The organism is Clostridia bacterium (genome assembly GCA_017394805.1).
Classification (GTDB): Bacteria; Bacillota; Clostridia; order Christensenellales; family CAG-1252; genus RUG14300.
In genome coordinates this window covers 1-49,416 of sequence record JAFPXC010000019.1, presented here as the reverse complement: position 1 = coordinate 49,416, position 49,416 = coordinate 1, and the positions used below count along the sequence as shown (strand labels likewise).

The following is a 49,416-nucleotide window of genomic DNA, read 5'->3' as shown; positions in this document are numbered from 1 at the left end:
GCTGGGGCGCACCCCCCCACGCGACTTTTTATAACCAATACCTTTTCGGAGAACGATTTGCGTCAATCGCAACAACTCTTTTTCTTTTTGGTCTCTTCTTCCGCCTTCTCCTTGGCCTTGGCGCAACTATCCGCCGAGGGACAGCCTACGCAGCCGATAGGCGTGGCGGGTTTGAGGGCTTTCGCTTTGCGCGAGGGCCATTTGATCTTGCCCTTGTTGGTGAGGACGATCAAGGTAATGGCCGCCGCCCACAGCGCCGCGAAGATGAACACCGTCCACCACCACGTACCGATGAGGTAGACCATCGTGCCCACGACGTAGCTGGTGGCCACCCAGAAGAGCAACGTGCCGCGGAAGGACTTTTTGCTGGGCAACTCGGCCTTGGCCGTAGCCACGGCGGCAAAGCACGGAATGGTGAGCATATTGAAGGCGATAAAGGCGATGAGGGCCGCTTGATTGATGCCCGTAGCCTGTATCATGGCCTGCACGGCGGCGATACCGCCGTCCGCCTCCACGTCGATGGCCGCGCCCGCTACGCAGGCCGCCAACGTACCGAAGGTGGCGATGACGTTCTCCTTGGCGATGAGGCCTGTAACGGCGGCTACCACGAACAACCAACCGAACGCGCCCAACTGACTACCGAAGCCCAAGGGCGTAAACAAGGGTTGCACGAATTGGCCGATGCCCGCCAAAATGGACTCGTTGATCTGCTCGTCGGGCAGGAAGTGCCAACTCCAGGAGAAGTGGCTGATGAGCCAAATGGCGATGGTGGACGCCAAGATGATGGTGAACGCCTTTTTGACGAAGTGTTTGGTCTTGTCCCACAAGTGCGCCATCAGGTTCTTGAACCCGGGGACGTGATAGGCGGGCAATTCCATAATGAAGGGCGGTACTTCGCCTTTCATCGTGGTGCCGCGCATCAAAATGACCGTGACGATGGCCGTCACCATGCCCAGGACGTACATACCATAGGTGATGAGATCGGCGCTGCCGATGCCGAAGAAGACGGCCATGGCGCCCGAGACCGCCGTCAAAATGGGCAGTTTGGCCGAGCAGGAGAAGAAGGGTATGACGCGAATGGTGGCGATACGCTCCTTTTCATCCGCCAGCGTGCGGGTGTTGATCATGGCGGGCACCGAACAGCCGAAGCCCATGATCATAGGCATAAAGGCTCTGCCCGACAGACCGAAGCGGCGGAAGATACGATCCAATATGAACGCGACGCGCGCCATATAGCCGCTGTCTTCCAAGAGAGAGAAGAACAAGAACAGCAATAGAATCTGCGGCAGGAAGGACATCACGGAGAACACGCCCGCCAAGATGCCGTCTACCAAGAGGCCTTGCACCCACTCGGGCGCTTCTTTGAGGCCCTCGGACGCACACGCCGACAGGAAACCCGTAAAGGTATCCATCGTGTTGAAGAGAATGACGCCGGGGCTATAGACGCTTTCCTCGTAGCCGAAGAAGGTGTGCGCGTCCACGCCCGCCGAAAACTCGTCGATAGCGGAGGCGTACGCCACGTTTTCAAACTCACCCTCGTCGGACAAGACCAATTCGGCCTTGTAGCCGTCCGAGGTGTAGACTTGCTCTATTTTGACGCCGTTTTGGTCGTACAAGTCGAGGAGATTGCCCTCTTCGTCCGATAGCACGGTCAACTCGGCGCCGTCTTTGTCGTAGAACGACTTGATGGCGTTGCCTTTCTTGTCGTACGCGTAGGGTACGAGTTCCAGCGCGGTCAGTTCGCCGTCCTCGACCACGGCGACCACTTCGTTGCCGTCCGCGTCGAAGTACACCTCGCCGTCAACGGGCGCTTCTACCTCTACGCCCAACTCGTTGTAGGCGACGGGCGCTTCGGGCTCGAACGCCGAAGAGTGGCTGAGGTACAGGAAATCCTCGGAGAACGTGAGGTGGAAAATGAGGAACAAAATGACCAAAAAGATAGGAATACCCCATATACGGTGGGTAAGAACTCGGTCAATCTTGTCCGAACGGGACAAAGCGTCCTTTTGCTTGTTTTTGTTCTTGGTAAGGGCGACGGAATAGTTGTCGGAAATGTATTTGTAGCGGCTGTCCGCGACCAACGCCTCGAAGTCGTCGCCGAACGTGTCGTCCGAAAACGTCTTTTTGAACTCCTCGACCATCGTGGCCGACGTGGGGTGCATACCCACTTCCAATTCGTCCATTTCCACCAGCTTGACGGCGTGGAACAAGGCGTTGTCCACCCCTTGCCCTTCCAACGCGATCTTGCAGTCGCGAATGAGGTGATAGAGTTTGCCGCCCGTCAAAACGGTGGTGCCTTTGCGCTCCTTTTGCGATTCGGCGTACGCCACTTCCATCAATTCGTCGATGCCCGTTTCTTTGAGCGCGGAGATCTCCACGACGGGCAGACCGATATTCTTGGACAATTTGGCGGCGTCGATCTTGTCGCCCGCCTTCTCCACCACGTCTATCATGTTGAGCGCGATGACCACGGGCACGTCTATCTCCATCAGTTGGGTGGTGAGGTAGAGGTTGCGCTCGATGTTGGTGGCGTCCACGATGTTGATGACGCAGTCGGGCTTTTCGTCCAAAATGTAATTACGAGAGATGACCTCTTCGGGCGTATAGGGCGACAGCGAATAGATGCCCGGCAAGTCCACGATGGTGACCGGCTCGGCGCATTTTTTGTAGACGCCCTCGCGCTTGTCCACGGTGACGCCTGGCCAGTTGCCTACGTGGGCGGTCGACCCCGTCAACGCGTTGAACAACGTGGTCTTGCCACAGTTGGGGTTGCCTGCCAATGCAAACGATTTCATTCTTTCACCTCCATCGTCACGTTATCGGCTTCGCTCTTACGCAGGGTAAGGGAATAGCCGCGAATGGTAACCTCGATGGGATCGCCCAACGGGGCGACCTTGACCAAGGTGACGTCGGCACCGGGCGTGACGCCCATGTCGAACAAGCGGCGGCGCACGCGGCCTTCACCCGACACGCGCTTGATCACGCCGCTTTCGCCGATTGCAAACTCATTAAGTTTCTTTTCCATATATACTCCTTTCCCTCACGCGACCAAAATCTTGGTGGACAACGTCCGATCCAGCGCCAAGCGGCCGTCTTTGACCAAGCAAATGACCGTGCCGCCGCTATTGGAGAGCACTTCCACGGTGCTATCCACCGTAAGACCTAAGTTGTTGAGGTGTTTTTTCGTTTTTTCGTCCGTCAATATCTTGACGACGCGCAACGCTTTGCCGATAGGGGCTACGACGATGGGCATTCTATTCTCCTTTGGCCTTTTCGCCACAACTTATGCGAAAAAGCGAAACTTTATTCACATTTTCATTATAATCACGACCTTTTGCCTTGTCAACGGTTTTATGACATTTTATTCAACTTTTTTGCGCGGGCGAAAACGGCGGACAAATCGAACGCGAAAAGAGGGTCTGCGCCCCCCTCGGGCGAGGGGAAAGCGGGCGTTTAGCCAAAACGCGGCTTATGCGAAAGTCGGCGCGGCGTATGCGCCGAAGGATACGCGGCATACTGAGGATAATAGCGCTCAATGCAAAGGTAATACTTGCATTACACGGCATAATGTTGTATAATTCTATCATATCGTGGGGCGAACGCCCAAAGGAGAAATTATGATTCACGTTACCCGTAATAATTGGCAAAGCGAAGTGCTGGACGCAAAGGTCCCCGTCGTGGTGGACTTTTTTGCGACCTGGTGTGGACCGTGCAAAATGCTCACCCCCATTTTGGAGAGTTTGTCGGCGGAGTACGACCGCTTCAAAATCGTCAAATGCGACGTGGACGAGGCGCCCGATTTGGCTGACCTCAACAAAATCCGCGTCGTACCCACCCTCGTCTGCTTCAAAGAGGGCGCGGCCGTCAAAAAGCACGAGGGCTTGCTGTCCAAGGACGCGTTTTTGGCGGAATTCGGGCTGTAGTCGCGCGTGAGCGCGTAAGCGTAACCTATTTGGCGGGCGCGAGGGCGCACGCGCGAGCGATGGACTTTGCCGAAGAGAAAGTGAGCGAATACGGCGTCATCGGCGCCGCGGTGTCGGGCGGCATGGACTCCATGTGTATGCTGCACTACCTGACGCATTTGGGCGCTACGGTCGTGGCGCTCACGGTGGAGCACGGCATTCGCGGCGAAGACTCCCAGGGGGACGTGCGTTTGGTGGAGGACTACTGCCGCACGCTGGGCGTGCGCTGCGTCACGCGCAAGGTGGACGTTCCCGCCTACGCAGCAGAACACCGCATGGGCACGGAAGAAGCGGCCCGCGTGTTGCGGCACGCCTTTTTTGCCGAAATGCGCAGAGAGGGCGTCGTGGACGCCATAGCCACCGCCCATCATATAGACGACCAAGCCGAGAGCACCGTCCTCAACGTTTTGCGCGGCACGGGGCTTCGGGGGCTGGCGGCACAAGGCAATAGGGAAGGCTACCTGCGCCCCTTCGCCGACCGTACGCGGTCACAAATAGCCGCATACGCTACCCGCTTTTCGGTGCCATACCGCGAGGACGCCACCAATCTGGACGCCTCGTACAATCGCAATTTTCTGCGGCTCGAAATCCTGCCGAAGATCGAAACGAGATTTCCCGCCTATCGCAAAAGTTTGCGGCGGCTCAACCAAGTCGCCGAGGAGCAAATCGACCTTTTGAACGCGCTGGCCATTCGGCCCGCCGTAGAGAAAGACGTCGTATATTTGCCCCTGACTGCCCTCGGTCAGCACGTCGCGCTGGCCAAGTGGAGCGTGGCCGAAGCGTTGCGCCGTTTCGACTACGGCATAGATATGGAACAAAAGCATTACGAGGCCGTTTTGGGGCTGTCAACCGCCAAAAACAACGGCTCGGTCGATTTGCCGCACGGGGTAAAAGCGGCCAAAGAGAACGACCGCGTGGCCTTTTGGCGGCAAGAGGCCGCTCCCGACGTGCGCTACCCCTTCGGGGAAGGTCGCTTCGCCTTCGGCGCCAAGACCTACCGCGTGCGCCCCTACCGCGAGGGCGACCGCTTGCGCTTCGACTTGGACAAAATCCCCCAAGGCGCCGAGATTCGCCTGCGGCGAGCGGGCGACGTCATCGACAAGTTCGGTGGCGGCTCGAAGTCCTTGGGCGACTACTATACGGACAAAAAAGTGCCCCTGCGGATTCGGGATTCGCACCCCGTGGTGGCCAAAAACGATACGATATACGTTTGTGCGGCGGATATCGCCCGCACCGTGGCGGTGGACGACGCCACCCAACGCATTTTTACCATAGAGGAGGACTGACTATGAAATTACATCAAGACGTGCGTGAAGTGCTGTACACCGAAGCGCAACTGCAACAGCGCGTGGCCGAATTGGGCGCGGCGATCACCCGCGACTACGAGGGCGAAGAAGTGCTGATGGTATGCACTTTGAGGGGCGCGAGCATTTTCTACTGCGACCTCATTCGCCATATCGACCTCGACATCAAGTTGGACTTCATCGCCACCTCGAGCTACGGCCTCGACACCAAGTCCTCGGGCGAAGTGCGCCTGACCAAAGACCTCTCCACCCCCATCGCGGGCAAGCACGTCATCATCGTGGAAGACATCATCGACTCGGGGCTGACGCTCAAATACCTCAAAAAATTGTTCGAAGCGCGAAACCCCAAGTCCGTGAAGATATGTTCGCTGTTGGATAAGCCCGAAGGCAGACAGACCGAGCTCAAAGGCGATTATATCGGGTTTGAAATTCCCAACGCCTTCGTGGTAGGCTACGGGCTCGACTACGCCGAGCGCTACCGCAACCTGCCCGACGTGTGCGTGCTGGATCCCCGCATCTACGCCAAATAATGATCGTTCCCGTGCCCCCCTACGTCCAAGCGCTGGCGCGACGGTTGCCCGCGCCTTTGTTTTTGGTGGGGGGATACGTGCGCAACGTCCTATTGTGGGGTGCGCCCGTGGGCACGGACGTGGACGTGTGCGGGCCTATGACGGTGGACGAAGTGGCCGCCGCCCTCGACGGGGTGGCCGAGGTGATACCCGTCAACCCGAGGGTGGGCACCGTGCTCGTCCGCTACGAGGGCGCAGACCTCGAATACACCACGTTTCGCCGCGACAGCTACCCCATAGGCGGCGTACATACGCCCGACAAAGTGGTCTTCGTGTCCACCGTGGACGAGGACGCCTTGCGGCGCGACTTCCGCGTGAACGCCTTGTACGCAAACGCCCTCACGGGCGAAGTGATAGACGTTACGGGCGGGCTGACAGACCTCGAAAACCGCGTGATAAACACCACCAGAGAAGCCGCCGAAGTCTTCGCCGAGGACGGATTGCGTATCCTACGTATGGTACGTTTTTGTGCCGAATTGGGTTTTGCGCCCCATCGAGACGCCCTCGCGGTGGCGCGAGCGATGCGCAATCAACTCGACGACATTACGCCCGAACGCAAACGCGAAGAATTGGACAAAATACTGCTCGCCGACGTCAAATACGGCGTGTCGGACGCGCCGCAAAAGGGCGCGGACCTTCTCGGGGCGCTGGGCGTATGGCCTCACCTCTTTGGACAAGACGCCGACAGGATACGCCTCGGGAGCTATCCGCCCGTCCTCGCCGTGCGCTTGGCGGCCCTTTGTCGGCAATTCGGGGGAGAGGACTCCGTCACCTTCGCCCAAACCGCGTTGGGCAAACTGCGCTACCCCAACCGCACGATGGACGAAACGTGCCGCCTTTTGCAAGGGGAAGCGGTGCCGCAAACGGAAAGCGAATGGCGGCTGTGGGCGGCCGAATACGAACGGAATGCGGACGAGATCTGCGCCTTGTGGCAAGACGAAGCACTGCGCGACAAAGCCCTGCGAACGCGTGAGGCCTTGCGCGTAGCGCAAGTACCGCGCACGCACAAGGATCTGCCCCTATCGCCCGCCGAAATAGAAGCGTTGGGCGTGCCCAAACGGGAGTTGGGACGCGTGATGAAACGAACGGTGGACTACTGCGTGGTCAATTTGCTGTGCCCGTCCGCCGAAGAATGTGTGCAAATCGTAAGAAAAATCAAGGGGGAAAACAAATGGAATTAGCCACGTTAATCACGTCCGCTGTGGCCATCGTCCTGTCGATAGCGGTGCTGGCGCTGTGCGCCGCAACGCTGTCACGGCTGAAAAAGACGAGCGCCAAGGACGACCGAACGCAAACGGAAGAGGCGATAAAAGCCGCCGTAAAAGAGCAGACGGACGCCATCAACCAAAACACGGCGCTACTCCTCTCGGGCTATAGCGCCACCGTCAACGGACACATGGAATCCTACGCCGCCCGCCTCAACCAGACGAGCGAGCAAACGCAGAAAGCGCTGGACGACGTTTTGGCCAAGGTGCAGAAGACCTTGCACGAACAGCGCACGGAGATGGACCTCAAATTGGAAAATATCCGCGCCTCTCTCGAAACCTCGCAACGCCAAAGCCTCGAATCCACCCAAAAACGCTTGGGCGAAGTGCGCGAAGAGGTGGCGAAACAACTGACGACATTGCGCGAAGAGAACAATCGGCAACTCGACCGTATGCGCAAAGTGGTGGACGACGAATTGCAGGAGAATCTGCAGACCAAACTGAATCAATCCTTCCAAATCATCAGCGAAAACCTCGCCAAGGTATACAAGAGTATGGGCGAGATGCAGGCGATGACCACGGACATGAACGACTTGAAGCGCGTGCTGTCGGGCGTAAAGACGCGCGGCGTATGGGGCGAAGCGTCGCTATCCAACCTGCTGGCGGATATTCTCGCGCCCGAACAATACACGCAAAACTTCCGCGCCGCCCCGCGTACCGACCGCAGCGTGGTGGAGTTCGCCGTGCGCCTGCCCGGCAAGAACGACGGCGAAAACGTGTACCTGCCCATCGACAGCAAGTTTCCCCGCGAGGACTACGAACGACTGGTCAACTGCGCCGACACGGGGGACAAAGAGGGCGTGGAAGCGGCCGCGAAGGCGCTCGAGATCCGCATTAAAGGCGAGGCGAAAGATATCTGCGACAAGTACATAAAGCCGCCCCGCACGACCGACTTCGCCATACTGTACGTACCAATCGAAGGCTTGTACGCCGAGGTCATTCGCCGCGACGGCCTGACCGAAACCTTGCGCAATCAGTACAAAGTGCTGGTGGCGGGGCCCACCACCTTGGCGGCTCTGCTCAACAGCCTGCAAATGGGCTTCACCACCCTGGCCGTAGAGAAGCGCAGCAAGGAGATATGGAGTCTTTTGGCCGTTGTCAACCAGCAATTCAAGCAATTCGAGAAGAAATTGGACGCGGCCGAGCGGCAGTTGGGCACGGCGGCGAAAACCCTGCACGAAACAGGCGAACGCACGCGCACCATCAGCCAAAAACTGTCCGCCGTGAAACAACTCGACGACTATATGGTCGCGGCAGACCAAACGGACGAGCCACCGCTTCTCGCGGACGACGACGATACGGAGGGAGAATAATGAACGTACCTTGCGATATACATATCCACACCACCTTTTCGGACGGGCACAACACGCCTACCGAGGTGGTGGAAAAGGCCAAAGCGGCGGGCCTCACGGTGATGGCCGTCACCGACCACGACACGGTAGCGGGCGTGGAAGAGGGCGTAAAAAGTGCCCAAAAGGCGGGCATTATCTGCCTCGCCGGCATAGAATTCAGCACCTATCTCAAAGAGGAAGTGCACGTTTTGGGGTATAACGTACCCTACCAAGATATGCAATTTTTGGACGAAGTGGCCAAATTGCAGAACCTAAGGAGAAAGCGCGTTCTGCGCGTGGTGGAGAAACTGCGCCACCACGGCGTGAAGATAGAAGTAGGGGACGAATTGGACAGCCCGTCGGCGGGGCGTTCGCACGTGGCGGAGCTGTTGGTCAAGCAGGGATTCGTGCGGTCCAAGGCCGAGGCCTTCGACAAATATATCGGCAAAGGCGCGCCCTGCTACGTGGACGGTATGCGCGTCAGTCCCGCGGACGCCGTGGCTTTGGTGACCGAAAGCGGGGGCGTGGCCGTGCTGGCGCACCCCTTCCGTATGCTGCAAGCCAAACAACTGCCCGCCATCGTGGAAGACCTCGTCAAAGTGGGACTGAAAGGCGTCGAAGTCTACTACCCCAACTACGGCGCGGAAGTGCGCGGCAACCTCAAAGCCGTCGCCAAACGCTTCGGCCTCGTCTGCACGGGCGGCAGCGACTACCATTGCGCGGAATACAGCACGCCCATCGGCGGCGCGGGCGCCTATCTCGACGACAAAGCCCAAAAACTCCTATTGAAATAAACCGTATCGCTTGCCAAAGGCAAAAAGACCACCCGACCGAATGTATCGCGTTTGCCAAAAGGCAAATATTTTTACTTTTCCCTCTTGAAAAGTACAAATTTGTGGTGTAAAATATATATACTATGCTAAAGCGCAAATTGTTGGTCATCAACTTGGTATTCGTGTTCGTCATGCTGGCGATTGCCTTCGCCGGCGTGTTTCTGCTGATGCGTTCGGTGGATATGACCAACCGTTCCACGGTCAACGCGGCCGACATGCGCACGACCGTGCAAGCGATGGCGGCGACCAGCAAGGAAGAGGTCTTCGAGATAGTGGAGAATCCGTCCGCAAACCCGCAGAACTTCGGCTTTCCCGCAGGGTACGAGTTGTTGCTCGTAGACAAATTCGGCAGGCCCATCGGCAACACGGGGCTAGGCGACGACGTCGTGCACGCGATACGGCGACTGAACCTGAACAACCCCGACGATACCACCTGCACCGTCTACAACGGCGTGGTCATCGTGTCGAGACAACTCAACGATACCACCCTGCACGCCGTCGACGACAGCAAATCCCGCCTGCACGTCCTGCGGCGCAATATCGTCATCTATATGGCGGTGCTGTTGGTGGCGCTGTTGACCATCTTCGTAGGCAGTCTGGTCGTAGAGATACAAGTGATCTTCCCGCGCTTGCGCAAGTTGAAAGAGGCGATGGACCAGGTGTACAACGGCAACTACGAGCAGACCTTGCGCGTGCCGCCCGCCAAACAACGGGACGAAATCACCACCTTGCTGGTGGACTTCGATATGCTGCGGCGCAAGTTGCGCGACGCCACTTTGGCCAAAGAAGCGGCGGACAGGGAGCGCGGCATCGTCGTGTCGGGGATAAGCCACGACCTACGCACCCCGTTGACCGTCATCAAAACGCACGCCAAGGGCCTTTTGGACGGCGTGGCCAAGCGCGTGGGCAAGGAGCAGGATTATATCTCCACCATCTACTCGACGGCGTTGGATATGGAAAATCTCGTCGCCAAATTGGCCGACTTCACCAAAGTGGAGACGCACGAGATCACCTACAGCTTCGTGGTGCGGGATATATGCGAATTGATACAGACCTTCGTCGAAAAGCATTATATCGCGTACTCGGTGCGCGGGCTCAATCTCAAGTGTAAGTTGCCCCGCAACAAAAAACTGTGGGTGAGCATAGACAAAGACCAATTCAACCGCGTGTGGCAGAACCTCTGCGACAACAGTTTGAAATACAAGGAGAAAGAGACGGCCAACGTGTTGATCACGGCCGAACTCGTGGACGACAACGTGGTGGTACGCGTGGCGGACGACGGCCCGGGCATAGCCGAATACGAGGTGGACTATATCTTCGAGAGCTATTACCGCGGCGACGCCAGCCGCACCAACCCCACCGACGGCAGCGGACTTGGGCTGGCCATCGTCAAAAACTGCGTGACCGCACACAACGGGCAAATACAGGCCTACAACGATAACGGCCTGACCATAGAAATCATATTACCTTATAGGAGGAAAAAATGAAACGAATCCTATTGATCGAGGACGAAAAGGGCATAGCCGGCATCGAGCGCGACTATTTGGAGTTGGAAGGCTTCGAGGTGGTCATCGAATACAACGGCAAAAGCGGACTGCAACGCGCGGAGAGCGAAAGCTTCGACCTCATCGTGCTGGACCTGATGCTGCCCGACATAGACGGCTACGAGATCTGCCGCCGTCTGCGCAAGACCAAGGATATCCCCATCCTGATGGTGACGGCGCGTATCGAAAAAATCGACAAACTGCGCGGCCTCGGCCTCGGCGCGGACGACTATATTACCAAGCCGTTCGACCCCGCGGAGTTGGTGGCGCGCATCAAGATGCACTTGTCGCGCTACGAGCGCATCAAAGGCAACAACACCGAAAACGGCGTGGATATCGTCTACCGCGACCTGCGCATTCAGCCGTTGTCGCGCCGCGTGTTCTTCAAGGGAGAAGAGGTCACGCTGACCGCCAAAGAGTTCGACCTTTTGTACTTCTTGGCCTCCAATCCCAACCGCGTGTTCAGCAAGGACAAGATCTTCTCCGAGGTGTGGGGAATGCAACCCTACGGCGATTCGGGCACGGTGGTCGTGCACTTGACACACGTCAGAGAAAAAGTGCCGATGGACTATATTGAGACGGTACGTGGTATAGGTTATCGGTTCACGATGCTCAACGATTAGGGGTAGAGATATGTTGGCAACCATCACTTCCATCGATATATCCGGCTTTTGGGCCGACCATTTGTGGGACTTCATTCTGCGCCTCTTTTGCGCCAGCGTAGCGGGCTTCATCATCGGTTTCGAGCGCAAATCCCGCTCCAAAGAGGCGGGCGTACGCACGCACGCTTTGGTGGCCATCGGCGCGGCGTTGATGATGATTTTGTCCAAATACGCTTTTTCGGATCTGACCGTAGGTGACGCCGGCGCGCGCGGAGCCGACTCGGCGCGCATCGCCGCGCAGGTGGTATCGGGCGTGGGCTTCTTGGGCGCGGGCATCATTATGTACCGCCGCGACAGCCTGCACGGGCTGACTACGGCCGCGGGCATATGGGCGACGGCGGGCCTGGGCATGGCATTCGGCGCGGGAATGTATGTCATCGGCTCGGTGGCTACCGTCCTTCTTTTGGGCATTCAGGTCATTATGCATATGCCCTTCAAGATCTTCCGCACCCGCTTGTTCCTCGTACTGCACGCCACCATACGCTTGGACGACGAGAGCAATATCGCCACCGCGCGCGAGATTTTCCACGTGCAGAAGTTCCTCAAGTTCAAGACCATCAAAAAAGCCGACGCCACCTATGCGGAGCTCGAAATACATACCGAAAAACTGTTTTCGGCCGAGGACTTGTACAAGATAACGCAAGAATACCCATTCATCCTCACCGTAGAGCAAGTCGAAGAGATCTAAACCGCGAGACCATTCGGTCGCCGCAAATCAAACGAAAATCGCCTTTCGCAATCCGCGAAGGCGATTTTTTTGCGCCGTTCTTATGCCGACGAACGCATAGGCCTCTTTCGACCGCTACGGCTTACCGTGCGCCGCAAGTCCATTGCCTTGCCCGCGGGGCAACCTCACAGGTTGACGTACACCAACCAATAGCCCTCGTTGTCGTCCCCCTCGTCGGCGGAGAGCCATTCCGCCTCGGGAGAGAAGGGGCGGTTGCGCTGTCCCTTGACGCCGTAGACGAGATGGGTGGGCAGGGGCGTGCTGTCGTACAACATCCCCAACAGGTAGGCGCTACCGTCCTCGGCGCGCACCTCGACGAAGCGACTGTCCTCGATGCGTGCCACGAGGGGCGCATAGGGCGGGTATTCGTCCATCATCGCCGTCAACCGCTCGACGTCCTCGGCAAATACGGGCAAAGACGGCTCAATAAAGGTCGTATCCTCGGTCGATTGGGCGAGAGCAACGGAAGAGGAAGCGGGCTGGTCGGCAGGTGCGGGCGACTCGGAAGCGGCGGGCGGCTCGACGACGTCTTGCGATTGCGGCTCGTCCGTTGCCAACGCCACCACACCCAAGTCGGTCAGATCGAGCAGCTCGACGGCTTGTTCTTCGGCGACCGCCATGGGGGAGTCCCCCTCGTCTTCGACGGGAGCGGGCGACGCTCCGTAGGCGCAAATCCCCTCGGCCACGTAATCCCGCCATTTGCCGTCCGCCGTGCCCCACGCCAAAGTTCGCCCTTCTGGCGAAAGATAGGCGCACCACAAGGTTTCGGGCGCAAGCGGGGGCAAGAGAAGCGCGCCCCGCGGGGCGGTGACGACCGTGCCGAAACGGTCGTCGCCGTCGCCCAACAACAGGGTGCCGCCCGTGGGCAGGCCGCGCAGGTCGTACGCCGCCTGCACGTCGATATGCGGTTGGATTTTACATTTGAGAAGGGCGTTGCCTTCCCCTTTCATCAACATCAATTTGCAATAGAGCATAGTCACCTCTTTATGGTTTTTTCCACCCCTTGCATATAGGCCATCAACGCCAAATAGGCGTTGACGCGCGGCTTGGGCGGGGTTTTAGGTGGCGTTTGCGCGATTTCGGGCGCGTCTATCCCGCGTCGATAGGGCCCGAACTTGCGGATATCGTACGCCTTGGTCAACTTTTTTGCCTCAAATGATTGCAATATACCATACTTTGTTATATAATTATGCTCTAAGAGTATCTATTATGCGCTACTGCGCTGAGGAGAGAACATGAAAAAGAAAGTTGTTATCATCATTGCCGTTATGCTGGTCGCCATCCTCGCGTTGGCGGGTTGCGAAAGCTACAAGAACGCCACCTTCGATCGCGGCGACACGTCCGCAGTCGTAGAGTCCAACGGCGGCTCGGTCGTCAAACAAGGCGACTACGTCTATTTCATCAACGGTTACGCCGACTACCAATCCAAAGCTCAGGACAACTGGTTCGGCAACGTGGTCAAGGGCGCCATCATGCGCATCAAGATCGCCGATATGGGCGATATGAGCAAGGCCGAGACCATCGTGCCCAAGTCCGTGGTGTCTTCTGCAGCCAACACCGGTTTCAGCATCTACGGCAACTACATCTACTACGTCAGCCCCTCGGTCAAAGAGGACCGCTCGGGCAAGGTGCAAACGGACGATCTGCAATTCCTGCGCACCGACCTCAATGGCCAAAACACCCAAGTGATTTTGGAAATCGAGGGCGGCAAGGCCACCCAATACAAATACACGTCCAAGGGCTTGGTCTACGTCAAGGATAGCAAGTTGTACTTCAAATCCACCGACGCCAAGAGTTTCAAGAAGAACAAGGACGGTCAACAAATCGCCGAAGACGTGACGGTGTTTATGCCCGTGTCCAAGACCTACAAGGGCGAGATCTCCGCGGACGAAGCCGTCTTCTACACCAAGTCGAGCGAGGGCACCTACGATTACACGCAGACCTTGTACGCCTATCTGCCCGGCGGCGAGCCCAAAGAGCTCATCAAGAAGGACACGTTCACCGTAGGCGTGGACGCCGCCTCCGCCTACAAGAAGCAATACAGCTTCGGTATGTTGAGCGCGGTCACCGAGGCGAACGGCGACGTGACCTTGGTCTATACCAAGAGCTACTACGCGGGTACGTCCAGCTCGGGCACCACCGCGGGTACCTTTATGTACCGCTTCGACAAGACCTTTGCGTTCGATCCCGCCAAAGAGTTGCAGATCTCCCAAGACGCGTTGAGCAAGGTGACTGCCATCGGCTTCGAGGAGGGCGTGCTGAGCACCTCTTCCACGATGACGAGATATCGCTACGACGCGGCCGCCGGCAAGGCCGCTTTGCCCGAAGTGTTCGAGGACGACAACGGCTCCATCTCTTCTTCGGCCTCCATCGTGGCCGTGGAAGGCGGTTACGTCTACTACGTGTTGAGCAACCAACTGTACAGCTACAAGCTGGACCAATCCTCGTATATCAACGTTTTGGGTGCTTCGGCGACCATCTCGTCCGACTTCATCGCGCCCGAGATCATCACCATCGACGGCAAGGTCAACGCCTTCTACTTCGACAAGGACAGCAACTATCTCTACCGCTTCGCCTTCGACGGCGCCAAGGATAACGGCGGCGTAGAGGCCACCTTGTTCGGCGTGAAGAAAGCCGCCGACCAAAAGGCCGACGAGAAAGCGGCGTAAGCAAATACGACACGAACGAAAAGGACTGCCTTCGCAGTCCTTTTTTTTGCTTGGATACGCACCGCCGCGCGGCGTTTTGCGCGCTTCTTCTTCCAACGGCGCTATCCGCCCCGCGCGACCTGCCGCGCGATACAAGCAAAAATCGTATTTACACAACATTTGACGCATATCCTACCCCACGTGGCGTGGGTTTTCGATACAAAAAAGGGTTTCCGCCGTATGCGGAAACCCCGTTGTTCCTTGTTTCGATTGAGCGCAAATCGCTCGTCGAACGGTTAGAATTGCTCTTTCTTGTTGACCACGTCGGAGAGCAGCACGACGAACTCGGCAAGGGGCATGGAGCCGTAGTCCTTGCCCGAACGATGGCGAATGGACACGGTCTTGTTTTCCACGTCCTTGTCGCCCAAGATGACCATGAAGGGCACTTTCTCCATCTGCGCGGCGCGGATCTTGTACTTCAGCGTATTGCTGCTGTCGTCCAACTGCACGCGGAAGCCAGCCTCGTCCAACGCCTCGTAAATCTCTTTGCCGTAGGCGGCGGCGCGGTCGGTGATGGTGAGGACGCGCACTTGCTCGGGCGAGAGCCAGGTGGGCAAAGCGCCCGCGTAGCGCTCGATGAGGTAGGCCAAGGTGCGCTCGTAGCAACCCAGGCTGGTGCGGTGAATGATATAGGGCAACTTCTTCTGCCCGTCTTGGTCGGTGTAGTACATACCGAACTTCTCGGCCAACAGCATATCGATCTGGATGGTGACGATGGTGTCCTCTTTGCCGAACACGTTTTTGTATTGCACGTCCAACTTGGGCCCGTAGAAGGCGGCTTCGTCGATGCCGATGGTGTACTCCACGCCGAGGTCGTCCAAAATCTGCGCCATGGTGCGTTGTGCCACGTCCCATTGCTCGGGCGTGCCCTCGTACTTCTTGGTATTGTTGGGATCCCATTGCGAGAAGCGGAAGGTGCAGTTCTCCAAAAGGCCGACCGTGCCCAAGAAATACTTGGACAGGCTCAAACAATCGCGGAACACCTCTTCGAGTTGGTCGGGGCGCAGAACGATATGGCCCTCGGAAATGGTGAATTGGCGCACGCGGATAAGACCGTGCATCTCACCCGAATCCTCGTTGCGGAACAGAGTAGAGGTCTCACCCAACCGCATGGGCAGATCGCGGTAACTGTGCGAATCGGCCAAATAGACCTGGTATTGGAAGGGGCAGGTCATGGGGCGCAACGCCAAGCACTCTTTGGTCTCGTCGTCCGCGTCGCCCAAGATGAACATACCGTCGCGGTAGTGGTCCCAATGGCCCGAAATGCGATAGAGGTCGCGCTTGGCCATAAAGGGCGTCTTGGTGAGGAGATAGCCGTGCTTTTGCTCGACGTCCTCCACCCAGCGCTGCAACAACTGAATGACGCGCGCGCCTTTGGGCATCAAGATAGGCAGGCCCTGACCGATGACGTCCACCGTGGTGAAATACTCCAACTCGCGCCCCAACTTGTTGTGGTCGCGGCGCTCGATCTCCTCTTGCTGTTTGAGGTACTCCGCCAACTCCTCTTGCGAGCGGAACGCCACGCCGTTGATGCGGGTGAGCATCTTGTTGGCCTTGTCGTTCTTCCAATACGCGCCCGATTGTTGGGTGAGTTTGAACGCTTTGAGGGCCTTGGTGTAGGTGAGGTGGGGCCCGGTGCACATATCAATGTATTCGCCTTGCTGATAGAAGCTGATGACCGCGTCTTCGGGCAGATCGCCGATATGTTCCACCTTATACTTCTCCCGGCGCTCTTCCATCAACTTGATGGCTTCGGCGCGGGGCAGGATAAAGGCCTTGATGGGCAGGTTCTCTTTGACGATCTTTTGCATTTCCTTCTCGATAACGGTCAAGTCCTCGTCGGTCAATTTGACGTCGCCCAAGTCCACGTCGTAGAAAAAGCCCTTCTCGGTGGCGGGGCCATAGCCGAAATCGGCCTGGGGATAGAGACGCTTGATGGCTTGCGCCATCACGTGCGCCGCCGTGTGACGAATGACCTGCAACTCTTGCTCTTGGGGACATTCGGCGACCGTACCGTCTTTGTAGATAATCTTCATATACACACCTCTTCGTCTACGCGCGGACACGCCGCGCGAATATTTTGCATAATTACATATATAGTGTAAAACCTATTGCGCCTATTTGTCAACAAAGCAAAGCAAAAAGTATTTATTTGTTGCGTATCGCAAAAGATAGTGATATAATGAGAGCGAACGAAAGCAACATTCGAAGGCATTATTCTCTCCGCGTCGGAGACAAAGGAGCGTCTGGTATGGATTTGATGCAACTGAAAAAAGAAAAAATGCTTGCCATGAAAGACAAGGATAAGAACAAGGTCGCCGCTCTGGAAGCCGTGATCAGCAAGGTGATGCTGGAGACCATCAACCTGCGCGCCAAAGGCAAGGAGCTCGGCGAGGCCGACATCATCGCCGTATGCCAAAAGGTGGACCGCGAGCTCGAAGAGGAAGAGGCCGCCAACCGCGCGGCGGGCAGAACGGAAGCCGCCGAGGATCTCGCCGCACAGCGCAAAGTGGTCGCGGCATATCTCCCCCAAATGATGACGGACGAGGAGATAAAGGCGGTCATTTTGTCTTTGGAAGACCGCTCGGTGCCCAACGTGATGAAGCACTTCAAGGCCGAATACGCGGGACGGGTGGATATGCGCAAGGTGTCGCAAATACTCAAGGAGTTGCAATAGCTGTGCTATTGACATAAAAAAGAAAATATTTTTTGGAGGTTCATTATGCCCTTAGTTACGTCGAAAGAAATGTTTGAAAAGGCCTACAAAGGCGGTTACGCCATCGGCGCGTTCAATGTCAACAACATGGAGATCGTGCAAGGCATCACCGAGGCTTGCAAAGAAGAAAAAGCCCCCGTGATTTTGCAAGTGTCCAAAGGCGCGCGTGCCTACGCCAACCACACCTATTTGGTCAAATTGGTCGAGGCGGCCGTCATCGAGTGCCCCGAGATCCCCATCGTGTTGCACCTTGACCACGGTCCCGACTTCGAGACCTGCAAGTCCTGCATCGACGGCGGCTTTACGTCCGTCATGATCGACGGATCGGCCCTCAGCTTCGAGGAGAACGTCGCCGTTACCCGCAAAGTCGTGCAATACGCGCACGATCACGGCGTGGTGGTCGAGGGCGAATTGGGCACCTTGGCCGGCATCGAGGACGAGGTCAGCCACGCGGTCGGCAGCTACACCCGCCCCGAAGAGGTGGAAGAGTTCGTCTCCCGCACGGGCGTCGATTCGTTGGCCATCGCCATCGGCACTTCGCACGGCGCGTACAAGTTCAAACCCGAGCAATGCACCCTCAACGAGCAGGGCATTCTGGTGCCCCCCGCCTTGCGCTTCGATATCCTCGAAGAGGTCAGCCGCAGATTGCCCGGCTTCCCCATCGTGCTGCACGGCAGTAGCTCCGTACCCCAAGAGTACGTCAAGATGGTCAACGCCCACGGCGGCAAAATGCCCAACGCCATCGGCGTGCCCGAGGATCAACTCCGCCAGGCCAGCCGCTTGTCCGTATGCAAGATCAACATCGACAGCGACCTGCGCCTCGCCATGACCGGAACCATTCGCGCCTTCTTCGACGAGCATCCCGACAAGTTCGACCCCCGCGAGTACCTCAAACCCGCCCGCGCCAACATCAAAGAGTTGGTCCGTCACAAATTGGTCGACGTCCTCGGCTGCGCCGGCAAAGCCTAAACCCAAGCGACAGGGCGCGACGTCCGCCCCCTCGCAACGACAACGACAAAAAAAGCGAACCCCTCTCGGCGTTCGCTTTTTTTGTCGTTGTCTCTGTTCAACCTTGCAATGTAAAATGTTTTCCTCTCTTTTCCCTTCTTTCAAATTGTACTATCATCCATCGCATTGTCATCGAATAACGACATTTGTATGCTCTTATTGTCTTTGATGGAAACAATGATTTTGGCAATGCTTTCATACGCTTTAGCAAAAGAATTCGGGACAAAAATAAGTTTAACACCTTTCTTTTCACATATCTCTTTCTTCTTTCTATCGGATTTCTCTCGTTCGACTATTCCCAAATGCTCTCCGCCGTTTAGTTCAAACGCAATAGCAGGATACTTCTTCGCAAAATCTTGCCTAGCCCAACCATTCGTATAAATCCAGTTGCCGTTCGATTTTATCCGCAACATCTATTTTGCTTTCGTATGTTGCAAAATCAATGACTTTTGCAGATTTAATTCTCTCAAACAGTATCCACGTCTCAAACGTTTTCAACGAATAGTTACTATTGAAAAATGTGACAAATATTTTCTTTTCTTTGCCATTTATATACTTTATGGCAATCCAATATGTCGTATTCCGTTTGATTCAAATACGAGATTTCTATCCACTTGTTCTCTTTTATAGCTTTTGAAAGTGTCTCTCCGATTGTCATAGTCGTCCTTCTTGCTTTATTTATTATAATACCTTTTCTTTCCCTGCCAATTCGACCTCGACTCTTGCGATTTTACATGAACGGTATATAATAGAACTGAGAGGAAAGGACGAATGAAGAAGAAAGGGAAAGTGGCGTGGATCGTGGCGGCGATGGTCGCGGTGATGGCGGGCGTGGGGCTCGGCTGTTATTGCGGCGTGGTGCGCGCGGAAAGCAAGCGGTACAATCTGGTGACGCTGAAGGCAGAGGGACTGCCCGAACGGGTGGCGGCCGCGGAAGAGAGCGACGTGCAGTTGTCCGAGGTGCGTATGCACTACGTGCGCTACGGCGAGGGGACGCAGCCCGTCGTGCTCATTCACGGCAACGCGGGCGACAAGACGGCGCTGGCGGAGTTGGCGGGCTATCTGGCCAACGACTACACGGTGTACTGCATAGAGAGCCGTTGCCACGGGCAGAGCAGCGACCCCGGCGAGATTTCCTACGAATCGATGGCCCGCGACGTAGCCGAATTTATCGACGCGAAGATGCGCGTCAAACCCTTCGTGCTGGGGCACAGCGACGGGGGTATCGTGGCCATCACGCTGGCGGCGAACCACCCCGACAAGGTGGCGGCCATCGTGTCCTGCGGCGCAAACTCGCACCCCAAGCGGTTCAAGTGGTATTTCACATTGGCAATCAAGGTGATGAACCTATTCAAAAAGGACAAGTTGAACGACCTGATGCTCACCTTGCCCGACTTTACGCCCGAGTACCTGGCGCGCATCCATACGCCCGCCTACGTGGTGGCGGGGGAATACGACATCATGCCCCTCGCGGACACCGCGTATATCCACGAGCATATCGCAGAGAGCAAAATAGCCATCGTCAAAGGGGCGAATCACAGCAGTTACGTATCCAAACAAAACGGGGGCAAAATATACCAAATCGCCAAACCGTTCTTCGACGAGCAGGCGCAATGCGTGCCGTTGGGATAAACCGCGGCGCACTCCCGCCGCTTGCCCGAAAAAAGACGGCGTCGCCGAACAAATTGTTATTTCCATAAAAAACTCAAAAAACTGCGAAAAACCGTTGACAAACCGAAAATACTTATGTATACTGTGAGTATAACAGCGAGAAAGGAGTGTTTATTTATGGATTACGACAAAATTATCGTTGAGTTACTTAGCCGCATCGAAGTATTGGAAGAAAAAGTCGCCGACCTGGAAGCGAGCGCCGCACCAAACGCGCCTACGGCAACAACGAAAGAGAAAAAGTCTACAACCGACCGCATCAGATCCTACTTGTCGATGCAATTCGAAATAGCCAAAACCGAGGGGAAGACGTATATCGATATCGTCGCCAACGACGTGCAAAAAGCGTTGCTTTTGCAAAATCGCGCTCGCAGCGTATGCAACGCGATGTATCAAATGATGCGCGAGGGGGACGAGATACTGCGCACTACGCCCAGCGGTTTTTCAACGACGGTTACCGTCAGATACTATTTGGCATAAAGCCTTCCATAGCCCGCATTGGAAAATCGATTATGACGGACGAAGAGCGTAGACGCGTGAAATTCGCGCGAAAAGCGTTTAGGAACAGCAAAAGCAAAGGACGATTACGTCTTTTCGGCGCGGTGGTAGTGCTTTGGTTATTGCTGTCCGACCTGCAGAGAAAAATCAAATAGCGACAAAAAAGGCGGCGCGCGATATACTGCGCGCCGTTTTTGCGTTTTGCAAGCGCATTTTCGCTCGTTAGGACTGCAATTCGTCCAAAGCGGCGGCGAGCGCGGCGAGGTCGTCGTCGGTAGTCGACCAACTCGTGGCGAAGCGCACGACGGTATGCGTCGAATCGTAAGGCTCCCAATAGGAGAAACCCACGCTTCGGCGCAATCGCGCCATTTGGTCGTTCGAGAGAATAACGAATTGCTGATTGGTGGGGGAATCGAGGAAAAACGAGAATCCGCGCGCGGCAAAGATGCCTTTCATCTTCTCCGCGCAGTCGATGGCGTGGCGGCCGATACGGAAGTAGAGGTCGTCCGTGAACAGCGCGTCGAACTGCACGCCCAAGAGGCGACCTTTGGCCAACAGCGCACCTCGACGCTTGACCGAGGTGAGGAAGTGCGCGGGGCGATTCCCTCGCGTGAACACGACGGCTTCGCCGCACAACGCGCCCGCTTTGGTGCCCCCGATATAGAAGACGTCCGCGAGGTCGGCGACGTCCGCCAAGGTGACGTCGGTCGTGCGGCTTTCGAGCGCATAGGCAAGCCGCGCCCCGTCCAAAAAGAGGGGGATATCGTACCTGCGGCATACGGCCGCAATGGCCGCAAGCTCGGCCTTGGTGTACAAAGTGCCATACTCCGTGGGGTGGGAAATATATACCATGCCGGGGAAAACCATGTGTTCGTGGCTTTCGTCCGCATAAAAGGTTTCCATATACCGCACGAGGTCGGCGGCGACGATTTTGCCTTCCTTTTGGGGGAGGGGCAACACCTTGTGCCCCGTGTACTCCACGGCGCCCGCCTCGTGCGCGTTGATATGTCCCGTGGCGGCGGCAACGACGCCCTCGTGATCGCGGAGCATCGTGGCTATCACCACCGCGTTGGTCTGCGTACCGCCCGCCAAAAGTTCCACGTCCACGTCCTCGCGCCCGATGGCGCGGCGTATCTTGGCCTTGGCGCTGTCGCAATACGCGTCCTGCCCATAGCCGACCAACGGCTCGAGGTTGGTCTCCGCCAACCGCTTCAACACTTCGGGATGCGCCCCCGTGGTATAATCGCTTTCAAACGTAATCATATCCTACCTCTTTTTCGTCTTTCGGACGGACTCTATCTCCATTGTACCATACTTTCGCCGCTTGAGGAAACAAAAAAACGCCATCGGGAAATATTCGGCCGCAACGTTTGCCGTGCCGCGCGGGCAGGGCGTGGATTTCTTCATTTTGTATCTTTACAATAATAGAAAAGTATGGTAGAGTAATAATAAGAATTTCATCACAAAAGAAAAGGACGGAACACTATCTATGACCACGCTTCTCAACACCGCGTTTGAACAAGCAGGACAATCCATTCGTGACATATCTACGAACTTAGATTCCACGCCGCACGACTTGCCCGCGGGCATTTCGGGCTGGGGCGTTTTGGGAATGACGATCCTCGCGCTGTTCATCGTTGCCGCGCTTTTCGTGGGCTCAATGGCACTGTATTTCTATTGCCGCAGGCGATTCTCCCACCGCAGATGGCTGATAGAAATCGGGTTTATCGGTTGCGCCATCGCGATTTGCGCCGCACTGAACGTGTTTCTATACTGCTATGCAGGCGCACACGATATTTCATACGCAAAAGCTATTGCCTTTACTTTCCACGGACTGTTCAACGGAATGGGACACCTTACGTTCAACGGTGCGGACGCGACCGCCGAAGGGTTGTCTCACGGCTTTATCTGCGTTTATTATGGCAGCGCCCTCTATGCGGCATTGATGTTCTTCGGCATATTATCGTCTTCGGCCAACTATGAATTTTATTCTTACCTCATGCTTCGCTTCCGCAAAGAAAACGGCAAGAATATCTACGTTTTCACCGCACTGAACAACGAAACGCTGCTATTGGCGAAAGACATCGTCAAGTATAACGGAGGCGAGGACGAGGAAGAGGACGCAAAACAAGACGCGAAAGAGAAGAACGACGAAAAGAAAAAGGAGAAAGCGAACAAGACCAAGTGCGTCGTCGTGTTCGCTATACCCACGCCGAAACCGTTTGACCGCCGCGACGAGCTCTGCCGCGAGGTGATGGCCAACGGCTTCTTGTACGTCTCCTATTCGGCCGAGACCAGCAAACGCCGTCTGTTCATCACGCGCCTTTTCACGAAGCAAAAGAAAAAAACGGTGTCCATTGCGGATATCATGTGCCTTAACAATCATAATTACCTTTCGTGCGACAACGAGTTTTGCGTGTTTGCGTTCGATTCGGACGATTATCTGCCCAACGAGGAGCGGAATATGGCGATGGTCTTCGCGGATATCGACTGCCGCATCCAAGCGGACAAAAACGACGGAATGCGCATTTCCTACTATATCCTCACCAATCGCCAGATCAACTACGCCGCATACGACTACAAACTGCGCGAATTGAGGGTGGACTATTATAAAAAACTGCAAAAATTGCACGCGAACGAGCGTTCGGGCGAAAGTGAAGAAGTGGAATCCTACCTGCTGTCGGTATCGCCGAGCGCCAAAAATTTTCTCAAGAACGCCACCCCCCCGTTCAAGAAAGCGGCCGATTTCTTCTCGGCCGAGGTTGAGGACGTCAAGCGGTTTATGCTGGCGCAAAAAGAAGAACAGGAGCAATTAAAAAACGGCGTGGACAAGGCCAAATGGAAGATGGTCGATAAAGTCGCCAAAGTCGTGACCGAGGCCTTTGCGCGGAGATTCATCGTGTCGGTGTGGAACGAGCCGGACGTCATCGCAAAAGCGATCGTAGAAAAGTCCACGCATTTATTGAAGACCATTTTCGCACGCCCCGACCGCGACGTCACCGTGATGAGCCTGGGCTTCGGCGGCACGGGCCTTGCCGCAACGATGGCTATGTATTCGCACGCGGCCTATGTGGACGAGCGGTTCGAGGCCAATCGCTATACGGCGCATATCTACGATTTGGACGCCGATAGGATCGGCAAATGCGTCGCGAACGAACGCCCCTATTGCCTGGTGTCTTTCGTGGGAGAGAACGGATCGTCTACGCCGTATCGCGGCAGGAAGAACACAAATTTGCACGACCAAATCAGCCAGTTGCAGACGGAATTCGTCAAGGGAGAGAAAGCCAACGGGAAAACGCCCGTCCCGTCCTCGGTGCGTCACGAAGACTTGGCAAAAGAGATGAAATATCCCATATTGAATTTCCACGCCGAAAACTGCCAAGACCTCGACTTCTTGCGCGCTTTTGACGACGAGGGCGGCGCCACGCGTCCCGACTTCGTCTTCGTGGCGACGGGCGACGACTACGCCAACGTGCGTATGGCCAACGCCATTACCCAAAAAATCGTCAACACGTCTCTTCTGCAACCGCAACGCCCCATGGACGTGTTCGTCGTCATTTGGGACAACACCAACAACGACCTTTTGTCTTCGGGCGGCGGGAAATGGATCGACAAATACACCGTGTCTATCGAGGACGCCAAGCGGAACGCGGGCGAGATCTTGCGACTGCATATCATCGGCAACAACGACCGTCTGTATTCCGCCAAAAATACGATCGTCTTCAGCGAGCCCATCGCCTTCCACAACCAATACGAGGAAATAGCCGATTACGACCAAAAGGACGACTTTGCGGATTGGTGCATACGCGCGAACATAGCGGACGCCGACGGCACGGCCGTGCGAACGCAAAAAGATCGAAACGGCCTGCCCAAAACAGAAAAGGATACGGCGCAACGCAAGATCGATTCGTTCAATACGCACTTCTATCACACCATAGCGCGGGCTCGGACGGAAGAAAAGAACGACGCGGGCGTTTATGTGACCGCCATGACGGCGGAGGCCGCGGCTATGGACGACGCAAGCGCCCGTAACGCCACGCTCCGAAAGACGGCGATGCCCGCGGATATCGCCGCCACCACCGAGGAATCGACGGCGAGAATGTTGTTGTGGATATCCAAATACACCGCCCGCGTCAACGCCTTGCCCGGATACGTCGACAATCTGGACCAACGACTCAAGTATCTCGTGCTTGATCTGTGGCGAAAAGAATCCAACGCCATGGTCGCTTTGAATTGCGACTTGTACCACTATCTGCTGGCCGATTGCTTCCGCTTGAACGATGAAGCCTTGCCCGACGGCGAAAAACTCGCGCGATACGCGCAGCTTGCGTCGCTCGAGCATCAACGCTGGACTCGATTCCATATCGCCAACGGGTGGGTATACAGCGGACAAAAAGAGAAGTTCGAATTGGTCTACCAGCACGGCTGCATCCTGCCCTACGCCTACGTAAAGGAAGATACCGTCCTTTACGACCTGTCCAACGTTTTGATGGCGTGGAAATACGGCAAACCGACCGAATAACGGATGACGAAAAAGCGTCGGGAGCGAACGAACTCCCGACGTTTTTTATTATAAATGAGGTCGAACGCCGAAGACTCCGTCGGCGAGCAAACGACGACGAGCGGACGGCCGAACGGCAGACTACAGCCCAAGACGCGCATAAATAGATTGGACTGCTTGGTCGATGCCCTCGTCCGCATTGACGACGAAGTCGCAAAGTTCCATATTGCGAAGTTCGAGGTCAAGACTCATCAAGCGGTTGATCTTCTCCTCGTCCGACGTGGCGCGAGAGAGGACGTTGGCCAGAATATGCCGCTTCTCGGCCGTGGTAAACGCCAAAAGTGTGCGCCCGCGGAAGCGGTTTTTCATCGTGACGGCGCCGCAGATGTCGATGGGCAACACGGCGATACGCCCCTCGTCCACCGCCGCAAATTCGGACGCCGTGGTACCGAAAAAGTGGGTACCGTATACCGTCGTTTCGAGAAAATGCCCCGCCTCGCGCTCGGCAAGAAACACGGCTTCGTCCACAAAACGGTACTGGCCCTCGGCCTCCTTGGGCAAGCGGGGACGGGTGGTAGTCGTGACGGGCTTGTAGAAGCGGGCGTCGCGGGTGAGTGCGGCGGCAAGCGCGGTCTTGCCCGTACCCGTCGGGCCCACCAGGCACAGCACGCCGCCCGTGCGCAAATCGGGCTTTTTCTCGACGAACGAGCCGGCGATCGTCTCGACCAAATGCAAAAAATCGTCGTACCCGTTGACGGACAGCAACCCGGACAGATCCTTGTTCCACGGTCGGCGCAACAGAACGGGATAGGTGGCGCGCGAGGCCGTGACGTTGTGCGCGCCGTCGTCCAGCAACACGTCCAGATTGACGATATCTTTGCGCGTGCCGATCAGGATATTCTCGACGGGCACTTCGGGGAAATCGGCCAAAAGCCGCTCGGCGCGGGCGCTCATGCAAGCGGGCGGCACCGACGTGATGAAAAACACGTCGCAAAACTCCGCCAATGCGGCGACGAACGCTTGCGCGCCTCTATAGAGGGGTTGCGCGCGCACGAAGTCGGGATTGCCGAAATATTTGAGTCGCTCGTCCAACACGCCGCCCGTTTGGCCCCACGCCCCGATTTGGTTGAGGTCAAGGCGGGGATCGTCCCCTTTTTCGCGGCGCAACAATTCCAACGCATAGGCGTTGCATTCGTACAAGGTATCGTCGACGTCCAAGCCGATTTTCAAGCGGTATTTTCTCATAGCTTCCTCTGTTTGAAGTATTCCGTTCCCATTGTATCATTCACAAGTAGGGCGTTTCAATCTATTTTGTCCGAAAAACGGGACAGCACAAGACAAAAATGCCAAAGCGTACCAATGAATGTACAAATCGTATAGTTTTAGGCGAGTAGCGTATATTCTTTGCGAAACTATGCGATGCGTACCGCGTTGAAGCGCGTATGGAACTATACGTTTTGTATTTATTCGCCGCCGAACCGTGTTCCTTCGTTGGCTCGATTTCGCTTCCTATACATTTTGTATAGGCACGGAAAGATAATTATCCATTTGCATTGTATAGGCTCGACGACAAAATACGGCCATTCATTTTATGAACGAACGACACCAAAATACCGCTATACGTTTTGTATATTCCGTCTGCGGAACGTGGCGATCTTTGACTATACGTTTTGTATATATCCAACGGGACAAACGCCCGGTCGAGCTGTGTTTCTATACATTTTGTATATATTTTCGAGCAAAAGTTGCTGTATGTTTTGTATAGTTTTACCTTTGCGGCGCAGTTTTCTATACGTTTTGTATATGCGCGGACGAATGCGATCCGCCTTTTTTGACCGGGTGCTCGTCTTTCTTTACTCTATACGTTTTGTATACTTTTCAGCGCCGCACCGCTGTGCATTTCGTATATACCATTCGACGACAAGCCCGTCACTTTGTCGTTTCTATACGTTTTGTATATGTCTTTGAGGACACATTCTATACGTTTTGTACATTTTCTCTGGGTAAATGGCTATACGTTTTGTATATTTTCTTGCCGTTCGTACCATTCTCGCTTCGCAGTCGAAAAGAAACTATACGTTTTGTATTCTTTTGCGCTTCTTCGCCGCCACGCACCTCGGTCTTTCACTTTTTGGGCGTAAAGAGTTGCCTAAACGTGCGCGGGCGCGATATAATGGGTATGCAAATATAGGTCGACGGCCTTGCCGCGCGACAAAAGAGGTATCATTATGTTAGACATTAATCTCATTCGTACAAATCCCCAAAAGGTAGCGGACGCATTGGCAAAGAAAGGCTGCGTCGTCGATTTCGGCGAACTGCTCGCTTGGGACGCGGAGCGCCGCGCCAAAATGACCGAGGTCGAGCAAAAGAAAGCCCGCCGCAACAGCGTTTCGGCGCAGATCCCGCGCATCAAAAAAGAGGGCGGCGACGTAGCGCCCATCTTTGAAGAAATGCGCGCTTTGGGCGAGCAAATCGCCGCGGACGACAAAGAGATCGGCGAATTGGCCGACAAGATCTTCAATTTCGTCGCGGCCCTGCCCAATATGCCCGACGACGACCTTCTGCCCGGCGAGAAAGAGAATAATGCGGTCGTCAAAGTGTTCGGCGAGAAACCGCAATACGATTTCGAATTCAAAAATCACGTCGACCTCTGCACCAAATTGGGGCTTATCGACTACGAGCGCGGCGTCAAGTTGGCGGGCAACGGCTATTGGCTCTACCGTGGCGTGGGCGCCCAACTCGAATGGGCGTTGCTCAACTTCTTCATCAGCGAACACCTCAAAGACGGGTACGAGATGATCCTGCCCCCGCATATGCTCGGCTACAACTGCGGCTTCGGCGCGGGACAATTCCCCAAATTCGCGGACGAAGTGTATTGGATCAAAGAGCCCGAGGACGACAAGAAGAAGGGTCACTTCATGCTGCCCACCGCCGAAACGGCGTTGGTCAATATGTACGCGGGCGAGATTTTGGACGAAGCGCAACTGCCCCTCAAGTTCTTCGCCTACACACCCTGCTACCGCAAAGAGGCGGGCACCTATCGCGCCGAAGAACGCGGCATGATCCGCGGTCACCAATTCAACAAGGTGGAGATGGTGCAATACGCGCACCCCGACCACAGCGCCGAGGCGTTCGAAGAGTTGGTGGGCAAGGCCTGCCGCCTGATGGAAAAATTGGGCTTGCACTTCCGCCTGAGCAAACTTGCGGCGGGTGATTGCAGCGCCAGCATGGCCCGTACCTACGACATCGAGGTATGGATCCCCTCTATGGGCATCTACAAAGAGGTCAGTTCGGTGTCCAACGCCAACGACTACCAGGCACGCCGCAACAATACCAAGTACCGCGACAGCAAGACGGGCAAACCCGCCTTCGTACACACCCTCAACGGCTCGGGCTTAGCCACCAGCCGCGTACTGCCCGCCATCGTCGAGCAATACCAAAACGCGGACGGCTCCATCACCGTGCCCGAAGTGCTCCGTCCCTTCCTGGGCGGGCTGGAAGTCATCAAATAATCCGCCGAAAGCAAGGCAAACCGCCCCTTTGGGGCGGTTTTTTGTTTCTCGTCGAACACACGCCCAGCGCACGTTCGGCATAGAATGGTATAATGCGGAACGGAAAATCGGTTGAATACGCACGCCGTGCGCTACGCATAGCGGGGTGGCCGACGTTGGCGGCGTTTGCCCTGGCCTGTTCGGCCGCCCTCGGCGCTCGTGCGCCGTTTTCAAGGGGGGCTACGGGCCTTGCGGCGGCGTTCACACCTGCCGCCTATCCCCTGTGGATAACGGGCGGCGCGCTATGTATATACGCGCTTTTGCAACTGCCCCTCTCCCATATACGCCGTCCGAAAGCCCGTGCCGTGGGGCGGACGGCGACGACGGCGGCCCTCGTGCTACTCGTCGTTTTGGCCATCGACGTCGGCTGTGCGGCGTTTCTTGCGACGCAGGCGACAGAACGCGATTTCGTGCCCGAATACGCCTATCTCGCAAGCGAAAGCATGATTTTCGGTCGGCGAAGCACGGTGCGCACGCTCTCGACGGAGATCGAACGCCTTTGCACCGTATATAACCTGCCCTATGCGGGGCGAAAAGCCGTGGGCGATGGATTCGCGCCGACGTTGCAGGGGAGCGACTACGTCGAGGGCGGCTTCTTCGGTCGGGCGCAATACGCCCAAAACGGACTGCTTGCCGAGGGTTACGTCTTTTCGTTGGACGTCGCGCTCGGCATATTGGCGTGCTACTACCGCGCGGAAGAGGAATTGACGGCGTATTTGCCCGCGTTCAACCACGGAATGGGCACGAATTACACCATAGAGGAGGCACTTGCCGCTTTGCGAGCCACCGCCAAAACCATTCGCCTTGGCGGTGCCGCCGAACGGGCGAACGGAACGGAAAACGGGGGTACGTACGGGGGATATTCGTGCCAAACCGATACGTCAGAGGCAATAGAAACCGACGTGCACGCACTGCTCGCGGCCATTGCCGCAGACCTCTTCGACAGTACGCTTTTGCGTGCGCTCGGCGCATTATCGGGCGCGGGCGGCGTGCCGCTCGACGCCCTTTTTCGCGCTCTATTAGGGGAAGAAACAGGCGAAAGCCTGTGCCGCAGTCTGCGTCTTGGGGGCGTTCGGTTGCACGTGGAAGGCGATCTGCGCATACGCCTGTCGGGCGGCGTGCTACGCGAAGACGTCGCGTTCGCCCTCGGGGAAGCGTTCGACGAGGCCGCGACGATAAACGCCTTCGCGCGGGGGTTCGACCTTTCCGCAGACCGAATCTCGGACTTTTTGGCGCACTTGGTGGGCAGTACGCAGGACGCCCTTTCCCTCGTCGCACCCGCATACGCGCCCGACGCGCCCCTCTCGCACCTATTGGCGACCGCTTTGGGCGCATTATTCTGGTACACGCCGCCGACCGAAAAGCCCCTATTCGACTACTATGCCGCAGTTTCGCCCCGTCGTGACCTCACGGAATACGAAGAACGGGCGTTCCGTTCTTTTCTGCAAGCGGCGGCGGCGCACGACCGCGCCCTCTACGAAGGCAACCTGCACGGCGGCGCCATAGGCGCAAGATTGCTCGGCCAAGCCTTGGGAAAAGACGAGTACCCGCCCTCGGTGGGCGTGACGACCGCCGAAGAGGCCGAACGCACGAGATGGGCAAACCGCTACCTCACGCACGTTTTACCTTTGCTTGCCGCGCGCGAACTCTTTTTGCTCTACGGCGGGGTGCTCGCGGCGTGCGTATTTTTGCACGATTATTGGGGCATCGGCACCTATAGGTGCCGCCGAAAAAGGAAAACCCGCATACGGCGGTATTCGCGCCTTTCGCCGCTACGCCCCAAACGAAGGGCCGCCGTCGGCCCGACCGCCAAGGTGATAGCGGTTCTTTCTTTGAGTCTTCTATTTACGACGGCAGGGGGCGCGTGCCTGAAATACGGCGTTGCTCCCGCCGTCACGCAGATTTCGTACGGCATTGTAGACGGTTGGGCGATAGCGGCCGACCCCGCGAAGTGCATACGAACGATACGCGAGGAAGAAGAGCGATACTTGTTGTTCGCGCTGTTGTCGGGCGAGATAAACCCCGATTACGCTTACGAAAATCTGCGCCGAAAAAACGCGGACGGCTACGAAGACGCGCAAATCCAAGCCGCCTACCAAGCGGCGTTGGCGAACGATCGGTCGACAGAAGAAAAGACCGCCGAGCGCAAGCGATTGGACGAATGGCTGTGGCAATATTATATAATCGCGGACGCGGACTACGCTTTGGCGGTGACGCCCGCCGCCGTCGCCCGCCGCCGAGCCTTCACCGAAGCGATAGGGGATCGCCTATACGCACCGTGGCGGGCGCTATGCGCGCAAGGGCTGCGTTTCCTTCGTCCGTCAAGCCCCGCCGATCGCCTGTTCGCCGAGGCGTACCGCACCGTGACGGCGAACGGGTACGCGCCGCTGTCCGCAAACGACGCGTTGTACCTCACGTTGGAAGAGCGCGACACCTATTCGGCCCTGGCGGCACTCGTGCGCGGTCTGCCGCCCCCGACACAAGACGCGGAAGCCGCGCTCGGCATAGCCGACGTTTACGGCACCCCCGTCGAAATAGCGAGTATATCCGTCGAACACGTGGCGAACGCCTTTGCCGACTCGGCCGAACTATTGGACGAATGGAGCCGTTTGGTCGCGGAAGACCTCGCCTTGCCGCATACGAAAACGGCCCTCGCCCGATGGGCGAACGGCCGTTCGTTGACGTTGCTTTTCTATTGCGACGAAGGGTATCTTCACCTCGCCGTCTATCCCTCTTCCTATCGGGAGGGCGGCGTGGGCTACGCCTCCGGCACCCTCATTCGGTATCAAAAAGCCCTATACGTATTGTGTTTTCTCTTACCATTGGGCAATTTGCTTCTCTCTGCGGCGCCCCTGATTGCGTTGTTTGCCGCGACACTTGCCGCCAATCGAAAACGTCACCACCCCAAGCGCAAGATCCGCCCCGTTTCGTCCGACACGGCCGCACGGTAGACGGCCTCGGCGGCTTCGCGCGGCGTCAGACACCGCATCGTGGGATTCTCGGCAAAAAAGGCCGCCTTCTCCTCGGCGGAAAGGTGCGCGTTCATAGGCGTATCCACGTAGCCCAACGCCACCGCGTTGACGCGCACGGTGCCCGCGTATTCTTCCGCGAGCGCCTTGGTGAACCCCTCGAGCCCCGCTTTGGCGGCCGAGTAGGCCACCTCGCACGACGCGCCCAACGCGCCCCACATACTGGACACGTTGACGATACTGCCGCCGCGATGGTACATACCGTCCAGCACGGCGCGGCAGGTATGGAAAAGCGCCGTCAGATCCACGGCGATCACTTCGTCCCATTCGGCTTCGCTCATCATAGACACGGGCTTCACCAGCGACACGGCCGCGTTGTTGACGAGGTAGTCGCAATGCCCGTAGACGGACAAAAAATAGTCGAACGCCGCCCGAATCGACGCGGGATCGGCCAAATCCACCGCCCGCCAAACGGCGCGCACGCCGTACTCATCCGATAGCGCCCGACACAAGGCCGCCGCCTCTTCCTCTCGTTTGTGACAACAAACCGCTATGTTTTCACCCGCCGCGGCGAACAAGCGACAGATCTCCCTGCCGATAGCGCCCGTAGCACCCGTAACGATGACCATACGCCACCTCCCGCTACAGTCTACCACACTCCCGCGAAAAAGGCAAGAGAGAAGGGCGCGCGAACCCGCTTGACCGCGCGAAAATGCGCGGCACTACATATAGGCTTGTCCACCGTCTTATCCACAAAATGTGCCCCGATGTGGATAAAATGTGGATAAAACAGCCCTTTTCGCCCCGTTTTTGTCCGTCTTTCGGCGGATTTTCATGGAAAAATCCTCCAATCGGCGGTTAATTTTGGCGTCGGCACTTGCATTTCGCGCGTGCGCGTGCTATAATCATTAAATAAAGAGCGTGCGCACCGCGTATGCGCATCGCGCATTCATCGCAAAGAAGCGCGCCCCCTCGGGGGCAGAAATAAGAGGAGAATTATGAGCAAAGCAACCAATCCCGTCACCATGGGTAGTTCCGGCGGCGGCAAGAAAAGCCATCGCTGTCTGACCTGCTGCATCATCTGCCTGGTGATAGTAGCCCTTTTCATTGCCGCAATCATCGGCGGCTCGGCCATCGCTTTCAACAAATTCGTTTCGCCTATGATAGGCGGCGTCAAATTCGGCTCGGCCATCAAGTTGATGAGCGGCGTCTATTCGGGCGAACGCAACCGCAAGAAGATTTTGACGGACACCTACACCGAAGAGGATTTGTCCACCTTCTACGACGAACTCAACGCGCACCTTTTCCAAAAAGTGCGCTCTACGACCGAATTGACGGCCGAATACAACGCTTTGTCCGCCGAGGAGAAAGCCGCCGTCTTGACCGAACTCAGCGCCAATAAAAAATGGAAAAACGTGTACGACGGCGCCTCGGACAAGGAAAAAACCGTGTTGGACTACTACGTCAGCGCCAACCGCTATCCTTTGACCATCGCCAAAATTTTGTCCGCCGTGAATATCCAAGGGTTGACCGAACAAAGCGAAAATAGTACCGCCGCCGAGCAAAAAGAGTACGTCGAGGCCTTCCTGAGCACGGAACCCCTCGCAAGACTGGCCGAAGCGGGCGATGGCGAAGAGGGCGCGGGCGAAACGGGCGCGGGCGTTGCCGAACAAAGCGCCGACGCGTTGCAGAGCCTGTTGTCCGAACTGCATTTCGACTTCACCGAAAGCGGTCTTTTGGGGCAATTCGACCACACCAAGGACGAGAACTACGCCGCCAATATCAAGAGCGTTACCTTCGAGATAACGGGCAACCAAATCGCCGCTTTGGTGGGCGAAGTGGTGTCGCAGGTGCTGTCCAACGTGGACCTCAACGAGACGATGGGCACCGCCGAGGCGGGCATCGACCTCAGCACCGTCTATCTGCCCGACTACGTCCTCATTCCGCAGGTGATCATCGAGCACAAAAAGAATCTGCCCGACGATCCCACCCAAGCCGATATCGACGACTACAACAAGAATACCTACGTCGCCGTGACCTTGGAGATGCGCTTCCGCGCGTTGCTCAACAACAAGGATTTGCAAGACGCCGTCAAGAACAAATTGGCGGAGTTGTCGCCCCAGGCCGCCAAGTTTACCAACGTGGGCTTCGGCGTCGTCAAGGGCATTCTGCCCAAGACGCTGTTCGTCACCATGGGCATTTATCCTTTGGATAAAGACCGCGACGCCTATATCAAAATCAACAATTACAGCGAGAAGTTGCAGGGCGAGTTGGCCAAGATCATCAACGCCGCGGTAGGCGATACCAAACTCTTCGGCGACGAAACGACGGGAGAAGAAACCAAAGAAGGGGAAGAAACCCCCGCCGTGATGAACCAACTCAACCAAAAGGTCGTGTCCGTGTTCGCTTCGTTGGACGAGAAGGGCATTCCCCTCTCCTTTGTGGATATCGACCGCGCCGAGAAGCGCAAGACGGTCGGTCTGCGCCTGGCGCACGTGCAGATGCTTCTCTCTATGATGCAAGCCTACGATCCCGAAGGGCAAGAGGGCATTACGCCCTATCTCTTCATGACCGTATTGAAGTGTTTGTTCTCCAATCCCGAAATGACCACGCCCACCGAGGGCGATCTAGACGCACTGTATACCGAAATCCAAGATAAGTACGGCGTGGAAAAGGCGTTTTGGCAAGAGGGCGGCTTGCTCAATATGGATAATATCGCGGGTATCACTTCGGCCATCGACATCAAGGGCATCAATTTGCGGAACAACGACCAAATGAAGGTCAATCTGCAAGACAAGCAGTTACTGTCTCTCTTCATCCGCGCCAAAGAGGACGGCACGTTGGACGGGTTCATCAACGGTGCCGAGGGCAACACCGCCGCGGGCGGCGAAGCCGAAGCCCCCTCCGACAACGTCAACGATCTCATTTCCGGCCTCAATATGAGCAAGATGGAAATCAAACAAAAAGGCGAGACCACCGTGTACACCTTGTCCTTGCGCGCCACGCTGTCCATCTCCAACCTGTTGGGCAAAGCGCTCGAAAGCGAGCAGGCCATACTCCACACGTTTATAGACGCCATTCCGCAAAGTCTCAGCTTCGGCATCACCATCTATATGCACACCGACCAGGCGGGCAATATCACCTACGTCGGCGCGAACGAGGACGGCACGGACGCCACCGGCTTCCTCATCAACGCGTTCGACGAGCAATACTCGCTGAAGGTCATCACTACTTTGTCTACCCTGATGCGCTGTTTGGGCGGCGGCGAGTCTTCCTTCGATTTGGACGGCATCCGCGAGAAAGTGGACTCGGCGTTCCAAACCGTGTTCGACACTCTCAAAGACAAATTGTACTGCACGATAGGCGTCAAAGACGGCACGTTGATACTGCCTTCTCTCTACGAGATCGTGCAGGGCTTCAGCAAGAAGAAGATCGCCGACAGCGAGACCTTGACGGACGCCGACCTTTTGAGCACCGACCAAATAAAGAACGTGCTCGCCACCATGTATCATTCCACCTATGCGCCCGCCCAGTATACGGGCACGCCGGGGCAGGCGATGCTGGACGATCTGCAAAGCAAATACTACCTCGCCGAGGCGTGGCAAGCCGACGACCTCTTCGGCGACAACGTGGATATCAAGTCCAAAATGAACGCGGACAGCATTCTCTTCCGTGACGTCAAGGACGGAGAGGGCCACGTGATCAAGCAAGGTCTGTACCGCGACACGCGCACCCTCGCCCAACTGAAAGTCAACGTGGACGGCGCCGCTTTGGCCGACCTGCTGTCCAAGAGCGGCAAACTGAACAACCTCACCGATGGCAACACCGACACCATCAAGGGGTTGGATATCGTCAACTGCACCTACCGCATCGAGAACGGCACCACCTACGCCGACTTTATCTTCCGCGCCAAATTGATGGAAGAAACGGCGGCGGGCGGCGACGCCGAAGAGCCTGCGGCGGGCTTCAGCATGGATACCTTATTGCCCGACGACGTGTATCTGACCGCGTCTATTTTGATGTACAACGACGCGGGCAATTATACAGCCGAAGCGCGGTTCTCCTCGGACCTCGTCGTCAACGGCAACGCCACAGTGACGGAAGATCTCTTCAAACTCATCAAGATATTCTCGGGCGCCACGTTCGACAGCGCCAAAATCACCGATCAAGTGAGCACTTCCGTTTCGGGCGCGTTCGAGACGATAGAGGAAAACGTCAACTTCGTCTACGGCAACACGCCCGCTACGGCGATGCAGTTGGAAAACGTGTTCAACACCATCAACAAGTTGAGCAACAAACCCACCGCCGAGCAAAAAGCGGATCCCGAGTTTATGGCGACCTATGTACCCTACGCTTCCAACGCCGAGGACGACCAAGACCTCTGCCGCCTGATGCGTGAGTTCGGCCGCGATCCCGCAAGCGAGGACGCAACGGTCACTTTGGCCGACGCCGTTCACACCCAAACGGTGGTGAAATCGGTAGACGTGGCGGCCTACGCCGCCGTGTTCGGCATCGACCAAGCCGCCAAAGCGCCTACCTCGGACGACGAAGCCGCCTTCTACCACGACCTCAACGCCAACTACTATATCGCCGACGGCAAGGAGTTGACGACTGAAAAAGTAAACGCGGGCGATCTGGTGGTAGACGATACCTTCATCAGCATGGCGAAACTGTATCAAGATACACGCGCCTACGCCGAGTTGTCCACCTACGCCACCGACAAACGCCTGGCCGCCATCATCGGCAGTATGTACAAAGAGGGTATAGAGGTGAAAAACGGTACCGAGACGCTGGGCACAGCCAAAATCTTGGCCGTGCATATCTCCCAGCAAACCCTCAAAACCTTTGTGCAGGTGACGATGAATCCCGCCGGCGCCAACGCCAAACTGCTGCCCGAGGTGATCTACCTCACCACGACCACTTGGCTGGTACAGCCCGTGGACGAGCATGACCAACCCCTCTTGGACGAGCACAACGCGCCGCGCGCAAAATATTATACGACCGTGTCTATCAACAACCTCGACCAAGCGGATACCGAGAACCTCTTCGGCCGTCTCAACAAGTTGTCCGCTTCGATGAGTCTCGACTTCTCCCTCAAAATGAGCGATATGGTAGCGCCCGTCGAAGAGAATATCAGCGACGTGTTCGAGACCAAGTTGTCCGCTTTGGGCAATATCAAATACAACGAGGGCAATCTGGAAATACCCACCCTTTTCGCCTATCTGACCGACGGCAAGTTGGAAAAGAACGGCACGGGCGACAGCGTGTACAACACCGCGCACTATATGGTGGAGACGGATATCTCGGGCATCGCCGACTATTACGACACGCACACGGCCGCCACCGATCCCGACAAGACGGATCCCGAGACTTTGATGTATCGTATGCGTGAGTTGGGCAAGGCGCAATACGTCGCCGACTTCGCCGACTCTATGTATATTTGGGTGGACGGTCGCCCCGTGAACGCGGGCGCGAGATACAACGCCAACACCTTTACGGAAGCGGACGAAAAGGACTTCTACGACCAAATGCAGGTCTACTACTTCTTCGCCGCGGACAAACGCCCCGACAAGGATTGGTTCCAGAGCGGCGGCGGCAATATCTTCAACGACCTCAAGAACAATTTTGCCTCTACCTTCAATCTGACGGGTTATACCGACGCCGATATCACCGATAACGGGCTGTCTTTGTCCGCCGACCTCGTGGCCTACGCCAAGAAAGGCTTGTACCGCTACGACGGCGCTCAAATCGGCGCCAAGTTGTCCGACAAAGCGTTGGCGAGCCTTATCAAGAGTCAAAACGCCATCACCATCACGTCCGAGTCCATCGAAAACGTGGACGTCACGTCGGTCGAATTGTCGTACGACCAGGTCGAAGGCGTGTTGACCATCACCATCACGGTCAAAGTGGAAGCCAAAGCGACGTCCAACGCGTTGCCTTCCGTGTTCTATATGACCACGCGTACCACCCGCGACGCTCTCGATAATTACGAGACCAACCTGACCATCAACCGCTTCGCGTTGAGCGATGGCACGACGGACGGCGACTTGGAGAAGTTCCTCAACAACTTGTCCCACGTGGATTCGCTCAATATCAAGAGTCAGTTGGACGTGGACGCCATCTGCGACAGCGTGACCGACGCACTGCGGGATATGCTGGATACCAAATTGTCCGCCTACGTCAAGGCGTACGGCAACTACGCCGCCGACAGCAATTTGGGCAAGGGCTATATCGAGCTCAACAATATCTATCACGAGATAGTCACCAATTTGGGCGTCAATCGTGCGGATTATACCACGGCGGGCGTAGACAAGTCGGACGAGATCATGCAGAGCATCATCTGCAAACTGCACGATACGGACGGCAAGGCCTACACCTCGTACAACGTCAAGAACGGCACCGAAGACGTGACAAACGTCGGATTGACCGTACACGTCACCGACCGTGCGTTCGCCAATAAGTTGGTGACGGGATTGACCTATACGAAGGGCGCTTACGTGCAAGACGTGGACAGCATCTTCTTTGTGGGCGCGAAGGACAACGACCTGTTCGCCTCGTGGGAGACCACGGTGTCCAAAGCGACGGCAACGGACGACTTCGATATTACTTCGGCCGAAGCCTACATTTTGGCTACCGTCGAGGTGGATATGACGCAAGCGGGCGTATCCGCAAACGTGGCGTTGCTGCCCGATACTTTGTACCTTACTTTGATGGTCGAATACGACGACGTGCAACTCAACCGTTCGTTGGTGACCTCGTTCGTCAACGACTTCGACTACGACGAGAACAGAATGGTGATGTCCTTCATCAAAGACGACGCCGACAATCTCGACTTCGAAACCGCGGTGATGAATATCGTCAACACCTATCTGCCCGCCAACTGCGACTTTGCGCGCAACGCGGACGCCGACTTCACCGACTACGTGGGCGAAGCGTCCTACACATACATGCCGTAAACAAAGGAAACGATATGGATATAAAAGAGATTTGGTCCGATATATTGCAAAAAATACTCCCTTCGGTAAGTTCGGTGGCTTATCAACTTTACTTTGAGAAAGCCATACCCTACGACAACGACGGCAAGACTTTGATATTGGCCGTCAATTTGAAGTCTATCCAAGACAAGTTGGATAAGAACTTCCGCCCCAATATATTGGACGCCATGAAAAATTGTAACGCGCCGTTTTCCGATTTCAAAGTCATTTTGGAGTCGGAAACCGACCTTTACAAGAAAGAAAATATCACCTCTCCCGAGAATAAAATCGAGAACGTCGGCTTGCCTTTCATCAAGGAATATACCTTCGACAACTTCATCATAGGCGACAGCAACCGCATAGCCGCCGCGGCCGCTCTTTCGGTGTCCGAAGAGCCGGGGTCCTACTACAACCCCATGTTTATCTACAGCCGCCCCGGTCTCGGCAAAACCCACCTTTTGAACGCCGTAGGCAACTATTTGATGGAGCACAATCCCGAATATAAGGTGCTTTATATCACGGCCGAAAACTTCACCAACGACTACGTTTCGTCCATTCGCAACAACAAGAACGCGGATTCTATGCAAAACTTCAACACAAAGTACCGCACGCAAGACGTATTGATGATAGATGACATACAGTTTTTGGAAAAGGCCGAAAAAACGCAGGAAGCGTTGTTCCATATATTCAACGATCTCTACGGCGCCAATAAGCAAATCATATTGACGTCGGATAGACCTATCAACAACCTTTCGTTCTTCGACGAACGACTTTCTTCCCGCTTTGCGTCGGGTATATTGGTCAAGATAGACTATCCTTCTTTCGAGGAAAGAGTTGCCATTTTGCAAAAGAAGGCCAATAGTATGTTGATGAACGTACCCGTCGAAGTGCTGTATTATCTGGCCGAGACGGAAAAATCCAATATCCGTATTTTGGGCGGTATGCTCAAAACCGTATTGCTGTACGCCAAACTCAACAAGTGCGATTGTATCACGGTGGAATTTGCCAAGGAAGCCTTGCACGACAGCGTGATGACGGCCAAGGAAAATATCACCATGCAAACGGTGGTAACGGTTTGCTCCAATTACTTCAATATCAAAGAAGAAGACCTCTTGGGCAAGCAAAAAAACAAGGAATTCGTCATTCCACGTCAATACGCCATCTACGTCATCACCGTGCTGCTGCCGTCCATTCCCCTCAAGGCAATAGGTGACTTTTTCGGCGGCAAAGATCACTCCACCATCATCTCTTCGCGGGATAAGATAGGACGTATGATCGGCACGGACAAAAACGCGGAACGCATCGTGGAAGACATCAAAAACCTCGTACTCAATAAGTAACCCACCATTCCACAAAGAGGAATGAAATAATCCACAAAGTTGTCCACACGGACAAGCCCATATATAGCGGACAAACTGTCAAAATACCTACAATATCGTGTTGTTTTGCGAGTTTTCAACTTCCAAACACGCGTTATGATGGATAATACGACTAAACAAAAAGAATAAATAGGAAGAAAAGGAGACGAATTATGAAATTATCGTGTGACGGATTGGCATTATCGCAAGCGGTACTCAAAGTGAGCAAAGCTATGCCTATCAAGAAGAATAACAGCATTCTGGAAGGAATCAAAATGGTAGCCAAAGACGGATTCCTTACGTTGACCGCGACGGACTTGGAATTGTCCATCATCACCCGTTTGGCGGCGAACGTGCAGATAGAGGGTGAAGTATTGGTGATGGGCAAATTATTTGCCGATTTTGTCAAGACCATCAACGACGAAGTGATATCGCTCGAATGCGTGGGAGGCAAGAATCTCACCATCAAATACGGCGACAACGAGAGCATCATCAAGTGCATGGAATATGACGAGTATCCCGCGGTGAATCGCATAGAAGAGAAGAGCAGTTTTGCTATCGACAAAGCCGACCTCAAAGATCTCATCAACAAGGTCAGTTTCGCCGCCAGTCAAGAGGATACCAGACCTATCTTCAAGGGTTGTTTGTTCGAAATATGCGACGACGTGGTGACTGCGGTGGCTTTGGACGGGTATAGGCTTTCATTGTGCAAAAAGCCTTGCGAGGCGCAAAAAGACGGCAAATATATCATTCCCGCGCGCGCCCTCAACGAAATCGTGCGCATCATCGACGAAGCCGAGGATAAAGTGAAGTTGATTTTTGCCGAAGAGAAGTTGATGGTGGAGATAGGTTCTACCCAATTCATCAGCCGTTTGATCATCGGCGACTATATCAATTATCGCAATATCATCGCCTGTGATTTCAATTCTTACGGCGTGTTCAGCCGCGACAAATTCGCCGAGAGCATCAACCGCGTGAGCATTATTTCGCGCTCGGACAAGAATAATACCGTCAAGTTGGAACTCAACGAGAATATGATTTGGATAGACAGCCGTTCGGAAGTGAGTAATATTCACGAGACCATTCCCGCCGAAATTACGGGTACCGACTGCGTCATCAGTTTCAACTGCCGCTATTTGCAGGATATTCTCAATTCCATCGAAGACGAGTATATCAAAATCAACGTCAAGACCAGCAATTCGCCCTGCATCTTCACGCCCGTGGATAAGGACGACTACCTCTTCTTGGTGTTGCCCATGCGTGCAAGAGCATAAAGAAAAAAAAACTGAATAGAGAGAATAAAATATTATAAAATAAGGCTTAGATATATTCGTTTTATCAAGTCAAAAGATAAAGAAAAAACAGTATGATCCTTGTGAAAATACTGTTTTTTTGTTCAAACGGTTAATGCCGCTTTTGTTTCAGTATATAAACCGTGCTTTGGACGGCTTTTGGTAGCCATTCGGCCGAGGCGTAGTCAAAGGGAATGACGAGTTCTTTTATTTTATCGTCTTTCGTAGGGAGTTTGACGTCTTGGGGTAAAAAAGAAAGACCTACTTCGCGTAGACTGAGAACGCCGTCGTGCAGCCAACCGACCGCCACGTCGTCGCAATACAAACAATAACAGCAGAACATTTTTTTGACTTTTACTTTTAATTCATTGATTTTCTACCCAAGTTTGTATAATGGAATCTTCTTCGTAAGACATATTATTATTGTTTCATATAAAACATAGTTTTATATCGTGCCGTTGACGACTTGAATGAGTTTGCCGATATAGGCGTCGTCTTCGGTAAATTCGGTGCAAGTGAGAAGGGTTTGTATGCCTTCGGTCGCTTGTATCAAAGACTGCCTTCTGTTAGCGTCCAATTCGCTCAATACGTCGTCCAATAGAAGGACGGGTTTTTCACCCGTTTTCTTTTCAAAATAGGAAATTTCGGCGAGTTTCAACGTAAGAGCGGCGGTACGCTGTTGACCCTGCGAACCGTAGGTTTTGAGGTCTATTTTGCGGCTTATGAGGCTGAAATCGTCGCGGTGCGGCCCGCAAATAGTGTAACCCAAGCGAAATTCTTTGTCGTAGTTGGACGAAAGGTGCTCGATGAGGTATTGATAGACGGCGTCGTAGGTGGTGACGTCCTTGCGGTTGTAGGTAAGACAGAGATTGTTTTCTTCGCCCGCGATAGAGCGATGAATGGGATCGGCTATGGTTTGCAGCGTGGCCAAAAACTCCTGCCGCGCCAAGATGATTTTGGCGCCTTCCTCGGCCAACTGAACGTCCCAATCGGGCAGGGTATAGAATAATTCTTCGGGTGAAGAGGCCGCTTTGATGAGTTTGTTGCGGTTTTCCAACACGCGATTGTAGCGCGACAATGCCGCATAGTAGGGCTTGCTCTGCTGACAAAGGCTGATATTCATAAAGCGGCGGCGTTCGGCGGGATCGGCCTTGACGATTTTGAGTTCGTCGGGTGCGAAAAACACCACGTTCAATACGCCCATCAAATCGCTCATTTTGGAGATGGAAACGCCGTCTACGGATATTTTTTTGCCCGCGGGCAATAAATGCACGTCGATGCGGTGCGAACGGAATTTTTTATCCAAAAAGAGGGTGACGTGTGCCTCTTTTTGCCCCATTTTGATCATTTCGGCGTCCTTGGAAGCCCTGGGACTTTTGCCCACGCCGCACAAATAGACAGACTCGACCAAGTTGGTTTTGCCGGCGGTATTCTGACCGACTATCACGTTGAGAGCGGGACAAAAATCCACTTCCTGACGTGTATAATTGCGGTAAGACGTGAGAATGACTTTGGTAACGTTCATATCGATATTGTAACTTTTCGCGCAAGAAAAATCAACATTTTTTCAAAAAATACTTTACTAATTGCCTTTTAATAATATATAATATATTATATATTACTATAATCGCGCGTATACGCGCGTGCACGAGAATATCAACGGAGGAAATATGAGCAACAAAGTGGAAAATACCTACAATCAGGACCAGATACAGGTATTGGAAGGATTGGAACCCGTCCGTGTGCGTCCCGGTATGTATATCGGCAGTACGGACGAGCGCGGTCTGCATCACCTCGTCAGCGAGATCGTCGACAATAGCATCGACGAAGCGTTGGCGGGCTACTGCACGCATATCGAAGTGACCATCAACAAAAACGGCTCCGTGACCGTGGTGGACAACGGCCGCGGCATTCCCACGGGCATCAAACCCGAAGAGGGCGTGTCCGCCGTGGAGTTGGTGCTCACCAAGTTGCACGCAGGCGGCAAATTCGGCAACGGCGGCTACACCATTTCGGGCGGTCTGCACGGCGTGGGCGTGTCGGTAGTCAACGCGTTGAGCGAATGGCTCGAGGTAGAGGTGCGCCAACTCGGTCACGTCTTCTTCCAACGCTTCCAACGCGGCATTCCCGACGACAGGCTCAAAATCATCGGCGATTCGGACGAAACGGGTACCAAAGTGACCTTCTATCCCGACAACGAGATTTTCGAGACCACGCATTTCAAATACGAAGTATTGTCTACGCGTTTGCGTGAGTTGGCTTTCCTCAACAAGGGGCTGAAAATCACGTTGACCGACCTTCGCGGCGCCGAGCCCAAGCAGGACGTGTTCATCTACGAGGGCGGCATCGCTCACTTCGTCGAAGAGCTGTCGGCCATGCACGAGAAAATGTTCGAGAAACCCCTCTACTTCGAGGAATCTTTCGAGGAAAAAGGCAAGGCCAAGACCATTACGGGCGAGGTGGAGATCGCCATGCAATATACCGACACCTACAACGAGATATTGTACGCCTACGCCAATAATATCAACACCGAGGAGGGCGGCACACACCTGGACGGCTTCAAGGCCGCGCTTACCCGTATCATCAACGATTACGGTCACAAAGAGAACATTCTCAAAGAGAACGACAAGTTGACGGGCGACGACGTGCGCGAAGGCTTGGTGTGCGTCATTTCGGTCAAATTGACCGAGCCACAATTCGAAGGGCAGACCAAGACCAAGTTGGGCAACAGCGAGATGCGTTCGGTAGTGAGCCGCGTGATGAGCGAGTGCTTCGGCACCTACCTCGAGGAGCACCCCCGCGAGAGCAAGGAACTCATCCTGCGCTCCATCACCGCGCAAAAGGCCCGCGAGGCCGCCAGAAAGGCGCGCGAAGAGGCCAGAAGAAAATCCCCCTTGGAGTCGGCTTCCCTGCCCGGCAAGTTGGCGGACTGCTCGGATAGAGACCCCTCTAAGTGCGAGATATTCCTCGTCGAGGGCGATTCGGCAGGCGGCACGGCCAAGACGGGCAGAGATCGTCGTTTTCAAGCCATTTTGCCCCTGCGCGGCAAGATTCTCAACGTGGAGAAGGTGCGTATTCACCGCGCCCTCGAAAACGAGGAGATCAAGTCTATGATCACGGCGTTCGGCTGCGGCATCGGCGAGGACTTCGACGAGACCAAACTGCGCTACAACAAGATCATCTGCATGACCGATGCCGATGTGGACGGCTCGCATATCCGTATCCTTATGCTGACCTTCTTCTACCGCTTTATGAAGCCGTTGATTGAGTTGGGGCACGTGTATATCGCGCAACCCCCTCTCTACAAGATTCAAAAGGGCAAACAGGAGTTGTATTTCTACGACGACGCGGCTTTGGAAGAGTATTATGCCCAAAACGGCCGCAAAAACGGCGACCTGCAACGCTACAAAGGCTTGGGCGAAATGAGCGCCGAGCAGTTGTGGGAGACCACGATGAGCCCCGCCACCCGTACCATGGTGCAAGTGACGATGGAAGACGCGGTCAAGGCCGAAGAAATCTTTACGCTCCTTATGGGTGACCAACCCGAACTGCGCCGCCAATTCATCGAAGAGAACGCGACCATCGTCAAGGATCTGGACGTGTAACGAGGTACCGCTATGAGCAATAAGAAACCCGAATACGAAGAAATAGTCGATAATACCAAAATCATTCACGTTGACGTCGAGCACGAGATGAAACATAGTTTCATCGCCTACGCGATGGCCGTCAACGTCAGCCGCGCCATCCCCGACGTGAGGGACGGATTGAAACCCGTGCATCGCCGTATCTTGTACGCCATGAACGAATTGGGTTTGGATTACAGCAAGCCCACCCGTAAGTGTGCGCGTATCGTCGGTGACGTCCTCGGCAAATACCACCCCCACGGTGACAGCGCCGTGTACGAGGCGTTGGTGCGTTTGGCGCAGGACTTCACCATCCGTTGCCCCTTGGTGTTCGGCCAAGGCAACTTCGGCTCGGTAGACGGCGACCCCGCCGCCGCCCAGCGTTACACCGAGGCCAAACTCAGCCGTATCGCCGCCGAAATGCTGCGGGATATAGACAAAGAGACCGTCGATTTCTATCCCAACTTCGACGATACTTTGATGCAACCCACCGTGTTGCCCGCCCGCTTCCCCAACCTGTTGGTCAACGGCGCGGACGGTATCGCCGTGGGTATGGCCACCAGCATTCCCCCGCACAATCTCGGCGAGGTGATCAACGCCACCGTGGCTTTGCTGGACGATCCCGATATTACGGTGGACGACCTGCTCAAATACGTGCCATGCCCCGACTTCCCGACGGGCGGTATCGTGATGGACGTGGACAACATTCGCCAGGCCTACCGCACGGGTAGAGGCAGTTGCATCATTCGCGCCAAGACCGAAATAGTGGAGCACAACGGCCGCAGTCGTATCATCGTGCACGAGTTGCCCTACCAGGTCAACAAGGCCAAACTCATCAAGTACATCGCCGATATGGTCAAGGATAAGAAGATAGAGGGCATCGCCGACATCAACGACGAATCCGACCGCAAAGGTATGCGCTTGGTCATCGACGTCAAAAAGGAGTTCAACGCCCGCGTGGTGCTGAATACCCTCTTCAAGCATTGCGATTTGCAAGTCAGTTACAGCATGATTTTCTTGGCGCTCGACCAAGGCTATCCCAAGATCATGAACCTCAAGCAGATTTTGGAAGCCTACGTCAAATACCAACAAGAGGTCATCGAGCGTCGCACGCGCTTCGACCTCGAAAAGGCCCTCGAACGCGAGCACATTCTCAAAGGCTTGGTCATCGCCCAGCAAAATATCGACGAAGTGGTGGCGCTTATCCGCGGTAGCGCGGACAAAGCGGACGCCCAAAGCAAGTTGATGGCACGTTTCGACCTCAGCGAGAAGCAGGCGAACGCCATTCTCGAGCTCAAACTGCAACGCTTGACCGCCCTCGAGGTGGACAAACTCATCGAGGAGTTGGACGCTTTGGAGAAAGCCATCGCCGAATACCGCGATATTTTGGCCAATCCCTTGCGTATCAACGGTATTATCCGCGACGAACTGCTGGAGATCGAAAGCAAGTACAGCACGGCACGCCGTAGCGAACTGTCCTACGAAGGTTGCAATATCGACTTGGAAGACCTCATCGACCGCGAGGATATCGTCATCAGCCTCACCAAGGAGAATTATATCAAGCGTTCGTCTATGGACGAATTCAAGAGCCAGCACAGAGGCGGCATCGGCGTCACCGCGCACCGCGCCAAGGACAGCGACCAGGTGGAAAAACTGTTCGTGTCCTCTACGCACGACAACCTGTTCTTCTTCTCCGACTTTGGCAAGGTGTACATTCTCAAGGGTTACGAGATCCCCGACGCCAGCCGCGTGGGGCGTGGCCGCACCATCAACAATATCATCAATATCGAGCAGGACGAGAAGATCACGACCATCTTGCGCATCAGCGAGGAAGACGCCGCCCGTGAGGAAGGCTATTTGATGCTCGCTACCCGCAAGGGCAAGATCAAGAAGACGCCCGTGGCCGAGTTCGAGAGCATTCGCTCGTCGGGCAAGATCGCCATCAAGATGGACGACGACGATCAACTGGTGGCCGCCACCTTCGTCAAGGACGGCGACCAGGTCTTGTTGGCCAGCAGTATCGGCAAGTGCATCCGCTTCGTATCCGACGCCGTGCGTCCCATGGGGCGTACCGCCTACGGCGTCAAGTCTATGGATATCGACGGTGACGACTACGTCGTCAGCATGAACAAGATAGAGGAGGGCAAAGAGGTCTTGACCGTCACCACCAACGGCTACGGCAAGCGCACCCACCTCGACGAGTTCCGCGTGCAAGGCCGCGCCGGCAAGGGCATTATGGCGGGCAAGTTCAACGAGAAGACGGGGCGTATCGTCGACCTCAAACTGGTGGACGAGACGGGCGACGTGCTGTTGATCACCGCCAAAGGCATCATCATTCGCACCCATATCAGCGAGATAAGCGTCATCGGCCGTACCGGCCAGGGCGTGCGCATCATGAAGACGGGCGCTGGCGAAGTGGTGGCGGTGGCCCTGGCTCCCTACTACGCCGAAGAGGACGAGGAAGCGCGCGAAGGCGAGACCGTCGGCGAGGGCGAGATCCTCGAGGATGCCCAAGAAACCGCCGAGACCGATACGGACGTGACGGACGGCGAGGGCGAATAAACGAAACGCGCAAAACTGCGCTAAAAATGCGGAAAGGGGTTGAAAATCAACCCCTTTTCTTGTATGATGAATATATACGCTTGCCTTAACGCCAAGCGGCGGGAGTTCGCCTATGAAAAAAATCGTCGGTATAGTTTTGATCGTCTGTCTGTTGATGGCCGTAGCAACGGCTTGTGCCGCGCCGAAAACGCCCGAAAAAACGTACGAGCAAGAATACAAATTGCACGACGGCAAAAAGGCCATCGTCATTTTGCCCGGCCTGTTGGCCAGCGGACTATACGACAAAGAGACGGGCGAGGCGTTGTGGGATCCCGTCAAATCGGACGACGTGGATCTGTTGGAATTTATGGGCGTATACGACGAAACGCACGTCAATATTACGGTGGATAGCCTGTTGGGCGAGTGGCTGGATCTCTTCGATTATGCGGGCGACGTCTTGGCCGACAACGACCGAAGCATTATGCGGCGCATCATGTGCGACGAAGAGGGCAACGCCGATCCCAACGTGGTGGGCGTGCCCGTAGGGTACGAGGGGCATATCCGCTACGGCGCCCTGAACAGCTACAAATGGTGGGCGGAAGGGCTCGAGGCCGAGTTCGGCGACGAGTACGAGGTGGTCGTTTTCAACTATAATTGGCTGACCGACACCCGTATTGGGGCCCGCGATCTCGCGGCGTTTATGGAGCAAAACAACTACACGGACACCATTCTCATCGGGCATTCGATGGGGGGCATCGTGGCGTCCGAATATTTGGCCATGGGCGCAAAAAGCCGTGCACGTATAGACAAATTCATAGCCGTGGCCGTTCCTTTCTACGGTTCGTATATGGCTTCGTCCACCTTCGAAACCCCCTACGTTTTCCGCGATTTGATCGATTATTATCTCGACGAGGACGCCATCAAAAGCAGCGAATTGTTCCAACAAAACGAGATATTGCAACTCTTGGATATTTCGGCTTTCAAAAAGCCCATCTACAAGTTGTACGACGAGATGATCATTCCCTTCCTCTACAATATGAAGTCGGTGTATCAACTGCTGCCGAGCGCCGAACTGTTGGCCTTGCAGACAGACCTCGAAGGAGAGGGCGCTACCGAGAACGGGCAGAAGGTATCGCCCGACGCGCTCTACGATTGGTATCTTACGCGCCCCTTTACCACCGTCAATCCCTTGGCCACCAAAGCGGAAGCGGCCACGCTGTCTACCCGCAAGATATTCGATGATTGGCAGACCTACCGCGACGGCTTCTATGTAGACAGGCCCGAGGGCAAGGTCTTCTCGTGCGATTTGGTGGATACCTACTATATAGCGGGCGTGGGCAGTACGACCGAGCTGGGCGTCAAGGTAGAGGGCGAAACGCGCACGACGACCGTGGGCAAAGCGGGCGACGGCACCGTGCCCCAACTGTCGGCCACCCGCGGCAAGGCCGAGGACGGCAGTCACGTCTTCTTGGTCGAGGGCGAAACGCATATCCCGATGGGCACCCATTGGGCGGGCGGTCAAAAAGACGCGACCATCTCTATTATCAAAGGCAAACGCGAATAGACCTTTGGGGCGTGCCGCCGCGCGTCGCTCGCGTCATTCCATATATTAGCGTGCGCAATCGTGCGCGAAACGCATACGCGCGCGCAAAAGAAAAGCCCTCGACGAATTGAAGTGAACCCCATTTGGGACACTCAATAAAAAACCGCTTAACAGGAAGGGATTAAGTTCTCTTCCTGTTTTTTATGCGTTTTGTATTGTAAAACTCTATCCAATCTTCAACAAGGGCTATATATTCTTCCAAACTTGTG

34 protein-coding genes are annotated in these 49,416 nt (G+C 55.4%); 23 read left to right on the top strand and 11 right to left on the bottom strand.

Features of this window, described 5'->3' with window-relative positions; all coding sequences use genetic code 11:
* Positions 1-62 precede the first annotated feature (62 nt).
* The 3 genes from feoB to II896_04945 are packed head-to-tail and all read right to left on the bottom strand — an operon-like array spanning position 63 to position 3,253.
* Complete coding sequence (gene feoB / locus II896_04955) at positions 63-2,795, bottom strand: ferrous iron transport protein B (protein ID MBQ4443991.1); 2,733 nt, start codon at positions 2,793-2,795, stop codon at positions 63-65.
* Complete coding sequence (locus tag II896_04950) at positions 2,792-3,025, bottom strand: ferrous iron transport protein A (protein MBQ4443990.1); 234 nt, start codon at positions 3,023-3,025, stop codon at positions 2,792-2,794. Before II896_04950 ends, feoB begins: the two co-directional genes overlap by 4 nt.
* 15 nt (positions 3,026-3,040) lie before the next feature.
* A complete protein-coding gene (locus tag II896_04945; protein MBQ4443989.1) occupies positions 3,041-3,253 on the bottom strand; it encodes a ferrous iron transport protein A in 213 nt (70 codons plus the stop codon).
* Between the two features lie 364 nt (positions 3,254-3,617).
* Here II896_04945 and trxA point away from each other — a divergent pair, with 364 nt between their 5' ends.
* From trxA to II896_04900, 9 genes are all read left to right on the top strand, one after another.
* On the top strand, positions 3,618-3,923 hold the full coding sequence (trxA, locus tag II896_04940) for a thioredoxin (protein MBQ4443988.1): 306 nt from the start codon (positions 3,618-3,620) through the stop codon (positions 3,921-3,923).
* Between the two features lie 59 nt (positions 3,924-3,982).
* Entirely contained in the window at positions 3,983-5,248 is a 1,266-nt protein-coding gene (gene tilS, locus II896_04935) for a tRNA lysidine(34) synthetase TilS (GenBank protein MBQ4443987.1), read from the top strand.
* A gap of 2 nt (positions 5,249-5,250) precedes the next feature.
* Positions 5,251-5,796 (top strand): hypoxanthine phosphoribosyltransferase, encoded by a 546-nt coding sequence (gene hpt / locus II896_04930; GenBank protein MBQ4443986.1) that lies wholly within the window; start codon positions 5,251-5,253, stop codon positions 5,794-5,796.
* On the top strand, positions 5,796-7,016 hold the full coding sequence (locus tag II896_04925; protein ID MBQ4443985.1) for a CCA tRNA nucleotidyltransferase: 1,221 nt from the start codon (positions 5,796-5,798) through the stop codon (positions 7,014-7,016). The genes hpt and II896_04925 overlap by 1 nt, the downstream gene beginning before the upstream one ends.
* A complete protein-coding gene (rmuC, locus tag II896_04920; protein ID MBQ4443984.1) occupies positions 7,007-8,413 on the top strand; it encodes a DNA recombination protein RmuC in 1,407 nt (468 codons plus the stop codon). Before II896_04925 ends, rmuC begins: the two co-directional genes overlap by 10 nt.
* A complete protein-coding gene (locus II896_04915; protein ID MBQ4443983.1) occupies positions 8,413-9,225 on the top strand; it encodes a PHP domain-containing protein in 813 nt (270 codons plus the stop codon). The genes rmuC and II896_04915 overlap by 1 nt, the downstream gene beginning before the upstream one ends.
* Before the next feature lie 122 nt (positions 9,226-9,347).
* Positions 9,348-10,751 (top strand): HAMP domain-containing histidine kinase, encoded by a 1,404-nt coding sequence (locus II896_04910; GenBank protein ID MBQ4443982.1) that lies wholly within the window; start codon positions 9,348-9,350, stop codon positions 10,749-10,751.
* Positions 10,748-11,431, top strand: a complete 684-nt coding sequence (locus II896_04905; GenBank protein MBQ4443981.1) for a response regulator transcription factor — start codon at positions 10,748-10,750, stop codon at positions 11,429-11,431. Before II896_04910 ends, II896_04905 begins: the two co-directional genes overlap by 4 nt.
* Before the next feature lie 10 nt (positions 11,432-11,441).
* Positions 11,442-12,158 carry an MgtC/SapB family protein gene (locus tag II896_04900; GenBank protein MBQ4443980.1) on the top strand — a complete coding sequence of 239 codons (717 nt, stop codon included), beginning with the start codon at positions 11,442-11,444 and terminating at the stop codon, positions 12,156-12,158.
* Between the two features lie 164 nt (positions 12,159-12,322).
* Here II896_04900 and II896_04895 read toward each other — a convergent pair whose 3' ends face one another.
* Positions 12,323-13,171, bottom strand: coding sequence for a hypothetical protein (locus II896_04895; protein MBQ4443979.1), 849 nt, complete (start codon positions 13,169-13,171; stop codon positions 12,323-12,325).
* 261 nt (positions 13,172-13,432) lie between these two features.
* On the opposite strand from II896_04895, the gene II896_04890 reads away from it, so the two are divergent.
* Positions 13,433-14,866 carry a hypothetical protein gene (locus tag II896_04890; GenBank protein MBQ4443978.1) on the top strand — a complete coding sequence of 478 codons (1,434 nt, stop codon included), beginning with the start codon at positions 13,433-13,435 and terminating at the stop codon, positions 14,864-14,866.
* Positions 14,867-15,141: 275 nt separating this feature from the next.
* Here II896_04890 and thrS read toward each other — a convergent pair whose 3' ends face one another.
* Entirely contained in the window at positions 15,142-16,941 is a 1,800-nt protein-coding gene (gene thrS / locus II896_04885) for a threonine--tRNA ligase (GenBank protein ID MBQ4443977.1), read from the bottom strand.
* A gap of 215 nt (positions 16,942-17,156) precedes the next feature.
* Here thrS and II896_04880 point away from each other — a divergent pair, with 215 nt between their 5' ends.
* Both II896_04880 and fba read left to right on the top strand, forming a co-directional pair.
* Positions 17,157-17,582: a GatB/YqeY domain-containing protein gene (locus tag II896_04880; protein MBQ4443976.1), complete on the top strand. Its 426-nt coding sequence runs from the start codon at positions 17,157-17,159 to the stop codon at positions 17,580-17,582.
* 45 nt (positions 17,583-17,627) lie between these two features.
* The gene (gene fba, locus II896_04875; protein MBQ4443975.1) at positions 17,628-18,590 is read left to right on the top strand and encodes a class II fructose-1,6-bisphosphate aldolase; all 963 of its coding nucleotides are present in this window, start codon (positions 17,628-17,630) and stop codon (positions 18,588-18,590) included.
* 140 nt (positions 18,591-18,730) lie between these two features.
* Here fba and II896_04870 read toward each other — a convergent pair whose 3' ends face one another.
* The gene (locus tag II896_04870; GenBank protein ID MBQ4443974.1) at positions 18,731-19,042 is read right to left on the bottom strand and encodes a hypothetical protein; all 312 of its coding nucleotides are present in this window, start codon (positions 19,040-19,042) and stop codon (positions 18,731-18,733) included.
* Between the two features lie 358 nt (positions 19,043-19,400).
* Here II896_04870 and II896_04865 point away from each other — a divergent pair, with 358 nt between their 5' ends.
* Together II896_04865 and II896_04860 are read left to right on the top strand one after the other, a co-directional pair.
* Positions 19,401-20,261 (top strand): alpha/beta hydrolase, encoded by an 861-nt coding sequence (locus tag II896_04865; protein MBQ4443973.1) that lies wholly within the window; start codon positions 19,401-19,403, stop codon positions 20,259-20,261.
* A gap of 156 nt (positions 20,262-20,417) precedes the next feature.
* Positions 20,418-20,777: a hypothetical protein gene (locus tag II896_04860; GenBank protein ID MBQ4443972.1), complete on the top strand. Its 360-nt coding sequence runs from the start codon at positions 20,418-20,420 to the stop codon at positions 20,775-20,777.
* Between the two features lie 240 nt (positions 20,778-21,017).
* Here the strand turns inward: II896_04860 and II896_04855 are convergent, their stop codons facing one another.
* Positions 21,018-22,058, bottom strand: a complete 1,041-nt coding sequence (locus II896_04855; protein ID MBQ4443971.1) for a low specificity L-threonine aldolase — start codon at positions 22,056-22,058, stop codon at positions 21,018-21,020.
* Positions 22,059-22,284: 226 nt separating this feature from the next.
* Here II896_04855 and II896_04850 point away from each other — a divergent pair, with 226 nt between their 5' ends.
* Complete coding sequence (locus II896_04850) at positions 22,285-25,317, top strand: hypothetical protein (GenBank protein MBQ4443970.1); 3,033 nt, start codon at positions 22,285-22,287, stop codon at positions 25,315-25,317.
* Positions 25,318-25,437: 120 nt separating this feature from the next.
* Here II896_04850 and II896_04845 read toward each other — a convergent pair whose 3' ends face one another.
* Positions 25,438-26,541, bottom strand: a complete 1,104-nt coding sequence (locus II896_04845) for a hypothetical protein (protein ID MBQ4443969.1) — start codon at positions 26,539-26,541, stop codon at positions 25,438-25,440.
* Between the two features lie 983 nt (positions 26,542-27,524).
* On the opposite strand from II896_04845, the gene serS reads away from it, so the two are divergent.
* Both serS and II896_04835 read left to right on the top strand, forming a co-directional pair.
* Positions 27,525-28,808: a serine--tRNA ligase gene (gene serS / locus II896_04840; GenBank protein MBQ4443968.1), complete on the top strand. Its 1,284-nt coding sequence runs from the start codon at positions 27,525-27,527 to the stop codon at positions 28,806-28,808.
* A 92-nt stretch (positions 28,809-28,900) separates the two neighbouring features.
* Positions 28,901-31,798: a hypothetical protein gene (locus II896_04835; protein MBQ4443967.1), complete on the top strand. Its 2,898-nt coding sequence runs from the start codon at positions 28,901-28,903 to the stop codon at positions 31,796-31,798.
* Here the strand turns inward: II896_04835 and II896_04830 are convergent.
* Positions 31,744-32,445: an SDR family oxidoreductase gene (locus II896_04830; GenBank protein MBQ4443966.1), complete on the bottom strand. Its 702-nt coding sequence runs from the start codon at positions 32,443-32,445 to the stop codon at positions 31,744-31,746. The two genes, II896_04835 and II896_04830, sit on opposite strands and share 55 nt — an antisense overlap.
* A gap of 369 nt (positions 32,446-32,814) precedes the next feature.
* Here II896_04830 and II896_04825 point away from each other — a divergent pair, with 369 nt between their 5' ends.
* The 3 genes from II896_04825 to dnaN all read left to right on the top strand — a co-directional run bounded on the left by II896_04825 (position 32,815) and on the right by dnaN (position 41,422).
* Entirely contained in the window at positions 32,815-38,772 is a 5,958-nt protein-coding gene (locus II896_04825; protein MBQ4443965.1) for a hypothetical protein, read from the top strand.
* A gap of 14 nt (positions 38,773-38,786) precedes the next feature.
* The gene (gene dnaA, locus II896_04820) at positions 38,787-40,130 is read left to right on the top strand and encodes a chromosomal replication initiator protein DnaA (protein MBQ4443964.1); all 1,344 of its coding nucleotides are present in this window, start codon (positions 38,787-38,789) and stop codon (positions 40,128-40,130) included.
* 191 nt (positions 40,131-40,321) lie between these two features.
* Positions 40,322-41,422 carry a DNA polymerase III subunit beta gene (gene dnaN, locus II896_04815; protein ID MBQ4443963.1) on the top strand — a complete coding sequence of 367 codons (1,101 nt, stop codon included), beginning with the start codon at positions 40,322-40,324 and terminating at the stop codon, positions 41,420-41,422.
* A 130-nt stretch (positions 41,423-41,552) separates the two neighbouring features.
* Here dnaN and II896_04810 read toward each other — a convergent pair whose 3' ends face one another.
* Positions 41,553-41,783 (bottom strand): hypothetical protein, encoded by a 231-nt coding sequence (locus II896_04810; protein MBQ4443962.1) that lies wholly within the window; start codon positions 41,781-41,783, stop codon positions 41,553-41,555.
* 102 nt (positions 41,784-41,885) lie between these two features.
* A complete protein-coding gene (recF, locus tag II896_04805) occupies positions 41,886-42,965 on the bottom strand; it encodes a DNA replication/repair protein RecF (GenBank protein MBQ4443961.1) in 1,080 nt (359 codons plus the stop codon).
* Positions 42,966-43,110: 145 nt separating this feature from the next.
* On the opposite strand from recF, the gene gyrB reads away from it, so the two are divergent.
* The 3 genes from gyrB to II896_04790 all read left to right on the top strand — a co-directional run bounded on the left by gyrB (position 43,111) and on the right by II896_04790 (position 49,168).
* Positions 43,111-45,045: a DNA topoisomerase (ATP-hydrolyzing) subunit B gene (gene gyrB, locus II896_04800; protein MBQ4443960.1), complete on the top strand. Its 1,935-nt coding sequence runs from the start codon at positions 43,111-43,113 to the stop codon at positions 45,043-45,045.
* Between the two features lie 12 nt (positions 45,046-45,057).
* A complete protein-coding gene (gene gyrA, locus II896_04795; GenBank protein ID MBQ4443959.1) occupies positions 45,058-47,625 on the top strand; it encodes a DNA gyrase subunit A in 2,568 nt (855 codons plus the stop codon).
* Between the two features lie 112 nt (positions 47,626-47,737).
* Complete coding sequence (locus II896_04790) at positions 47,738-49,168, top strand: alpha/beta hydrolase (protein ID MBQ4443958.1); 1,431 nt, start codon at positions 47,738-47,740, stop codon at positions 49,166-49,168.
* The last annotated feature ends 248 nt before the right edge of the window (positions 49,169-49,416 follow it).

Bases quoted from the DNA above. Each gene is read 5' to 3' on its own strand.
- II896_04890 (MBQ4443978.1), top strand. From the start codon at position 13,433: ATGAAAAAGAAAGTTGTTATCATCATTGCCGTTATGCTGGTCGCCATC.
- II896_04850 (MBQ4443970.1), top strand. From the start codon at position 22,285: ATGACCACGCTTCTCAACACCGCGTTTGAACAAGCAGGACAATCCATT.
- hpt (MBQ4443986.1), top strand. From the start codon at position 5,251: ATGAAATTACATCAAGACGTGCGTGAAGTGCTGTACACCGAAGCGCAA.
- II896_04905 (MBQ4443981.1), top strand. From the start codon at position 10,748: ATGAAACGAATCCTATTGATCGAGGACGAAAAGGGCATAGCCGGCATC.
- II896_04925 (MBQ4443985.1), top strand. From the start codon at position 5,796: ATGATCGTTCCCGTGCCCCCCTACGTCCAAGCGCTGGCGCGACGGTTG.
- dnaA (MBQ4443964.1), top strand. From the start codon at position 38,787: ATGGATATAAAAGAGATTTGGTCCGATATATTGCAAAAAATACTCCCT.
- II896_04895 (MBQ4443979.1), bottom strand. From the start codon at position 13,171: ATGCTCTATTGCAAATTGATGTTGATGAAAGGGGAAGGCAACGCCCTT.
- II896_04945 (MBQ4443989.1), bottom strand. From the start codon at position 3,253: ATGCCCATCGTCGTAGCCCCTATCGGCAAAGCGTTGCGCGTCGTCAAG.
- tilS (MBQ4443987.1), top strand. From the start codon at position 3,983: ATGGACTTTGCCGAAGAGAAAGTGAGCGAATACGGCGTCATCGGCGCC.
- II896_04810 (MBQ4443962.1), bottom strand. From the start codon at position 41,783: ATGTTCTGCTGTTATTGTTTGTATTGCGACGACGTGGCGGTCGGTTGG.
- feoB (MBQ4443991.1), bottom strand. From the start codon at position 2,795: ATGAAATCGTTTGCATTGGCAGGCAACCCCAACTGTGGCAAGACCACG.
- gyrA (MBQ4443959.1), top strand. From the start codon at position 45,058: ATGAGCAATAAGAAACCCGAATACGAAGAAATAGTCGATAATACCAAA.
- serS (MBQ4443968.1), top strand. From the start codon at position 27,525: ATGTTAGACATTAATCTCATTCGTACAAATCCCCAAAAGGTAGCGGAC.
- II896_04860 (MBQ4443972.1), top strand. From the start codon at position 20,418: ATGGATTACGACAAAATTATCGTTGAGTTACTTAGCCGCATCGAAGTA.
- fba (MBQ4443975.1), top strand. From the start codon at position 17,628: ATGCCCTTAGTTACGTCGAAAGAAATGTTTGAAAAGGCCTACAAAGGC.
- II896_04880 (MBQ4443976.1), top strand. From the start codon at position 17,157: ATGGATTTGATGCAACTGAAAAAAGAAAAAATGCTTGCCATGAAAGAC.
- II896_04845 (MBQ4443969.1), bottom strand. From the start codon at position 26,541: ATGAGAAAATACCGCTTGAAAATCGGCTTGGACGTCGACGATACCTTG.
- rmuC (MBQ4443984.1), top strand. From the start codon at position 7,007: ATGGAATTAGCCACGTTAATCACGTCCGCTGTGGCCATCGTCCTGTCG.
- II896_04870 (MBQ4443974.1), bottom strand. From the start codon at position 19,042: ATGTTGCGGATAAAATCGAACGGCAACTGGATTTATACGAATGGTTGG.
- II896_04915 (MBQ4443983.1), top strand. From the start codon at position 8,413: ATGAACGTACCTTGCGATATACATATCCACACCACCTTTTCGGACGGG.
- II896_04825 (MBQ4443965.1), top strand. From the start codon at position 32,815: ATGAGCAAAGCAACCAATCCCGTCACCATGGGTAGTTCCGGCGGCGGC.
- II896_04830 (MBQ4443966.1), bottom strand. From the start codon at position 32,445: ATGGTCATCGTTACGGGTGCTACGGGCGCTATCGGCAGGGAGATCTGT.
- recF (MBQ4443961.1), bottom strand. From the start codon at position 42,965: ATGAACGTTACCAAAGTCATTCTCACGTCTTACCGCAATTATACACGT.
- II896_04855 (MBQ4443971.1), bottom strand. From the start codon at position 22,058: ATGATTACGTTTGAAAGCGATTATACCACGGGGGCGCATCCCGAAGTG.
- gyrB (MBQ4443960.1), top strand. From the start codon at position 43,111: ATGAGCAACAAAGTGGAAAATACCTACAATCAGGACCAGATACAGGTA.
- II896_04910 (MBQ4443982.1), top strand. From the start codon at position 9,348: ATGCTAAAGCGCAAATTGTTGGTCATCAACTTGGTATTCGTGTTCGTC.
- trxA (MBQ4443988.1), top strand. From the start codon at position 3,618: ATGATTCACGTTACCCGTAATAATTGGCAAAGCGAAGTGCTGGACGCA.
- II896_04865 (MBQ4443973.1), top strand. From the start codon at position 19,401: ATGAAGAAGAAAGGGAAAGTGGCGTGGATCGTGGCGGCGATGGTCGCG.
- II896_04835 (MBQ4443967.1), top strand. From the start codon at position 28,901: ATGCGGAACGGAAAATCGGTTGAATACGCACGCCGTGCGCTACGCATA.
- II896_04950 (MBQ4443990.1), bottom strand. From the start codon at position 3,025: ATGGAAAAGAAACTTAATGAGTTTGCAATCGGCGAAAGCGGCGTGATC.
- II896_04790 (MBQ4443958.1), top strand. From the start codon at position 47,738: ATGAAAAAAATCGTCGGTATAGTTTTGATCGTCTGTCTGTTGATGGCC.
- II896_04900 (MBQ4443980.1), top strand. From the start codon at position 11,442: ATGTTGGCAACCATCACTTCCATCGATATATCCGGCTTTTGGGCCGAC.
- dnaN (MBQ4443963.1), top strand. From the start codon at position 40,322: ATGAAATTATCGTGTGACGGATTGGCATTATCGCAAGCGGTACTCAAA.
- thrS (MBQ4443977.1), bottom strand. From the start codon at position 16,941: ATGAAGATTATCTACAAAGACGGTACGGTCGCCGAATGTCCCCAAGAG.